The sequence below is a fragment of the Pelomonas caseinilytica genome, from assembly GCF_021353235.1.
Lineage (GTDB): Bacteria > Pseudomonadota > Gammaproteobacteria > Burkholderiales > Burkholderiaceae_C > Pelomonas > Pelomonas caseinilytica.
This window is the reverse complement of the sequence record NZ_JAJTWT010000003.1, coordinates 1-54,975: the sequence shown is the minus strand read 5'-3', so window position 1 is coordinate 54,975 and position 54,975 is coordinate 1. Positions and strand designations below refer to the sequence as shown.

Sequence of the window (54,975 nt, the reverse complement as noted above, 5' to 3'; positions counted from 1 at the left end):
CGGGCCGGGGCTGGCGACGGCCGCGACCGCGGGCGCCGCGATGGCCGCGGCCTATCTGGCCGGCCCCTCCCTCATCACGGCCGCGCTGCTGCTGCTCGGCATGAGCCTCGCGGCCTGGCAGTTCCAACGCCAGGCCGGCCGAAGCCGCTGGGCCGCCCTCGCCCTGACCCTCATCCTGTGGCAGGCCGGCGGCATGGGCTGGATCACGGCCGTGCTGGCGCCCGAGCTGGCCGGCGCCCGGCGGCTGGGCGCGGTGGTCGCCCTCTTCCTGCTGCTCTGGGCGCTGTCGCTGGGCAGCCTGCTGCTGCTGGCCTGGGCGGCGCAACGGCTGCTGGCCGGGCGCCGGGCGCAAGGCCTGGCCCTGCCCCTGGCCTGGTGGGCCTGGATGGCCCTGCGCGACCTGTGCTGGTGGGGCGGCGGCTACGGCAGCCTGAGCCTGCCGCTGCTGGCCCTGCCCGGCCTGGGGACCTGGCTGCCGCTGGTGGGGCCGGCCCTGTTCGAAGCCCTGCTCTGGGCCGCCCTGCTGGCCCTGACCCGCCCCGGCGGCAACCGCCTGCGCGGGCTGGCCGGTGCCGCCGGCCTGGCGCTGGCCCTCGTCTGCCCGGCGCCCTGGACGTGGACGGCCCCGGCCGGCGAAGGCCTCAGCGTGGCCATCGTCGCCACGCCCGCCCTGCCGCCAGGCCCCGTGCGCTGGACGGCCGAGACCCGCGACGAGGCGCTGCAGGCCATCCACCGCACGCTGCGCCTCGCGCCGGCGGGCAGCCTCGTCGTGACGCCCGAGGGCTTCCTGCCCGAGCCGCCGCCCGCCACCGCCGAAGGCGTCTGGGGAGACCTGCTCCAGGCCCTGGAGCCGCGCGGCCAGCGCCTGCTGCTGGGCACTGCCCTGCCCCATCCCGACGCCCCGGGCTCGGCGCTCATGAACGTGGCCCTGATGCTGTCGCCCCAGCGGGACGGCGACATCGCGGCCAGCGTCTACGCCAAGCAGCGCCTCGCCCCCGTGGGCGAGGAATTGCCCTGGCCGGCGTTGCTGGAGCCGCTGGCCGACCGCTGGCTCAACCATGCGCGACGCATCGGCCGCCGCGCCGGGCCCGCCGCCCTCGGTGAGCCGCTGGTCGTCGGCGGTTCGACGGTCGGCATGCTGCTCTGCCACGAGGTGGCCTTCGGCGACACGAGCGCCGCCACGGCGGAAAGCCTGGTCCACCTCGCCAGCGACCATTGGTCCGACGACCCGCGCTCGGCCCGCCAGGCCCTCGCCCTGGCGCGGCTGCGGGCGCTGGAGTCGGGCAAGTGGCTGCTCAGCGTCAGCGAAGGCCAGCGCCCCTGGCTCATCGACCCCGCGGGCCAGGCGCGCACCGCCCGCGAGGTCGACACCCTGCCGGCCCGGCAGGGCCTGACACCCTACGTCCGCTGGCGCCAGCTGCAGCCGGCCGCGCCGCTGGCGGTGCTCGCCGTGCTGATGGCCGGCGGCCGCCGCCGCGCCGCACCCTCCTCCACCGCCTTCGCAGGAGTCTCGCCATGAAGCCCGTCTCCCGACAACGCGGCGCCACGCTGATGGAATTCGTCATCGTCTTCCCGATCGCCGCCATGCTGGTGCTCGGGCTGATCCAGGCCGGCTTCATCTACATGGCCAAGCTCACGCTCAACCACGCCACCTTCATGGCCGCGCGCGTCGGGGCAACCCACAACGCCGACGTCGGCACCATGCGCACCGCCCTGGTCCGCGGCCTCATCCCCTTCCACCAGAACAACTTCGAAGCCAACGACAGCCAGCGGCTGCTGGCCGCCTGGGGCCGGGCGCAGGCCGAGAACCTCAACCCCCTCACCCGGCCTACGCTGGACCGCCTCAACCCCTCGCCGCAGAGCTTCAGCGACTTCGGCGTCAAGGACCCCAAGGTCAAGGCCACCTACATCCCCAACGACAACCTGGAGTGGCGCGCCAACACCCTCGGCAAGACCTCGCAGCAGAACCTGCGCGACGCCAACCTGCTCAAGATCCGCGTCGTCTACGGCTACGAACTCAAGGTGCCGCTGATGGCCGGGATCATCCGGCGCGTGATGTGCTCGGGCTCATCGGGCGTCAAAGCCTGGGGCGACGTGTCCATGCTGCAGTCGGTCTACACGCCGGCCAACATGAACTGCATCCGCTACTACAGCCAGGGCCGGCTGCCCATCGAGAGCACGGCCATCGTCGAGATGCAGTCGCCCGCCTACCAATAACTCCTCCACTTCCTGCACCCTTGCCACTCCCATGAAGCGCATCCTCGCCACCCTGTCGCTCGCCGCCCTCGCCCTGTCACTCGCCTCCTGCGGCGGTGGCGGGAATGAGTCCGGACCGGCCGACCAGATGTACCTGTCGCTGAACTCCGTCACGGTTGGCGCCAAGGGCATCTGCTACGTGGGCGACGGCCCCGAAGTGCACGTCTATGGCGGCACACCGCCCTACAAGCTGGCCAACTCGGTACCCCAGGGCATGAAGCTCAACAAGACCGTCGTGCAGAACAGCGGCGACAGCTTCTCGATCACCTTCACCAACGGCATCTGCATGGACACCATGCCCATCACCGTGGAGGACCAGCAGGGCCTGCTGGCCCGGGTGGACGTGTCCAACGGCGTATGAAGCCCGCGCTGCTCCTGCTCCTCGCGGCCACCTGCGTGGCGGCGCCGGCCTGGGCCGACTGCCGGCGCGGCGGCGTGGAGTGGATCGTCGGCGGGCCGGCGCCCTTCGACTGCGAAGCCCTGTCCCGCAAGCCGGCTGCCGCGCCGGTGATGGCCGAGGCCAGCCACAAGATCGCCCCCGCCCGCCAGCGCCAGCTCGACGACGAGCGGCGCGGCATCCTGGCGCGCGAACTGGCCCAGGAAGAAAGCCGGCTGCCGCGCGCCGCCGACGCCGACAGCGCCCTGCGCATCCGCGACAACATCGCCGCCCTCAAGCGCGAGATGGCGCGGCTGGACGGCCCGCCCCGCTGACCCCGCGCGACGGCGGCGTTCGGCGACTGCGCCCCTATGCTGCGGGGCGTTTCGCGACACCGCCGCCGCCGCCATGTCCCTCGCCACCGTCCACTCCCGCGCCCTCGACGGCCTCGCCGCCGCACCGGTCACCGTGGAAGTGCACCTGGCCAACGGCCTGCCCTCTTTCACCGTCGTGGGCCTGGCCGACACCGAGGTCAAGGAAGCCCGCGAGCGCGTGCGCGCCGCCCTGCACAACAGCGGCCTGGGCTTTCCCGCCAACAAGCGCATCACCGTCAACCTCGCGCCGGCCGACCTGCCCAAGGAGGGCGGGCGCTTCGACCTGCCCATGGCCCTGGGCCTGCTGGCGGCCAACGGCCAGATCGATGCCGCCCGCCTGGCCCGCTTCGAATGCGCCGGTGAACTCTCCCTCGCCGGTGAGCTGCGGCCGGTGCGAGGAGCGCTCGCCATGGCGCTGGCGCTTCGCCGGGCCGGTGCCGGCCTCGAACTGCTGCTGCCTCAAGCCAGTGCCGCCGAGGCCGCCCTCGTCGAGGGCCAGGTGGTGCGCCAGGCGCGGCATCTGCTCGACGTCGTCTCGGCCCTCCAGCCCGACGGCGAGGCCCTGCCCCGCGCCACCGCCCTGGCGCGCGAAGCCGCGCCCGCCGGGCCTGACCTGGCCGACATCAAAGGCCAGGCCGGCCCCAAGCGCGCGCTGGAGATTGCCGCCGCGGGCGGGCACAGCCTGCTGATGGTGGGGCCGCCCGGCACGGGCAAGTCCATGCTGGCCCAGCGCCTGCCGGGCCTGTTGCCGCCCCTGGACGACGAAGCCGCGCTGGAGTCGGCCGCCGTGCTCAGCCTGGCCGGCCAGTTCGAGCTGTCGCGCTGGGGCCGGCGCCCCTTCCGTGCGCCCCACCACTCGGCCTCGAGCGTGGCCCTGGTCGGCGGCGGCTCGCCGCCACGGCCCGGCGAGATATCCCTGGCCCTGCACGGCGTGCTCTTCCTCGACGAGCTGCCGGAGTTCAACCGCGCCGCCCTGGAGGCCCTGCGCGAACCGCTGGAGACCGGCCGCATCCTGATCTCCCGCGCCGCCCGCCAGGCGGAGTTCCCGGCGCGCTTCCAGCTCGTGGCCGCCATGAACCCCTGCCCCTGCGGCCACCTCGGCAACCCGCTGCGCGCCTGCCGCTGCACGCCCGACCAGGTGGCGCGCTACCAGGGCCGGCTCAGCGGCCCCTTCCTGGACCGGCTCGACCTGCTCATCGACATCCCCGCCATCCCGCCGCGCGAGCTGCAGGACATGGCGGCCGGCGAGCCGAGCGCCGCGGTCGCCGCCCGCGTGGCGGCCGCGCGCGAGCGCGCCGTCGCCCGCCAGGGCTTCGCGAACGCGCTGCTGCAGGCCCAGGACCTCGCCGTCCATGCCGAGCTCGAACCCGCGGCCCGCGCCCTGCTGGAGCGCTCGGCCGAGCGCCTGGGCTGGTCGGCGCGCAGCTTCCACCGCGTACAGCGCGTGGCCCGCACGGTGGCCGACCTGGCCGGCGCCGCGACCATAGGCAGCACCCACGTGGCCGAGGCCATCCAGCTCAGGCGCGGCCTGCCGGGCCAGTCGGGCTGAGCTTTCGCTGCGCGGCGAAGCTCGGCGGCCCGCGGCGCATGAAACCGGCGTCTTGCGGGCCGAGCGCTGGGCCGCTCCCGAGCCGGCCCGCGCTGGCGATGTGCTTGCGGCTCAATGCCGCAAGCATCGCCGTCCCCACGGGGGACCGGCTGGGCTTGCCGGCGTTCAGCCGGAGCAAGACCGGACGAGGGGCTAGTTTCACTTCAGGGCCGGGTCAGATGCCCGTCCTTCTCGCGCACCGTGTCGCCGGCGCGCAGGTTGGGGTCGGCGTCGAGTTCGACGCTGCGCAGGCTGCCGTCGCGCTGCACCAGCTGCACGATCCAGACCTTGCGTTCCTTGGCGTTCTTCTCGACCTTGTTGCCGGCATAGCCGCCCGCCACGGCGCCGCCGACGGTAGCCAGCTTCTTGCCCGTGCCGCCGCCGACCTGGCTGCCCAGCAGCCCGCCGACGACGGCGCCGCCCACCACGCCCAGGCCGCTGGCCTTGCCATCGCGGGTCTCGGTGCGCACCTCCTGCACCCAGGCACAGCCGTCGCAGAGCGCCGCGCGCTGTTCGGCCGTCGGGACGGACACGGCAGGCGCCGGCTGCGCCTGCACGCTGGCCAGCATTGCGGGAAGGATGGCGGTGAAGGCCGCGGCGGCGATGGACTTCATGGTGGCGATTCCTTTCGTGTGCGGGCCGGGGTGCTGCGTGGAGCCGAGGCCCCTCAGTCCCGCGTGAAACCGTGCTCGGTCAGGCGCACCTGGTCGCCGACGCGCAGGTCAGGGTCGGCGTTGCGCTCGAAGCGGCGCGTGCGGCCATCGCGTTCCTCGACCTGCACGACCCAGACGGTATAGGTCTTCTGGTTCTTCTCGATCTCGTTGCCCGCGTAGCCGCCGGCGACGGCGCCGCCGACGGTGGCCAGCTTGCGGCCATTGCCGCCGCCGACCATGTTGCCGAGCAGGCCGCCGACGACGGCGCCGCCCACGGCCCCCACGCCGCTGGCCTTGCCGCGACGGGTCTCGGTGTGCACGTCGGTGACCCGGCCGCAGCTGTTGCACAGCGCCGGCGCCGCGGACGGCTCGACGGCAGCGGCGTGCGTCTGGTGCGTCTGTTCACGCACCGCAGGTGCGTCGGCGCTGGCCAGGCGCTGGGGCGCCGGCTGGCCCTGCTGCACGACGGGCGCGGGCTGGGAGTCCGGCGGAGGCACGCTGCCCACGACCTGCGAACGGCCCACCGCATAGGCGCCGCCGAGCAGGGCGAGCACGACGGCGACGCCCGCGACGATCTGCGTGGACTTGATGGACGTAGGGGTAGACATGGAACCTCCGGTTGTGATGGGTATGCCTGCAGGATGCCGCGCCGCCCCGGGCGGCCCTGTAGGACAAGGCCGCTTCTGTTACATCTGGCCCCCGCTGCCGGGGGGGGCCCGTGTCAGCCCAACAACGGCGCCAGCGCGCGGCGTGCCTCGGCGAGGTCCAGGCCGCAGCGCGACGCCCAGTCGGCGAGCTGGTCATCGCCGATGCGGCCGACGTTGAAGTAGGCGGCGTCGGGATGGGCCAGGTAGAAGCCGCTCACGCTGGCGGCCGGCGTCATGGCCATGCTGTCGGTCAGCCCCATGCCGATCTCCTCGGGCGCCAGCACCTTGAAGAGGTCGCGCTTGGCGAGGTGGTCGGGGCAGGCCGGGTAGCCGGGCGCCGGGCGGATGCCCTGGTAGCGCTCGGCCACCAGTTCCTCGTTGCTCAGCGCCTCGGCGGGCGCATAGGCCCAGAACTCGCGCCGCACGCGCTCGTGCAGCCACTCGGCGGCGGCCTCGGCGAGGCGGTCGGCCAGGGCCTTGAGCATGATGGCGGAGTAGTCGTCGTGGCTGGCGAGGAACTCGGTCTCCTTGCGGTCCACGCCCAGGCCGGCCGTGACGGCGAAGAGGCCGACGTGGTCGCCCTGCTCCGCGACGAAATCGGACAAGCAGCGGTTGGGGCGCTTCACCCCGTCGACGACCGGCCTCTCGGTCTGCATGCGCAGGCCGTGCCAGGTCATCAGCCTGTCGCGGCGGGAGGCATCGGCATACACCGCGATGTCGTCCGCGTCGACGCGCGCCGCCGGGTAGAGCCCGAAGACGGCATGGGCCTGCAGCCAGCGGCCGTCGATGATCCTGCGCAGCATCGCCTGCGCGTCGGCGAACACCTTGCGCGCCTCGGAGCCGACCACCTCGTCGTCGAGGATGGCCGGGTAGGGGCCGGCCAGGTCCCAGGTCTGGAAGAAGGGGGCCCAGTCGATGTAGCGGGCCAGCTCGGCCAGGTCGAGGTTCTTCAGCACGCGCCGGCCGGTGAACTTGGGCGCCGGGGCGACGCGGGCGAGGTCGAGCATGGCCGCGTTGGCGCGCGCCTCGGCCAGGGTCACGAGCGGCGTCTGCTTCTTGGCCGCGTGCAGGGCGCGGGTCTTCTCGATGTCGGCCTTGAGCTCGGCGATGTAGGCCGCGGCGCGCTCGTCGCTCAGCAGCTCCGAGCACACGCCGACCGCGCGCGAGGCGTCGGGCACGTAGACCACCGGGCCTTCGTAGTGCGGCGAGATCTTGACGGCGGTGTGCACGCGGCTGGTGGTGGCGCCGCCGATCAGCAGCGGCAGGTGGCGCGAGGCGAAATAGTCGTCGCGCTGCATCTCGGCGGCGACGTGCTGCATCTCCTCCAGGCTGGGCGTGATGAGGCCCGACAGGCCGATGATGTCGGCGCCCTCTTCCTTGGCCTTCCTGAGGATGTCCTGGGCCGGCACCATGACGCCCATGTTGACGACCTCGTAGTTGTTGCACTGCAGGACGACCGAGACGATGTTCTTGCCGATGTCGTGCACGTCGCCCTTGACGGTGGCGATGACGATCTTGCCCTTGGGCCTGACGTCGCCGCCGGCGGCCTCCAGCTGGCGCTTCTCCTCCTCGATGTAGGGCACGAGGTGGGCCACGGCCTGCTTCATCACGCGGGCACTCTTGACCACCTGCGGCAGGAACATCTTGCCCTGGCCGAAGAGGTCGCCGACGACGTTCATGCCGTCCATGAGCGGCCCCTCGATGACGTGCAGCGGCCGGCCGCCGCCGGCACGGATGGCCTGCCAGGCCTCCTCGGTGTCCTCGACGATGAAGTCGGTGATGCCGTGCACCAGCGCGTGCGACAGGCGCTCCTTCACGCCGAGCGCCCGCCAGACCAGGCGCGCGGTCTCGTCCTTGCCGGCGCTCTTGGCGCGGTCGGCGATCTCGACGAGGCGCTCGCCCGCGTCCTTGCGGCGGTTGAGCACCACGTCCTCCACGCGTTCGCGCAGTTCGGGATCGAGGTCGTCGTAGACGCCGACCATGCCGGCGTTGACGATGCCCATGTCCATGCCCGCCTGGATGGCGTGGTAGAGGAAGACGGTGTGGATGGCCTCGCGCACCGGCTCGTTGCCGCGGAAGCTGAAGCTCACGTTGGACACGCCGCCCGAGACCTTGGCGCCCGGCAGGTGGCCCTTGATCCAGCGCGTGGCCTCGATGAAGTCCACGGCGTAGTTGTCGTGCTCCTCGATGCCCGTGGCGATGGCGAAGATGTTGGGGTCGAAGATGATGTCCTCGGGCGGGAAGTCCACCTCGTCGACGAGGATGCGGTAGGCCCGCTCGCAGATCTCGATCTTGCGCTGGAAGGTGTCGGCCTGGCCCTTCTCGTCGAAGGCCATCACCACGGCGGCGGCGCCGTAGCGCCTCACCAGCTTGGCCTGGCGCCGGAACTCCGCCTCACCCTCCTTCAGCGAGATGGAGTTGACGATGCCCTTGCCCTGGATGCACTTCAGGCCCGCCTCGATGACCGACCACTTGGACGAGTCGATCATGATGGGCACGCGGGCGATCTCCGGCTCGCCGGCGATGAGGTTGAGGAAGCGCACCATGGCGGCCTGGCTGTCCAGCATGGCCTCGTCCATGTTGATGTCGATGATCTGGGCGCCGTTCTCGACCTGCTGGCGCGCCACGGCCAGGGCTTCTTCGAACTGCCCGGCCAGGATCATGCGGGCGAAGGCCTTGGACCCCGTGACGTTGGTGCGTTCGCCGATGTTGACGAAGAGGCTGCCCGCGCCGATGGCGACGGGCTCGAGGCCGGAGAGCTTCAGGGGAGGCGGGGCAGTGGTCATCGACGGTCTCTGCGGAGGGATCGATGAGCGCCGTTGGACAACGATCCGAGCCTGGGGGTGGGAGCTGGCGCCCCACCCTCGCAGCGCTCCTCGGATGAGCCGGGAATTCTACGCAGCCCGCCCTTCGCGCGCATGCAAGATCCGCTTGTCCGTGCCGGAGGCCATTGACAATCGCCGGACCCATGCCTTCCGAACTCATTCCGCTACCGGCCCGCACGCTGCGTGTGGGCATGACGCTGGCTTACGACCTGTTCGATGCGCAGGGCCACCTGCTCTTCGCCCGTGGCCAGGTGCTGCACGACACGCCGCAGGTGCGCGGCCTCATCGAAGGCGGCGCCTGGGTCAACTCCGAGGACACGCTGGCCTACCAGCGCGCCCGGGCCCACCGGCTGGACACCCTCGTCATGCGCGACGTGCCGCTGGCCGACATCGCCAAGGCCGACACCTCCTTCCGGCTGGAGCAGGCCACGCCGGGCAAGGTGGAGCTCGGGCCGCAGGAGGTCTGGTCGGACCTGCTGCTGCACACGCACAGCCTGATGCGCGAAGCCGAGCCGGCCGACTTCCCCGCCCGCGTCGCGCAGCTGCGCGACGCGGCGCTCAAGCGCCTGCAGGCCCAGCCGGACGCCAGCCTGATGCTGCTCGTCTTCGAGAGCAGCCAGGCCTTCGACGACTACAGCGCCCGCCACGCCCTGCTGACCCTGCTGCTGTGCGAGCTGGCGGCCCAGCAGCTGCAGTGGCCGGCAGCCTTGCGCACGGCGCTGCAGGGGGCGGCGCTGACCATGAACTACGGCGCCTTCGACGCCCACGACCGCATGGCCGCGCTGGTGGGCCCCGCGTCGCCGGCCCAGCGCCAGGCCCTGACCGGGCACGGCGACCGTGCGGCCGAGCGCCTGGCCGCCTTGGGCGTGCAGGACGCCGCCTGGCTGACGGCCGTGCGCCTGCACCATGACGCCGGGCCGGGGCCGCTGGCCGGGCGCGGCGACGGCGAGATGCTGGCCCGCCTGCTGCGGCGGGTGGACATCTTCGGCGCCCGGCTGTCGCCGCGCCGCAGCCGCCAGGCCATGAGCGGCGCCGCGGCGGCGCGGGCCGTCTTCCTCGACGAACTGGGCCGGCCCGACGAGGCCGGCGCCGCCCTGGTCAAGGCGGTGGGCCTGTACCCGCCCGGCAGCATCGTGCGCCTGGCCAACGGCGAGGTGGGACTCGTCTTCAAGCGCGGCTTCAGCGCCAACGAGCCCCTGGTCGCGGCGCTGATCGGCAAGAGCGGCAGCCCGCTGTCGGCCCCGGTGCCGCGCGACACCCGCCTGGCCAGCCAGGCCATCGCCGCCAGCCTGGCTCCTGCCGAGCTGAAGCTGCGGGTGAACCTGGGAGCCCTGCTCAGGCTCTGAGCCGCGACAGGCAGACGGCAAGGGCGGCCCACGGCCGCCCTCCTCATTCGGCCAGGCGCCGGTCAGCGCTTGGCGGAGCCGTTGGCCGAGGCGTCCAGCGCGATGCCGTTGTCGCTGCGCGAGGCCTTGGCGGAGGCGCTGCCTTCGGTCTGGGCCCCGCGGCCGGCCGCCTGGCCGCTCGCCTGGCCGCCGATCTCCTTGCGGCTGGCGCTGCCACCGGCCGTGCCGCCCAGGGTCAGCGGCGCAGGCTTGTTGGCCGCGGCGGGCGTGGCTGGCGTGGCCGGGGTGGCGGGCGTCGTGGCGGGCACCGCCGGAGTGGCCGGAGTGGCCGGGGTGGCCGCCGCAGGCGCATCGCCGCGGTTCAGCGTGCCGTTCAGCGCCCCGCTGCCCTGGCCGGCCAGGCTGCCGCCGGCGCCCTGGGCCGTGCCCTGCAGCGCGCCTTCGGCGCTGCCGCCGACGCTGCCCGAAGTCGAGGCCAGCGAGTTCCTGGCCCCTTGGACGGTGATCTTGGCGGCATCGGCCTGGCCTTGCGCCGCCGTCTTCGCATCGTCGAGCTTGCCGGCGGCGCCGTCCTTGGCATCGCCCACCGCGCCCTTGGCCTTGTCGGCCGTGCCCTTGAGCAGCGAGCCGTCGGCCGAGCCGGCCGCATGGCCCGTCGCCCGGCCGCCGACGTCGAGCTGGCGCGGCGACAGGGCCCCGTTCAATCCGCCGGTCAGGCCGCCGGTGAGGCCGCCGCCGGCACCGCCACCCAACAGGCCGGCCTGGGCGTTGGAGGCGATGAGGCCGGCAGCCATGGCGACGGCGCTCAGGGTGGTACGCAGGGTGAGACGGTTTGCAAGCATGGTGGATCTCCGCTTCGTCGTGTTGCAAGGGCCGGCCATTCCGGCCCTTTCACCGATCACAACGACGGCCGCCGCGAGATCCTTCCCGGCCTCTCGCCGGCCATTTGCAACCGCCTGTTTCAGCGCGCCTGCCGGGCCTGCAATCGCTCGGGCACGACGCGCAGGTCCTCCGCGACCAGGCCGCGGCCGTACACGGGGTCGCGGCCCGGTGCGCCCAGGTCGACGGCCGACGCCGCCAGCCGCTCCAGGGCCGCCGCGGCGGCGGCCGGGTCGGGCTGCCTCAGCTCGGCGGCCAGCAACCCGGCCACCAACGGCGCGGCGAAGGACGTGCCGCGGGCGACGCCATAGCCGCCGCCGCTGCGCGCGACGGCGAGGTCAGCGCCCGGCGCCGCCAGCAGCACCTGCGGCCCCTGGGCCGCCTCGGGCAGCACGCGCCGGGCCGGGTTGACGGCCGTCACACCCACGACACCCGGGTAGGCGGCGGGGAACAGCGGCGGCGCCGCCGGCCCGTCGTTGCCCACGGCGGCGACGAGCAGGTGGCCGCGCTTCACGAGGGCCGACACGCCCTGCTCCAGCAGCCGGTTGGGCGGGCCGACGAGGCTGACGTTGACGACGGCGACGCGCTCGCGGGCCATCCAGGCCAGGGCGCGCACCACGTCCTCGGCCGAGCCGCCGTCGGGCTTGTCGCAATAGGCGTCGGCGGCGAACAGCTCGGCCTTGGCGGCGGCGCCGGCAAAGCCGCGATCCCGCCCCACCAGCAGCGAGGCCACGGCCGTGCCGTGCTCGCTGGGCAGCACCGCGCCGCCGCAGCCGAAGCTGGCGCCACCGGCATGGCGCAGGGCGGCGTGGCGCCGGTCCACGCCGCCGTCGACCAGGCCCACGCGCAGCGGCCCGCCCGGCGCCGGCACGGCTGCGCGGCCTTGCGCGCCAACGTCACCACTGCGCGCATAGAGGTGGTTGAAGTCGGCCTGCAACCCGGGCTGGGCGGCGCGCAGCCGGGCCAGCGCCGCCGCCGTGTCCAGGCCCTCGGGCACGCGCAGCACCACCTCGCGCAGGTCCAGCTCCGGCCAGGACTCGTCGCGCAGCGGGACGAGGCCCAGCGCCGCCGCAGCGGCCAATGCGGCCTCGTTCGGTGAGACGAGCACCAGCTCGCGCCGGCGGATGGGCTCGCCGCGCGGGTCGACCTCGATGAGGTCGGGGTGGCGGCGCAGCAGGTCGCCGAGCTGGGTCGCGCGCAGGTCCGCCAGCGAGGTGGCGGACGACAGCAGCTCCGGCAGGGGCTGCACGACACGGTCCACCACGCGATCGACGACGCCGGGCAGGCGCTGCACGCCGGGCAGCTGCGGCAGGCGCAGCTGGGCCTGGGCCGGCACCGCTAACGCGGCTGTCAAGGACAGGGCGAGGAAGGCTTTCATGAGGCAGGCGGAAACCGTTTTGCGAGGATAACGAGCGAGGGACGGAAGAAAATCCATGCCTCGTCCGTTGTCCCCGTATCGATGCCCGCTTCCGCCGCCGACCTGAGACAGGAGATCGCCGCCCTGCTGCCGCGGCTGCGCCGTTTCGGCCGCACGCTGGCCCACAGCCGCGAGGACGCCGATGACCTCGTGCAGGTGGCCATCGAGAAGGCGCTGACCCGCACCGACCAGTGGACGCCTGGAACGCGTCTGGACAGCTGGATGTTTCGCATCATGCAGAACGCCTGGATCGACGAAGTGCGCGCCCGCGAGCGGCGCGGCCAGACCTTGCTGCCCGAAGAGGCGGGCGAGGACGTGGGCGACGGCGCGGCGTCGGGAGCGCCGCTGGACGCCATCCTCGTGCGCAAGGCCGTTGCGCGGCTCGGCGAGGAGCAGCGTGCCGTGGTCGGCCTCGTCCTCGTCGAGGGCCTGAGCTACCAGGAGGCCGCCGAGACCCTGGGCGTGCCGGTGGGCACGGTGACGAGCCGCCTGGCCCGTGCGCGCGAGGCGCTGCAGGCGATGCTGGGAGAGTGGCCATGAGCGCCGCGCAGGGCCGCTCCCAAACAAGCTCGCTCCCGCTTGGCGGGACAGGCCGCAGGCCGAAGGGTGCACCATGAACTCTGACGACGACGAGATGCTGAAGGCCGAGCGCCGCCGCATGGCGGCGGCCTTCGGCGAGGTGCTGGACGAGCCGGTGCCCGCGCGGCTGACGGCCTTGCTGGCCGCGCCGGCGGTGGTCGACCTGGGCGCCGAGCGCGCCCGGCGCCGGGGCCTGCCGGGCTGGGCCGCCTGGGGCGGCATGGCGGCGACGCTGGTGCTGGGCACGCTGATCGGCACGCGGCTGCCGCCTGCCGGGACCGATGCCGCCGATGCGGCCGGTGGCCGGCTGGTCGCCACCGGGGCCGTCGCCCAGGCCCTGGAGCGCCAGCTCGCCAGCGCGCCGGCCGCCGGCCCGGTGGCGGTTCAGCTCAGTTTCAAGGCCAGGGACGGCCGCTGGTGCCGCAGCTTCAGTACCACCGCTTCGGCGGGCCTGGCCTGCCGCGAACCCGACGGTGCGTGGGCGCTGCAGCAGGTGGTGGCCGCGGCCCCGGCTGGGGGCTCGGGCATGCGCCAGGCCGCCACGGCCCTGCCCCCCGCCGTGCTCGCCGCCGCGGAGGCGGCCATGGCCGGCGAGGCGCTGAACGCCGAGCAGGAGAAGGCGGCGCGGGACGCCGGCTGGAAATGATCAGTCCGGGATGCGGCTGATCTGCACGCTGACGATCTTCCAGGCGCCGCCGCGCTTCACGTAGATGTCGATGTAGCGGTAGTGGCTCTTGAAGGGCTGGCCCTGGTAGCGGCCGGTCATGCGGGTGCGGCCGCTGAGCAGGGCGGTGTCGCCGTACAGGCGCACGTCGAAGTCCTCGACGGTGTAGGGGTCGATGACGAGGTCGGGCGACATCAGGCCGGCGACGAAGCTCGCATGGGTCTCGACGTTGCCGCGGCCGTCGATTTGGCGGAAGTCGTCGGCCATGTTGGCCTCAATGGCGGCGCGGTCCTTGGCCACGATGGCGCGGTCCCAGGCATCCGCCTGGGCCTTGAGCCTGGCGGCGAGGGCGGCGTCGGGCGCGGCCTGGGCCAGGCCGGCGGCCGGGGCCAGGGCCAGGGCGAGCAGCGGGCGGCGCTTCACGCGTTGACGTCCAGGCTGCGCCAGATCAGGCCCGTGATCAGTTCGCGGGCGGCCTCGAAGTCGGCCGCCTCCAGCTGCGGCTTGCCCATGTAGAGGGCGAACTGCGGCGCCAGGTCGGCATAGGCCTGGGTGGACGACCAGATCAGGAACATCAGGTGGGTAAAGTCGATGCGGCGGATGCGCCCTTCGGCGGCCCAGCGTTCGAAGCGCTCGACGTCGGCGTGCAGCAACGGCATGACCTGGGCCTTGAGCACGTCCTGGTAGCGCGGTGCGCCGGCCATGATCTCGCGCGTGAAGACGGCGTTGCCGCTGGGCCGCTCGCGGCTGAAGCGCAGCTTGACCTCGATGTAGGCGTGGATGGCGGCCTCGGGCTCGTCGGCCTCGGTGATGGCATTCATGCTGGCCATCCACTCGCCCATGACGCTGTCGAGCACGGCGCGGTAGAGCTCTTCCTTGCTCGGCCAGTGGTAGAGCAGGTTCTGCCGCGAGAGGTCGAGCATGGCGGCGATGCTGTCGAGGCTGACGCCTTCGAAGCCGAAGCGAGCGAACTGGCGCTCGGCCTCCGCGAGGATGGCCTCCTGCTTGCGCAGGGTGGCGGCGCGCGGCGTGCGCGCGACGGGAGAAGTCACGGTCATGCACCGGATTCTGACGGCGCGCACCAGGCCGGCGCTGCGGGTTTTTACGTCTGGGTCAATTTTTACGGGGTAGTAATGTTTGACTGTTAGCTACAGGGAGACCCCGTGGACCTTGCCGACCTGAAATCCGGCCGCCTCGCGCCCGACGACTACGCGCGCAATTTCGGCGACGCCCATCCGCCGCTGGTGCGCAGCCAGGCCCTGATCGAGGCCGAACGCTGTTATTACTGCTACGCGGCGCCCTGCCAGACGGCCTGCCCCACGGGCATCGACATCCCGGCCTTCATCCAGCGCATCGCCCAGGACAACCTCCGCGGCGCGGCCGAGGCCATCCTGACGGCGAATCCGCTCGGCGGCATGTGCGCCCGCGTCTGCCCGACCGAGGTGCTGTGCGAGCAGGCCTGCGTGCGCAACACGCACGAGGGCAAGCCGGTGGAGATCGGCCGGCTGCAGCGCCATGCCGTCGAGGGCTTCTTCGAGCAGCCGGGCCGGCCCCTGTTCCAGCGCGAACCGGCCACGGGCCGGCGCATCGCCGTCGTCGGCGCCGGCCCCGCCGGCCTGGCCGCTGCCCACGGCCTGGCTCGCCGCGGCCACGAGGTCGCCCTCTTCGACGCCCATCCCAAGCTCGGCGGCCTCAACGAGTACGGCCTGGCCACCTACAAGGTCGCAGGCGGCTTCGCCCAGCGCGAGATCGACTGGCTGCTGTCCATCGGCGGCATCACGCCGCGCCTGAACCGGCGCCTGGGGCGCGACTTCACCCTCGACGACCTGCTCGGCGAGTTCGATGCCGTCTTCCTCGGCCTGGGCCTGGCGGGCGTGAACGCCCTCGGCATCGCCGAGCCGCAGTTGCCGGGCCTTCGCGACGCGGTGGACTTCATCGCCGAGCTGCGCCAGAGCCGGCCCGAGGCCGTGCCGGTGGGGCGACGCGTCGTCGTCATCGGCGGCGGCATGACGGCGGTGGACGCTGCGGTGCAGAGCAAGCTGCTGGGGGCCGAGCAGGTGACCATGGTCTACCGCCGCGGGCCCGACGGCCTGTCCGCCTCGATCGACGAGCAGCACTGGGCCCAGACCCACGGCGTGACCCTGCGCTGCTGGGCGCGCCCCCTGGCCGTGGAGGCCCAGGGCGGCGTGCTGCGCGGCATGCGCTTCGCGGCGACCCGCCTGGAGGCCGGCCAGCTGGTCGACACCGGCGAGCAGTTCTTCCTCGAGGCCGACCTGGTGCTGCGCGCCATCGGCCAGGCCTACCGGCCCGAGGCGGCGGGCGGCGCCATCGAGCTGCAGGGCGGGCGCATCCGCACCGACGAGCAGTTCCGCACCAGCCTGCCGCGCGTCTGGGCCGGCGGCGACTGCCGTTTCGGCGGGCGCGACCTGACGGTGGAGGCCGTCGAGCACGGCAAGCGCGCCGCCGAATCCATCCACGCCGCACTGATGAACGAGGAGACGGCCCATGGCTGACCTGAGCACCGATTTCCTGGGCATCAAGAGCCCCAACCCCTTCTGGCTGGCCTCGGCGCCTCCGACCGACAAGGAGGTCAACGTGCGCCGCGCCTTCGAGGCCGGCTGGGGTGGCGTCGTGTGGAAGACGCTGGGCGAGGACCCGCCGGTCGTCAACGTCAACGGCCCGCGCTACGCGACGCTGTGGAGCCAGGACCGCCGCGTCATCGGCTTCAACAACATCGAGCTCATCTCCGACCGGCCGCTGCAGGTCAACCTCGACGAGATCCGCCGCGTGAAGCGCGACTTCCCGGACCGCGCCATGATCGTCTCGCTGATGGTGCCGGTGAACGAGGCGTCATGGAAGGCCATCCTCGCCAAGGTGGCCGACACCGGCGCCGACGGCGTGGAACTGAACTTCGGCTGCCCGCACGGCATGAGCGAGCGCGGCATGGGCTCGGCCGTGGGCCAGGTGCCTGAGTACATCCAGCAGGTGACGGAGTGGTGCAAGAAGCACACGAACATGCCCGTCATCGTCAAGCTCACGCCCAACATCACCGACGTGCGCTTTCCGGCCCGCGCTGCCCGGGCCGGCGGGGCGGATGCGGTCAGCCTCATCAACACCATCAACTCCGTGATGGGCGTGGACCTGGACCGCATGACCATGAGCCCCGTCACCGATGGCTGGGGCTCGCACGGCGGCTACTGCGGCCCGGCCGTCAAGCCCATCGCGCTCAACATGGTGGCCGAGATCGCCCGCGACGAGTCCACGGCCGGGCTGCCCATCAGCGGCATCGGCGGCATCACCACCTGGCGCGACGCCGCCGAGTTCATCGCCATGGGCTGCGGCACGGTGCAGGTGTGCACGGCCGCCATGGTCTATGGCTTCAAGATCGTGCAGGATCTGTGCTCGGGCCTCGCCAACTTCATGGACGAGAAGGGTTACGCCAACCTGAAGGCCTTCCAGGGCATGGCCGTTCCCACGGTCAAGAACTGGAACCAGCTCAACCTCAACCACGTCGAGAAGGCCGTCATCGACCAAGGGACATGTATCCAGTGCGGCCGCTGCCACGTCGTCTGCGAGGACACGTCCCACCAAGCCATATTTGCCACGAAAGACGGCAAGCGCCACTTCCACGTCAACGAAGCGGAGTGTGTCGGATGCAACCTCTGCGTGTCGATCTGCCCCGTCCCTGGCACCATCTCGATGCGCGCGCTCCAGCCCGGCGAGACCGATGCCCGCACCGGAAGGGTCATGGACGGCTCCTACGCCAACTGGACGACGCATCCGAACAACCCGATGAGAGCGGGTTGCGCCTGAAGGTTTTAAACACAGCCACAGAGACACAGAGGCACAGAGAGAACACCACGGCATGAACCTTTCGTATTCCTCTGTGCCTCTGTGTCTCTGTGGCTTTGTTCCTGTATTCGACGAGGTCACGCAATGAATCACTACGAAGTCGGTCACTGGATCAACGGCGCCATCAGCCATGGCGCCGGCGACCGCCGCCAGGACATCCACAACCCCGCCACCGGCGCCGTCCAGGGCCAGCTGCTGCTGGGCAACGTCGCCGACCTGGAAGCCGCCGTCGCCAGCGCCACCCAGGCCGCCAAGGCCTGGAGCCAGACGCCGCCCCTGGCCCGCGCCCGCGTGCTGTTCAAGTTCCTCAACATCCTGCAAGAGCGCAAGGAGCTGCTGGCCGAGGCCATCGTGCGCGAGCACGGCAAGACCCTGCCCGACGCCCTCGGCGAAGTGGCCCGGGGCATCGAGGTGGTGGAGTTCGCCACCGGCATGCCGCAGTTGCTCAAGGGCGAGTACACCGAGCAGATCGCCCGCGGCATGGACGCCTGGAGCATGCGCCAGCCGCTGGGCGTGGTGGCCGGCATCACGCCGTTCAACTTCCCGGCCATGGTGCCGATGTGGATGTACCCCATCGCCATCGGCTGCGGCAATGCCTTCATCCTCAAGCCCAGCGAGCGCGACCCGAGCGCCTCGCTGCTGATGGCGCGCTGGCTGAAGGAGGCCGGCCTGCCCGACGGCGTGTTCAGCGTCGTGCAGGGCGACAAGGACATCGTCGACGCCATCCTGGCCCACCCGGGCATCGCGGCGGTCAGCTTCGTCGGCTCCACGCCGGTGGCCGAGCACATCTACACCGTCGGCTCGGCCCACGGCAAGCGCGTGCAGGCCCTGGGCGGCGCGAAGAACCACATGGTGGTCATGCCCGACGCCGACCTCGACGGCGCCGTGGACGCGCTGATGGGCGCGGCCTACGGCTCGGCGGGCGAGCGCTGCATGGCCATCTCGGTGGCGGTGGCGGTGGGCGACGTCGGCGACAAGCTGGTCGCGGCGCTGGCGCCCAAGGTCAAGGCCCTGAAGATCGGTGAGGGCCACCAGGCCGGCGCCGAGATGGGCCCGCTGATCACGCGCGCTTCGCAGCAGCGCGTGGAACGGCTGATCGGCGAAGGCATCGAGGCCGGCGCGAAGGCCGTGGTCGACGGCCGCGGCTACAAGGTGCCGGGCCATGAGGACGGCTTCTTCGTCGGCGGCACCATCCTGGACGGCGTCAGCGCCGGCATGAGCTGCTACACCGAGGAGATCTTCGGCCCCGTGCTGTGCGTCGTGCGCGTGCCCGACCTGGCCGCCGCGATCGCCCTCATCGAGGCCAACGAGTACGCCAACGGCGTGGCCATCTTCACCCGCGACGGCCACGTGGCGCGCGAGTTCGTGCACCACATCCAGGTCGGCATGGTGGGCGTGAACGTGCCGCTGCCGGTGCCCATGGCCTTCAACAGCTTCGGCGGCTGGAAGCGCAGCCTCTTCGGCGACCACCATGCCTACGGGCCCGAGGCGGTGCGGTTCTACACGAAGCACAAGGCCGTCATGCAGCGTTGGCCTGATTCAACGCCCAAAGGTCCGCAATTTGCTTTCCCGCAGAACACCTGAAACCCAAAAAGGCAACCACAGAGGCACAGAGCCACAGAGGGAATTTCTTGATCGCTTCTCTGTGCCTCTGTGACTCTGTGGTTGCATTTCAATGCCGGAGCCGCCCATGACCGCGCCCACGCTGAGCAACCCTGATCTCGTCCCGACGACAGCCGCTCAGCGCACCTGGCGCTGGTACCACTTCGCGGCGCTGTGGGTGGGCATGGTGATGTGCATCCCGGCCTACACGCTGGCGGCCAGCCTCATCGAGTCGGGCATGAGCTGGAGCCAGGCGGTGGGTACGGTCTTCCTGGGCAACCTCATCGTGCTCGTGCCCATGCTGCTGATCGGGCATGCCGGCGCCAAGTACGGCATCCCGTATGCGGTGCTGGCCCGGGCCTCTTTCGGCACGCAGGGCGCGCGGCTGCCGGCCCTGCTGCGGGCGCTGGTGGCCTGCGGCTGGTACGGCATCCAGACGTGGTTCGGCGGCCAGATGATCTTCACGTTGGCCGGCGTGCTGCTGGGCCACCCGCTGGCGGGCGACCCGCTGCCTGGCCTGGGCATCAGCGCCGCGCAGTTCGGCTGCTTCCTGCTCTTCTGGGCGCTGCAGTTCTGGTTCGTCGTGCACGGCATCGACGCCATCCGCAAGCTCGAGACCTACACGGCGCCGATCAAGATCGTCATCTGCTTCGTGCTGCTGTGGTGGGCCTGGGACAGGGCGGGCGGCTTCGGGCCCATCCTCGACCAGCCCTCGGCCTTCGTCGAAGGCGGCAGGAAGGCAGGCCAGTTCTCGGCCGTGTTCTGGCCCTCGCTGACCGCGATGGTGGGCTTCTGGGCGACGCTGGCGCTGAACATCCCCGACTTCACCCGCTTCGCCCGGAGCCAGCGCGACCAGCTCGTCGGCCAGGCCATCGGCCTGCCGGCGCCCATGGGCCTGCTCGCCGCGCTGGCCGTCTTCGTCACCTCGGCCACCGTCGTCATCTACGGCAAGGCGCTGTGGGACCCGGTGGACCTGGCCAGCCGCATGACGGGGGCTGCCGTGCTGGTCGCCCTCATCGTGCTGTTGATCGACACCGTCAGCGTCAACCTCGCGGCCAACCTCGTCGGCCCGGCCTATGACTTCTCGGCGCTCGCGCCGGGCCGCATCAGCTACAAGGCCGGCGGCATCCTCACCTGCGTCATCGCCATCGTCATGATGCCGTGGAAGATCCTGGCCTCCACCGAGGGCTACATCTTCACCTGGCTGATCGGTTATTCGGCCCTGCTCGGACCCGTGGCCGGCATCCTCATCGTCGACTACTACCTGCTGCGCAAGACCGAGCTGGTCGTGGACGAGCTCTATGTCGAAGGTGGCCGCTACAGCTACCGCGGCGGCTGGAACCTGGCCGCCCTGCTGGCCTTCGCCGTGGGCGTCGCGCCCAACGTGCCCGGCTTCCTGAACGCCGCCTTCCCGGCCGCCTTCCCCGAGGTCGGTGCTGCCTTCAAGGCCATCTACACCTATGCCTGGTTCGCCGGGCTGGCCCTGGCCGCCGTCGTCTACGGCGTGCTGATGATGGGCAAGGCCCAACCCCAAACGCTCACAAGGAGCGCCACATGACCTCTCCCCTGCTGATCCGCGGCGCCGTCGTCGTCAACGCCGACGCCGAATCCCGCTCCGACGTGCTCTGCGTCGACGGCCGCATCGCCGCCCTGGGCGAACGCGCCGTGCGCGAGGCTCCGGCGGGCACGACGACGCTGGACGGCACCGGCCAGTACCTGCTGCCCGGCGGCATCGACCCGCACACCCACATGCAGCTGCCCTTCATGGGCACGGTGACGCAGGACGACTTCTTCACCGGCACGGCCGCGGCCCTGGCCGGCGGCACGACGAGCATCATCGACTTCGTCATCCCCAACCCGCAACAGCCGCTGATGGACGCCTACCGCACCTGGCGCGGCTGGGCCGAGAAGGCCGCGGCGGACTACGCCTTCCACGTGGCCGTGACCTGGTGGGACCAGAGCGTCAGCGCCGACATGGGCACCCTTGTGCGCGAGGAGGGCGTGAACAGCTTCAAGCACTTCATGGCCTACAAGAACGCCATCATGTGCGACGACGAGACGCTGGTGAACAGCTTCAAGCGTGCGCTCGAACTCGGCGCCATGCCGACGGTGCACGCCGAGAACGGCGAGCTCGTCTACCTGCTGCAGGCCGAGGTGGCCAAGATGGGCATCACCGGCCCGGAAGGCCACCCGCTGTCGCGCCCGCCCATGGTCGAGGGCGAGGCCGCCAACCGGGCCATCGCCATCGCCGACGTGCTGGGCGTGCCCATCTACGTCGTGCACGTCAGCTGCATCGAGAGCGCCGAGGCCATCGCACGGGCCCGGGCGCGCGGCCAGCGCGTGTACGGCGAGGTGCTGGCCGGCCACCTGCTGATTGATGACAGCGTCTACCGCGACCCCGACTTCGCCACCGCCGCGGCCTATGTGATGAGCCCGCCCTTCCGGCCCAAGATCCACCAGGAGTTCCTGTGGCGCGGCCTGCAAAGCGGCCAGCTGCACACCACCGCCACCGACCACTGCACCTTCTGTGCCGCGCAGAAGGCCGCCGGCCTCGACAACTTCGCCAAGATCCCCAACGGCTGCGGCGGAGTGGAGGAGCGCATGGCGGTGCTGTGGGATGCCGGCGTGAATTCCGGCCGCCTCACGCCCAGCGAGTTCGTCGCCGTCACGTCTGCCAACGCCGCCAAGCTCTTCAACATGTACCCCCGCAAGGGCGTGATCGCCGAAGGCGCCGACGCCGACCTCGTGCTGTGGGACCCGGCCGGCATCAAGACCCTGAGCGCCAAGACCCAGTTCTCGAAGAACGACTTCAACATCTTCGAGGGCCGCACCGTGCGCGGCATTCCCAGCCACACCATCGCCCAGGGCCGCGTCGTCTTCGCCCGCGGCGAGCTGCGCGCCGAGCAAGGCCGGGGCCGCTACCTGAAGCGCCCGCCCTTCGGCCCGCAGTTCGACGCGGCCATCAAGCGAGCGGCCGATCTGGCCCCCACGGCCGTCGCTCGCTGAGGCCCATTGAACACAGCCACAGAGACACAGAGAGGCCCAGATGGCGCGCATGATGAGACCTCCTCTGTGTCTCTGTGCCTCTGTGGCTTTGTTTTGAATTGAGGACCACGCGATGGACACCGCCGTCACCAAGCCCAACGTCACCCAACTCCGCATCAACGGCCAACGCCTCTGGGATTCGCTGATGGAGCTGGCCAAGATCGGCGCCACCGAGAAAGGCGGCGTCTGCCGCCTGACACTCACCGACCTCGACAAGCAGGGCCGGGACCTCGTCACCCGCTGGGCGCGCGAGGCCGGTATGACCGTCACCGTCGACCAGATCGGCAACGCCTTCATGCGCCGCGCCGGACGCGACAACAGCCTGCCGCCCATCATGACCGGCAGCCACATCGACACCCAGCCCACCGGCGGCAAGTTCGACGGCAACTACGGCGTGCTCGCTGGCATCGAGGTCGTGCGCACGCTCAACGACCACGGCATCCAGACCGAGGCTCCCATCGAGGTGGCCTTCTGGACCAACGAGGAAGGCTCGCGCTTCGTGCCCGTGATGATGGGCTCGGGCGTGTTCGCCAAGGCCTTCACGCTGGAGCACGCCTACGCCGCGACCGATACCGAGGGCAAGACGGTGAAGGGCGAGCTGGAGCGCATCGGCTACATCGGCGACCAGGTGCCGGGCGACCACCCCATCGGCGCCTACTTCGAGACCCACATCGAGCAGGGCCCGGTGCTGGAGGACCACGACACCACCATCGGCGTTGTCACCGGCGTGCTGGGCATCCGCTGGTACGACTGCGTCGTCACCGGCATGGAAGCCCACGCCGGCCCCACGCCCATGGCCTTGCGCAAGGACGCGCTGCAGGTGGCCACCAAGCTCATGCAGGAGGTCGTCGCCTGCGCCCACCGCCACCCGCCGCACGGCCGCGGCACGGTGGGCATGGTGCAGGTGCACCCCAACAGCCGCAACGTCATCCCCGGCCGCGTGAAGTTCAGCATCGACCTGCGCAACGCCACCGACCAACTTTGCGACGCGATGGACGCTGACATCCGCGCGGTGGCCGCGAAGCTCGCCGCCGAGTCGGGCCTGGCCATCGAGATCACCCCCGTCAGCGCCTACCCGGCCCAGCCCTTCCACAAGGACTGCATCGCCGCCGTGCAGAAGGCGGCCGACGCGCTGGGCTACAGCAACATGCCCGCCGTCTCCGGCGCCGGCCACGACGCCGTCTACATGGCCCGCCTGGCTCCGGCCGGCATGATCTTCATCCCCTGCAAGGACGGCATCAGCCACAACGAGATCGAGGACGCCAAGCCGGAGCACATCGAGGCGGGGTGCAATGTGTTGTTGCAGGCGATGCTGGAAAGGGCGGGCTGATCTGGCCGCATGGCACCGCCTTCCAAAACATCAAAGAGCACGAGCGGCGTCGGCCTGTGGACGCAAGACCGCCTTCAGCGGAGAAACCGGCAAATTGCTAAACTGATCTATAGCGGCGCAAAGCGCTCGCAGGCGGTGTGAAGGCGATCTTCTCGCCAAGGGAGATACCCGGCGATGACTCAACTCGGACTCGGCATGTACACGCTGACGGATGCTGCGCGGCTGATCCATGGCGATCGTCGTGCCATCAAGCGCTGGCTGTATGGCTACGACTACTCGAGTCGCAAGGGTGGAGATCGCATACACCGCCATGCCAATCCACTGTGGACACCACAGTATCAAGCGGACGACTTTCACGAGAATGTGATCGGGTTCCAAGATTTGTTGGAACTGCGGGTGGTGCGCGAGTTCGTACGTCGCGGGGTACCACTGCTGGTTGTGCGCCGATGCCTGGAAGCGGCCTCCGAAATGTTCGGCGCCGACTACCCGTTCACCACTCGGCGATTTGTGACCGACGGCGCAACCATCTACCAAGAGGCATTGCGCGCAGGTGCTGACGACGATGAAGCGGAAGTGCTGGATCTACGGACTCGTCAATACGCGTTCCGGGAAATCATCAAAAGCTCGCTGTACGCCGGAATTGAGTACGACGGTGGCTTCGCGAGGCGCTGGTATCCCGAGCCGCGCAGTCGCATGGTCGTTATTGACCCAGTTCTTCAGTTCGGTCAGCCTGTGGTCGAGGAATCCGGCATTCCAACCGCCTCGCTCTATGCGAGCTATCTAGCCGAAAGCAGGAACAAAGCAGTAGTGGCAAGGCTCTTCGAGATCACGCCCAAGCAGGTTGAATCTGCGGTGCGGTTCGAGGAGAAACTTCTTCGGGCCGCTTGAAATTCCTGTTCGACAACAACTTGCCGCCCAGCCTCGCGCGGGGCATTGCCGAACTGTCAACATTCGATCCTGCAGTCGAGCAGGTGATTCCACTCAAGGACAAGTTCGCTGCGAACACACCTGATCCGGAGTGGTTGAGCGTACTGGCTGTCGAGGGCGGCTGGATCGTAGTGTCGATTGACCGATTCAAAAAATCCAAAGCCGAGCGCGAGATGCTGCGACGGCATGGCTTGACCGTTTTCGTGCTTGATCCGCAGTGGAGCAAACCGTACTGGATACAGGCTGCTCAACTCGTTCAGTGGTGGCCAAAGATCATCGAGGTCGCCAAGCTCACGTCAAGAACCGCGCTTCGGGTGCCCTGGCGCTTCACTAGCAAGAGCACGTTCGAGCAGATAAGGGCGTGAGCACCCAGCGATAAGGCACTTGCAGCCCTAAATGGGGCATTAGGCATCGTCCAACAGATTGGCACGCCCCTGTTTCGGAGCCTTACACCGATCACCCCTCCAGCTTGCTCAAATCCCTCACCGCCCCCTTGTCCGCCGACGTCGCCAGCAGCGCGTAGGCCTTGAGCGCGGCGCTCACCTTGCGCGGGCGGGCGTGAGCCGGCTTCCAGCCCTTGGCGTCCTGCTCGGCGCGGCGCTTCGCCAGTTCCTCGTCGCTGACCAGCACATCGATCGTGCGGTTGGGGATGTCGATGCGGATGCGGTCGCCGTTCCTCACCAGGCCGATGGCACCGCCCGCCGCCGCCTCGGGCGAGCAGTGGCCGATGGACAGGCCCGAGGTGCCGCCGGAGAAGCGGCCGTCGGTCAGCAGGGCGCAGGCCTTGCCCAGGCCCTTGCTCTTGATGTAGCTGGTCGGGTAGAGCATCTCCTGCATGCCAGGGCCGCCCTTGGGGCCCTCGTAGCGCACCACCACCACGTCGCCGGCCTTGACCGCGTCGTTGAGGATGTGGTCCACGGCTTCGTCCTGGCTCTCCACGACGTGAGCGGGGCCCTCGAAGACGAGCAGGGCGTCGTCCACGCCCGCGGTCTTCACGACGCAGCCGTCCACCGCGATGTTGCCGCGCAGCACGGCGAGGCCGCCTTCCTTGCTGAAGGCATGCTCGAAGGAGCGGATGCAGCCTTCGGCGCGATCCAGGTCCAGGCTGGGCCAGCGGCAGTCCTGGCTGAAGGCCACCTGCGTCGGGATGCCGGCCGGGCCGGCCAGGTAGAAGGTCCTGACGGCTTCGTCGGTGGTGACGGCCACGTCCCACTGCGCCAGCGCGTCGGCCATGGTCGGCGCATGCACCGTGGGCACGTCGGTGTGCAGCTTGCCGGCCCGCGCCAGCTCGCCCAGGATGGCCATGATGCCGCCGGCGCGGTGCACGTCCTCGATGTGGTACTTGTTGGTGTTGGGCGCCACCTTGCACAGCTGCGGCACGTGGCGCGACATGCGGTCGATGTCGGCCATGGTGAAGTCGATGCCCGCCTCCTGGGCGATGGCCAGCAGGTGCAGGATGGTGTTGGTGGAGCCGCCCATCGCGATGTCCAGCGCGATGGCGTTCTCGAAGGCCTTGAAGCCGACGGCGCGCGGCAGCACGCGCTCATCGCCCTCCTCGTAGTAGCGGCGGCACAGGTCCAGCACGGTGCGGCCCGCGCGCTTGAAGAGCTGCTCGCGGTCGGCATGCGTGGCCACCACGGTGCCGTTGCCCGGCAGGCTCAGGCCCAGGGCTTCGGTCAGGCAGTTCATGGAGTTGGCGGTGAACATGCCCGAGCAGCTGCCGCAGGTGGGGCAGGCCGAGCGCTCGACCTCGGCGAGGTCGGCATCGCTGACCTTGCTGTCGGCGGCCATGACCATGGCGTCGATGAGGTCCAGCTTCCTGATCTCGACCTTGGCCGTGCCGGGCACCGCCAGGCGCGCCTTGCCGGCCTCCATCGGGCCGCCGGAGACGAACACGACGGGGATGTTGAGCCGCATCGCGGCCATCAGCATGCCGGGTGTGATCTTGTCGCAGTTGGAGATGCACACCAGCGCGTCGGCGCAGTGGGCGTTGACCATGTACTCGACCGAGTCGGCAATGATGTCGCGGCTGGGCAGCGAATACAGCATGCCGTCGTGGCCCATGGCGATGCCGTCGTCCACGGCGATGGTGTTGAACTCCTTGGCCACGCCGCCCGCGGCCTCGATCTCGCGGGCCACCAGCTGGCCCATGTCCTTCAGGTGCACATGCCCGGGCACGAACTGGGTGAAGGAGTTGGCGATGGCGACGATGGGCTTGGAGAAGTCGTCGTCCTTCATGCCCGTGGCGCGCCACAGCGAGCGGGCGCCCGCCATGTTGCGGCCGGCGGTGGAGGTCTTGGAACGGTAGGTGGGCATGGCGGAGCCTGTGCGGTGCGGATCGGGAACCGCCGATTTTCCGGCAGTCGGCCCGCCGCGTCTCGCGCCCGGGGACTATCCGGCGCCCGCCGAAAGCTCGGTTGCGCCATGCCGAACGCTCGGAGTCGGCTCATGGCCCCAGGTGTCCAGGGAATCCCGCATCTTGCGGGCCGAGCGCTGGGCCGCTCCCGAGCCGGCCCGCACTGGCGATGCTTGCGGCTCGATGCCGCAAGCATCGCCGCCCCCTCGGGGGGCGGACCAGACACGCGCCGCGTTCAGCGCGCGGGGTTGGGCCGGGGGTTTCACTTCAAGCCGCCGCGCTCCGCACCGCCTCCCGCACCAGGCCGTCGAGCTTGCCCGTGATCTGCGTCAGCTCACCGGAGACGACGGCGAACTCCCGGCCCGAGGCACCAGCCCGGGCCGCCACCACCTGGGCGTTGAAGGACACGATGCGCGCGTGCTTGGCGATCAGCTCGATGTCGCCCATGACGGCGCTCAGCTGGCGCTTGGCCGAGGCGGCCTGCTGGCGGGCCAGGTCCTCGTAGATCTGCGTCAGCCGGTTCAGGGTGGCCAGCAGCGGCGTGGCGGCCTCCACCAGCGACTCCAGCAGCGTCGGCGCGCCGGGCGACGCGGCGGCGATGGCGTCCAGCGTGCGTCCGGCCAGGGCGATGAAGGCGTCGATGCGGGCCTGGGCGCCGTCCGCGCCGAAGTAGGCTGCGGCCAGGTCGCCGCCCAGGGCCTCGGGCGAGAGCTCGCCCTGGAGCAGGGCGCCGTGCGCCTCGCCGAAGGTCGCGAGGGCGTCGCGGGCCGTCGCCAGCGCGCCCTCGCGCCCTTGGGCGGCGAGCACGGCATAGAGCACCACGCGCTGGGACGTGAAACGGCGCCGGCCCGACAGGTTGATGGTCTTGCCGAAGAGCTCGCCCGAGGCCGCCGGCGCGGTGCGCCGTGCGGCGGGCTGGAGTGCACGAAGATGGTGCGGCATGGCGGGTCTTTCGTGATCTGCGTCACGACCGGCGCCGCCCGCGGCGAACGCACCGGTCCTGCAGCTTCAGGGTTAGCACGGGCCATGCCAGTGCCGGCGGCGCCGCCGATTCACGGCGTTACCAAAATCCCCACAAACGGGGACATCCGGGAACGGCCGCCCCGAAAAGAATCTCATGCCGTCCACCAGGAGGAACGAATGCGATTGAAACGCCTGTGCCTGCCCCTCGCCCTGCCCATGGCCTTGCTGCTCGCCCTGCCCCCGGCCCAGGCCGACGCCGTCACGGCCGCGGCCAAGCTCTCGCAGGCCCTGGGCGTGCCCGGGCTGCAGGTCAAGGCCGTGCCCAAGCGGCGCGCGGCCCAGGTGCACCAGGACTACGCCGTCACCGACGGCTCGGGCAAGGACATCGCGTCCATCATCCAGGCGCCCGCGGCCAGCTTCTCGGACTGGAAGCAGGTGCCCGACTTCCAGGCCCTGACGGGCGTGGGCCAGGAGGCCTATGCCCGCCCGGAGATCGACCAGCTCTGCGCCCGCAGCGCCACCGGCGCCGCCTGCCTGACCCTGGTGCCCGGCGCCTTCCCGGCCGGCAAGAAGCCGTCGCTGGAGCAGCGCAAGGCGGCCCTGGCGGCGCTGATCTGATCAGCCCAGCCGGGCCAGCCGGCCGGCCGCCTGGGCCAGCGTCTCGTCGCGCTTGGCGAAGCAGAAGCGCACGTGGCGGCGCTCCTGGGGCCGCTGGTAGAAGACCGACAGCGGGATGGCCGCGACGCCGATCTCTGTCGTGAGCCAGCGGGCGAAGTCGGCCTCGGCCAGCTTGGACACGGCCGAATAGTCGACCGTCTGGAAATACGTGCCCTCGCAGGGCAGCAGCTTCAGCGGCGTGGCGGCGAGCGCCGCGCGGAAGGCGTCACGCTTGGCCTCGTAGAAGCCGCCCAGGCCCTGCCACGGCGCGGGGTCGGCGAGGTAGGCCGCCAGGGCATGCTGCGTCGGCGTGTGCACGGTGAACACCGTGTACTGGTGCAGGCGGCGGAAGGCGGCGGAGAGGGCCGGCGGCGCGGCCACGAAGCCGACCTTCCAGCCCGTCACGTGGAAGGTCTTGCCGAAGCTGCCGATGAGGAAGGCCCGCTCGCTCAGGCAGGGGCGGCGGGCGACGCTCTCGTGGCGGGCGCCGTCGAACACCATGTGCTCGTAGACCTCGTCGCTGACGACGAAGAGGTCGTGCGCCTCGGCCAGGCGCTCCAGCTCGTCGAGGTCCTCGGCCGTGGCGACGCGGCCACTCGGGTTGTGCGGCGTGTTCAGCACCAGGGCGCGGGTGCGCGGCGTGACGGCGGCGCGCACCGCCGTCCAGTCGATGCGGTAGTCGGCCGTCATGGGCACGCCCACGGGCACCCCGCCGGCGAGGCGGATGGCCGGGTCGTAGCTGTCGTAGGCCGGTTCGATGATGACGACTTCGTCGCCCGTGCCGACACAGGCCTGCAGGGCGGTGAACAGGCCCTGGGTGCCGCCGGCGGTGATGGTGACGTCGCGGTCGGCGTCGTAGGCCGATCCGTACAGGTCGTTGAGCTTGGCGGCCACGGCCTGCCGCAGGGCCGGCACGCCGGTCATGGGCGGGTACTGGTTGTGGCCCGCGGTCATGGCGTCGGTGAGGGCCTGCAGCAGGGCCGGGTCGGCGGCGAAGTCCGGGAAGCCCTGGCCGAGGTTGACGGCGCCATGCTCGGCGGCCAGCGCCGACATGACGGTGAAGATGGTGGTGCCGGCCTGGGGCAGCTTGGCGGGGAGTGCGGGCATGGCCGCATTCTGCCGGCCGTGCCCGCGCCCTCAGTGGCCCCGCTCCAGCGGGTCGTAGCGCTGGCCGCGCAGCAGAGCCAGGGGCGAGCGCCAGTAGATGTCGACGTTATGGAGCGGGTCGGTCAGGACCTTGGTCACCCACGCCAGCCCCCAGCTCGGGCTGCGCAGCACGGCCAGTTGCAGGCCGCGCAGCGCCAGCCCGGATGCGCCGAGCATCAGCCAGGCCAGGCCGACGTCGTGCAGGTAGCCCGCGCGGCCGACCGCCGGCTCGATGAGGCCGAAGAGGCTGGGCGACAGGGCCAGCAGCACCGGCACCGTCAGCCACACGCCGATGAGCACGGCCTTGCGGCGCATGTTGTAGCCCGCCTTGATGGCCTCCTTGTGCGCGTCGGTGGCCCGGTTGAGATGGTCGTAGCCGCGGGGCTCGAAGAAGATGTGGCCGCTCTGGCGGGTGACCATGCCCACGCACCACCCGACCCAGGCCGCCGCGGCCGGGTCGACGAAGAGCAATGCATAGCCGACCAGGAAGCTGATCGCGCTGATCAGGTGCAGGGTCTGGTTGATGCGGCACTGGTGGTAGTAGCGATGGTCGTCCCAGCGCAGGGTACGGACCTGGTCCCAGAACATGGACATGCGAAAGCCTCCTCGACACGCAAGACGCGTGGCCGCAAGCCTGAGAGGACCGCATGAAATTCCGGTGACGCCCCGCGCGGCGGACGCGGCGAATCGGCCCGGGCTTGATCCGGCTCAAGCCCGGCGCACCCGGTCACGGTGGTGTCATGCCGTGGCTTTACTGCGCCGCGTGGCCGCCGCACTGGTCGAAGGCGTCGAGGGCGCGGGCGGCATACATCAGCGACGGCCCGCCGCCCATGTAGACGCACACGCCGAGCATCTCCTCCAGCTCCGCGCGGCTGCAGCCCAGCTTGACGAGGGCCTCGGCATGGAAGGCCAGGCAGGGGTCGCAGCGCGCGGCCACGCTCAGGGCCATGGCGATGAGTTCCTTGGCCTTGCCGTCCAGCGCGCCGGGCTTCATGGCCGCATGCGAGAGGGCGCCGAAGCCCCGCGTGGTGTCGGGGATGTCGGCCCGCAGCTGGGCGAGGGTGGCGGTGATGTCGGCGGCGAGGGTGCGGTAGGGGGTCGTCATGGCAGGCTCCGGGAACAACGGGAGCCATGCTCACCGCAGCGGGCGGCGCGGGCCTTGACGTGGCGCAAGCGGCGGCGGACGCGGGCTGGGCAGGCGGTCAGCCGCGGGCCGGCGCGCCGAGCAGGCAGCGTCGCGCCGCGAGGGCGATCGGCAGCCCGAACAACAGCGCATGCGCGGCCAGCACGGCCACGTCCAGGCGCAGCGGCCAGGCGCGGGTGTGCAGGGCCGACAGCGGCAGCACGACGCAGTTCATGCCCAGGTACACGACGAGGCCGAAGGCCGCGCCGGCCACGCCGGCCTGGCGCAGCAGGCCCGGCAGCCGCTGCCCCGCCAGACAGAACAGCGCGGCCCAGGTCAGTGCGATGGCGTAGTGCAGGCCCACACCCAGCGCGAAGGTGGCAGCACCCCCGGCGTAGGCGCCCTCGCGGCCGATGAGGCCGGCGGCGACGTTCTGGAAGACCTTGAGCTTCATGCCGTAGTAACCGAGCGCAAAGACGAGGTCGCCGGTGCCGGCCAACAGCCCACCCCAGGCGATGGCGCGGGCCAGCGGCTTCATGCCACCGGCCCCGGCGGCCCCTTCAGCTCGACGACGTTGCCCTCCGGGTCGCTCAGGTAGATGGACGGGCCCTCCCCCTCCGCGCCGTAGCGGCTCTCGGTCTTGCCGGCCTCGACGCCCCGGGCGGCGAGGTGGGCGCGCAGGGCCGCCTCGTCGAAGGGCTCGACGCGCAGGCAGAAGTGGTCGAGGTTGCGGCCCTCGCGGCCCGGCGCCGCGCCGCCCATGCGGCCGAGCTTGCCGTCGACGGGGACGAGGTCGATGAGGGAGCGGCCGGCGCGCAGCTGCACGAGGCCGATCTCGTCCTGGCGGCGCTCGACCGCGCAGCCCAGGGTGTCGACGTAGAAGCGGACCATGGCGTCGAGGTCGACGACGCGCAGCACGAGGTGGTCCAGGCCTTGGAGCTTGATCATGCGGCGAGCATGAAGCCCCGCCCGCCCCGTGCCGGAAGTGACGACGGGTTTGTCCGGAGTAACGCCCCAGCCCCTTCACGCTCAATAGGGGCATGCAACTTCCGCAGGCCCCTTCCCCATGTGGTCAGGCATGAGCTGGCTGACGCGCCTCGGCTTCGTCGCCCCGGCCGCCGCTGCCGGCACGGACGAAGCCGCGCTGCTGGCCCGCGTGACGGCCGGCGACGCCGAGGCCCTGGCCCTGCTGTACCGGCGGGAGAGCGGTTCGGTCTACCGCTACGCCCTGGCCCTGGGCGGCGACGAAGCAGCGGCGCTGGACGCCGTGCAGGAGGCCTTCGCCCAGCTGCTGCGCGGGCCGCAGCGCTTCGAGCCGGGCCGGGGATCCCTGGGCGCCTATCTGGCCGGCATGGCCCGCCACCAGTTGCTGGGCCAGTGGCGCGACGCGCGGCGCCACGTGCCGCTGGACGACGCTGCCGAGGACGAGGCCGAGCCCCTCCCCGGCAGCGACGCGAACCTGGACGGCGAGCAGCGGCACAGCCGGCTCTGGGCGGCCATACGCCGCCTGAGCTGGCCGCAGCGCGAAGCCCTGGTCCTCGTCGACCTGCAGGAACGCTCCTACGACGAGGCCGCCGCCATCGCCGGCGTCAGCGCCGACGTGCTTCGCACGCGGCTGCATCGCGCCCGCCAGCGCCTGGCCGACCTGCTCGGAGCGGGAGAACGACCATGAACCACGACGACGACGCCACGCCCGCCTGGCTGCGCCCGGCCCGCGAAGAACTCGCGCGCCGGCAGCCCGCCGCCGAGCAGGACGCGGCCGTGCTGGCCCGGCTGGTGGCGCTGCAGCGCACCCAACGCCCGCGCGGCGCCCCGGCCTCCCGCGACGCGCCGGGCTGGCTGCGCGGCCTGGCCTGGAGCGGCGGTGCGCTGGGGGCCACCGCGGCCCTGCTGCTGTGCGCCATGCTGCTGCTGGATCCACCGGGCGGCGGCAGCGGCGGCCAGGCCCGGGCGGCCACGCCGGCAGGCAGCGGCTTCATCCCGCTGGTGCCTGAAGGCGAGCTCCGCGACACCCTGGCCGCCGGCCGCAGCGCCGCCGTCTGGCTGCAGCCGGCCGAGCTGCCGCGCGAGCGCCTGGCCCTGCTGGGCCTGCCCTTCGACGCCGCCCGGGCCGACGAGCCGGTGCGGGCCGAACTGATGCTGAACCCGAGCGGCCGGGTGCTGGCCGTGCGCATCCTGAACTGACGCCCCATGGAGAGACCCTCATGAACCGCCCCCTGTTGAACCTGTTCTGGTGCGGACTCGCGGCTTCGGCCGGTGCGCAGCCCGCCGAGACCCTGCAGCGCGACATCGAGCGCCAGGCGCAACGCCAGGTCCAGCTCGAGCTGCAGTCCCCCTTCGGCGGGACCGCCGAGCTGCCCCTGCAACTCGCCCTCGGCGACCAGGCCCTGGGCTTCGCCGGCCGCGAGCTGGAGGGTGAGCGCATCGTCAAGGGCGCGCCCTACTGCGCCACCGCCGTGCACGAGAACGTGCAGGTGCTGGCCGACGGCAACCGCATCGTGCGCCGCCAGCAGAGCCAGCTCTGCCGCGACGGCGAGGGCCGCACGCGCCGCGAGGTGCAGCGCGAGGGCGGACCGAAGGTGGTCTACCTGAACGACCCGGTCGCCAAGGAAAGCTGGGTGCTCTACCCCGACCAGAAGCGCGCCCAGCGGCTGCGCGGCCACGCCGCCTGGTCGCAGGGCGAGCATGACGCCGCCCTGTCGGCCTGGCAGGCCTCGATGCAGGAGTGGGGCGCGCGCATCAAGGAGCAGGCCGGACGCTGGAAGGAGTGGGGCGCGCGCGTCGCCGAACAGGCCCGCAGCGCCGACTCCGAGCGTGTGCGTGCCCGCGCCATGGCCGGCGAGCCGGGCGTCGTCATCGAACGCGAGCTCGTGCTGCCTGCGCCCGCCGCCTCGGGCGCGAGCGCGCCGGAACGCCGCCGCGAGCTGCGCGTCGTGCGCGCCAGCGAGATGCCGCCCATGCCCCCGATGCCACCCCTGCCCGCGGCGGCCATGGCCGTACCGGTGCCGCCCATGCCGCCCATGCCGCTGCTGCTGGGCGCCCCCCTGCTGCCGCGCGAAGGGGGCACGACGGCGGCCCTGCCGGGCAAGGAGATCGAAGGCCTCAAGGTCAATGGCGAGCGCACCACCTGGACCATCCCCGCCGGGCAGATCGGCAACGAGAAGCCCATCGTCATGAGCCGCGAGGTCTGGCGCAGCGCCGAGCTGATGCTGACCGTGATGAGCCGCGACGCCGACCCGCGCAGCGGCGAGCAGAACTACCGGCTCGAGAAGATCCGCCGCGGGGAGCCGGATGCCGCGCTGATGAAGCCGCCGGCCGACTACGCCGAGGCGCCCCGGCGCAGCGCGCGACCGGCCGCGAGCGCGCCGGGCAAGGGTTGAGGGCTGGGCTGCTTCAGGCCGCCGCCAGCATCTGGCTGAAGAACTTCTCGCCGCTCACCCGCGGCTTGTAGGCCGACACGGCCTTGGCGATGGCGGCGATGTGGTCGGGCGTGGTGCCGCAGCAGCCGCCGGCGATGTTGAGGAAGCCGGCCTGGGCGAACTCGCCCACCAGCCGCGCCGTGACGTCAGGCGTCTCGTCGAAGCCGGTGTCGCTCATCGGGTTGGGCAGGCCGGCGTTGGGGTAGCAGCTGACCGCCACCTCGCCGGCCACCTTGGACAGCTCCTCGATGTAGGGCCGCATCAGCGTGGCGCCGAGGGCGCAGTTCAGGCCGATGGCCAGGGGCCGGGCGTGGCGCACCGAGTGCCAGAAGGCCGTGACCGTCTGGCCCGAGAGGATGCGGCCTGAGGCGTCGGTGACGGTGCCGGAGATGATCACGGGCAGGCGCTCGCCGGTGGCTTCCATCAACTCGTCCAGCGCGAAGATGGCGGCCTTGGCGTTGAGCGTGTCGAAGATGGTCTCGACGAGGAAGAGGTCGGCGCCGCCGTCCAGCAGGCCCTTGGCCTGCTCGTAGTAGGCCGCGCGCAGGGTGTCAAAGTCGATGTTGCGCGCGCCGGGGTCGTTGACGTCGGGGCTGATGGAGGCGGTGCGCGGCGTGGGGCCAAGGGCGCCGGCCACGTAGCGCGGCTTGTCGGGCGTGCTGAACTTGTCGCAGGCGGCGCGGGCGATCTGCGCGGCCACGAGGTTCATCTCGTAGGCCAGCTCGGCCAGGCCGTAGTCTTCCTGCGCGACGGAGGTGGCGCCGAAGGTGTTGGTCTCGATGAGGTCGGCGCCGGCGGCGAGGTATTGCTCGTGGATCTCGCGGATGACGTCGGGCCGCGTGAACAGCAGCAGCTCGTTGTTGCCCTTGAGGTCCTTGGGGTGGTCCTTGAAGCGCTCGCCGCGGTAGTCCGCCTCGGTCAGCTTGTAGCGCTGGATCATGGTGCCCATCGCGCCGTCCAGGACGACGATGCGTTGCTGGAGCAGGGCCGGCAGGCCCTGGGCACGGGTGTAGGCGATGGGCTTCATGACGGCATTTTCGCAGGGTCCCGGCATCCCTGCCGGAGACCCTGGCTTGCCCCTCAAGCGGTTCGGAGGAAGAAGAGGTTGCTGCTGCCGCGCGGCAACAGCACGAAGCCGCGCAGGGCCGGCACGTAGCGCAGCCGGTTCTGCAGGCCGCCGCTGCCCGTGGCCGGGATCTTGGCGCTGCCGGCGGCGTTGAGCAGGCTCATGTCCCACACGTTGCCGTCGTTGGGCTGGATCACGTAGACCCGGCCCGCCGCATCGCCCATGCCGGCGTAGAAGAGGAAGCGGTCGTTGTCGGCGTCGTAGTCCATGGCCGCGTACATGGGCTTTTCGTTCAACCACTGCGTCAGGGCGCCACTCGGGTTGAAGCTGACCGACACCTGCCGGCCGTCGGCCCACTGCACGCGGCTGGCCACCAGGCGCTGCGGGTCGAAGCTCTGGCCGTCGCCCCACTGCAGGCAGAAGAGCTGGCTGCGCCGCGAGTCGAAGGCCATGGGCCAGCGCGAGCTGTCGCCGCTCGACGCCGTGACGGCCTCGGCCCACTTGCGGTCGACGGGCGACCACTTGCGCAGCCAGGTGCTCACGATCTCGCCGGTGGCCCGGATCCGGGCGGCGCCGTAGCAGCCGCTGGGCATGTCGCCCCAGGTGCCGGCCGGGTCCCACTTGTTGGTGTCGAGGTTGAAGCCGTCCACCGTGGGGAAGGCCCAGGCCGAGCCGTAGGTGGCGTAGGCGCCGAAGAGCATCAGCCGGTTGAGCTGGGGCACGAAGTGCAGCGAGCTGTAGAGGTGGCGCGACGCGGGCAGGCCGTCGCTGTAGTAGGCGACGTTCTCCTGCACGGTCTTGCTGGGGGCCAGCCGCTGCTTCCAGCTCGGCGCGTCCGACGCCAGGCTCAGCGAGACGACGCGGTTGTCCGAGGAGTCGCCGTGGCCGCCGGCCGCGGCGATCAGCACCTCGCTGGTCAGCTCGTTGATGGCGATGCCGCTGTAGGCGTCCACCGCGGCGCCACCCGCGCCGGAGGTGCCGGCGATCTCGATCCACTCGCCCACGGGCTTGCCCGCCAGCCAGGCCGGCGTGATGCGGGCCGGCGCCACCGACCAGACCGGCGCGTTGTGGAAGGCGTCGCGCAGCGACGGGTAGTTGGTGGCTGAAATGACTCGCTGGTAGGCCGCCACGGCCCCGGGCGCGCCATGGCGCACCGCGTAGGCCAGGGCCGTGGTCAGGTTGGCCCAGGCGGCGCGGTCGCCGGGCATGATCTCGCCGGCCAGCGTGCCTTCGGTGTTGCCGAACCAGGCCGGCTTGGTGGCGAAGGTGGCGGCATACACGGCCGCGTCGTTGGCCAGCCAGGGGCCCTTGCCGCCGAGGAAGTCCGGCGAGCCGACCGGCGTGATGGTCATCGTGTACTGGGCGCCGTTGATGTACCAGAAGTCGGTGGCCGGGCCCAGGCGCATCACGGCGCTGCGCGCCTTCCAGCGGAAGAAGGCGTCATGCTTGGTCGCCGCGTCGCTGGACACCGGCAGGCCCAGGGCCAGCGAGAAGCCGAAGGCCGCCGTGACGAAGTCCTGCTGCCAGGGCGCCCCGAACTGCATGTTGTTCTCGTAGCCCTCGCCCGGCTGCACCCAGCCGAAGGGGTTGTTGGGCTGGGCCACGTAGGTGGCGTGGAAGTGCTCGATGTTGGCCTGCACGGAGTTGACGAACTCCTGCCGCAGCGCCGTGTCGGCGTCGGGCGTGACGGCCAGCGCCTGCACGAGGGTGCGCCACTGCCAGGCGCAGGCGCGCGTCTGCCAGCCGCCGAAGCAGGCCTGCACGAGGTTCTGCGCACCGCGGCGCATGATGTCGCTGTCGGTCTTGGTGAGGTAGTCCAGCGTCGCGGCGAACTGCACCTGCTCCATGAAGAAGAAGCGCCCGGTCAGCAGGTAGGCCATGTAGCCGACCGACGGGCTGTGCGCGCAGTCCCACCGGGGCGAGCCGGTGCCGCCCGGCTTGGGCGTGTACTGGTTGCGCGTGGAGGCGCCCACGTCGCTGACGCGGCTGTCGCTGTGCAGGACGAGGTTGGGGTACTGGGAGAAGCGCAGCGGGCGCTGCGTCTTCTCGTCGCGGTAGTACAGCGGATAGCGGCCGGCGGCATAACCGTTGACCACCACGGCGGCATAGGTCGACGGGCTTTCGCTGGTGAGGTAGAGGGCGTCGTGCTGCGGCAGCAGGCCGATGGGCTCCTGGTAGCCGGTGGCCGGCATGTAGTCGCCGTCGTAGCTGTAGTTGGCCTGGGCCAGCGGCGTGTAGCTCGTCACCAGGCGCTGCACCACGCCCGCGCTCGGGCTCACGCGGGCGCTGTAGGTGGGCACCTGCTCGGTCGCCTGCAGGTAGGCCAGGTCGTGGCGGGGCGTCACGGCCGGGGCGTCGCCCAGCCAGTGCGACAGCGTGGTGCCGCTGACCAGGGGCGTGCGGCAGTGGTGGGGCAGGTCGATGGTCGCGGAGAAGCGCTCGCTGCCGCCGAGCTTGAAGCTGTAGGTCGCCGCCTTGTTCGTCGGGCCGGCCACCTGCAGGTAGCCGTTCTCGATCCAGGGCAGCACCTCGACGGCGCCGGTGGAGAACAGGCGCACCTCCAGCCAGGCCACCAGGTGGGCGTCGCTGCCCACCGGCTTGCGGAAGATCCACGACGACATCACCGGGCCGCTGGCCCAGGTGGTGTGGGGCGTGTCCCAGTCGGTGGCGCCGAAGCTGGCGGTGCCCAGGCTGCCCGCGGCGACTTCGGCGGTGATGCCGGTCTTCTTGAGGTCGGCCAGGCTCAGGGCCGCGGCGGTGGCCTTGGGCGCGTCGATGCGGCTCAGGCGCACCGTCAGCAGGGTGTTGGCGGTGACGTCGGCCGTACCAGCCAATTGAGCGAACTTCAGCGACCCGTCGGGCCAGGTCGTGCGTGAAATGACCTGCATCTCGCCAGTGCCGGCGGCGACGCTGCTGCCCGCGGGCACGTCGCCGCGCCGAAAGGCGAAGCCCAGGCAGTAGGGTGCCTTGGCCTGGCTCTTGGCGGCCTGCAGGCTGAACTGCATGGCTCCGGCGAAGAGGCCGAGGGTGGCGGCAGCCACGGGGATGGGGGTGGGCGCCGGGGCGGGCGGCGGCGGGGGAGGCGGCGCCGGCACCGGCGGAGGCGGGGGCGGTGTGGGCACCGGCGGCTTGGGGGCCGCGGTCGCGTCCGCGCCCGGAGTGGCGGCGTCCGCGGACGCCAGGACGGCGTCGCTGCCTCCCCCGCAACCGACCAAGGGCAGGCCACCGCCCAACGCGGCTGAAATCTGGAGGAACTTGCGACGCTTCGGGTCGGTCATGACAAAACAATCCTTTGCAGCGCACGTTTGAAGCGCTGCGGTACACAGCAGGGATGGCCGGCATTCTGACCATTCCCCATCGGGCCACGTGGCCAAACGTTACGGGCATGCCGATTGCCGGGGTATAAGTTTGCGTTATGTCCACCCGCCCGGGCCGTGCTTGATCGGTCGCGGGCCGCTCCCAACAATGCCAACTCTTCCGCACTCCAGCGCGCCTGGATTTCGCCAGCCATGAAGCCTCATCTTGCCGCCCTGCTCGCCGCCCTGGCGCTGTTCCAGGCCCCCGCGGCCCATGCCCAGGGCAAGCCGCTGATCTACTGCGCCGATGCCAGCCCCGAGGGCTTCGACCCCGGCATGTGGGACGGCGCCAGCACCAACATCGTCAGCGCGCAGATGTTCGACGGGCTGCTGGGCTTCAAGCGGCCGACGACGGAGCTGGTGCCCAAGCTCGCCACCAGCTGGGAGATATCGCCGGACGCGAAGAGCTTCACCTTCAGGCTGCGCGAAGGCGTGAAGTTCCACAGCACGCCCTGGTTCAAGCCCACGCGCGACTTCAACGCCGACGACGTGCTGTTCACATTCCAGCGCTTCATCGACCCAAACCACCCCTTCAACAAGGCATTTCCCGCTAACTTCATATATCCGCAGAACCTGGGCCTGGCCAAGGCCATCGAGGGCATCGACCGCATCGACGACCGTACAGTTCGTTTCCGGCTGCGGCAGCCCAACGTGACTTTCGTCGCGAACTTCGCCTTCGCCTGGGCCGGCATCCAGTCCGCCGAATACGCCGCGCAGCTGCTCAAGGAGGGCAAGGCCTCGCAGATCAACGTACTGCCGGTGGGTACCGGCCCCTTCATGTTCAAGAGCTACGCCAAGGACGACGTGCTGCGCATGACGGCCAACCCGACCTACTGGGGCGGCAAGCAGCCCACGCCGGTGCTGGTGTTCAGCATCAGCCGCGAGCCCAACGTCCGCGTGCAGAAGCTGGCGGCCGGCGAATGCCACGTGTCCGCGGCGCTGCGCGACGTGGACGTCGGCGCCCTGGCCAACAACCCCAACGTCAGCATCGAGAAGATCCAGGCCCTCAACATCTCTTACCTGAGCTTCAACCTGAAGAAGCCGCCCACCGACAAGCGCGAGGTGCGCGAGGCGCTGGACATCGCCATCGACCGCGACGCCATCTTCAAGGCGCTCTTCCCCCGGGGCGACGCCATGCAGGCGGTGAGCGCCTTCCCGCCCTCGGTGCCGGGGTACAACAAGAAGCTCAAGAACGAGTTCGACCCCGCCAAGGCCAAGGCCCTGCTGGCCAAGGCCGGCTATCCCAACGGCTTCGAGATCGACCTCTGGGCCCTGCCCGTGCAGCGCCCCACCAACCCCAACGGGCAGCTGATGGCCCAGCTCATCCAGCAGGACTGGGCCAAGATCGGCGTCAAGGCCAACATCAAGACCTACGAGTGGGGCGAGTACCTCAAGCGCGCCAACAACGGCGAGCACAACGTCTACATGAGCGGCTGGAGCGGCGAGACGGGCGACGCCGACGACTTCCTCACGCCCAACCTGAGCTGCGCGGCCAACAAGAGCGGCGTGAAGTTCTGCAACGCCGAGTTCGAGAAGATCGTCGACGAGGCCCGCGCCACGCCCGACCAGAAAAAGCGCATCGCCCTCTACGAGAAGGCGCAGGAGATCTTCAAGCACGAGCGACCCTGGATCACCATGGCCCACTCCACCGTCTACATCCCCATCCGCAAGGACGTCGTCGGCTTCAAGATGGCGCCCAACGGTTCGGTCGACTTCGAGGGGGTCTACCGCAAGTGAGGCCCAACAAAACAGCCACAGAGGCACAGAGCCACAGAGAATCTGGCCTTCTTGCGCGACTACCAAGTTTCTCTGTGCCTCTGTGCCTCTGTGGCTGTGTTCCACAGCCGAGGAGCGAGCCGTGCGTCTGAGGCACATCGAAGTCTTCCACGCCATCATGCAGGCCGGCACCATCAGCGGCGCCGCCCAGCTGCTGCACATCTCCCAGCCTGCCGTCACCAAGGTGCTGCAGCACTGCGAGCTGCAGCTCGGCATGCCCCTGTTCGACCGCGTGCGCGGCAAGCTCTACCCGACGCCCGAGGCCCAGCGCCTCTTCGTCGAGATCGACAAGCTCAACCGCGACCTCGTCGGCATCCGCCGCCTGGCCGCCAACCTCAAGAGCGGCGAGAGCGAGCAGGTGCGCCTCGTGGCCACGCCGGCCCTGGCCATGGCCATCGTGCCGGCCGCCATGACGCCCTGGTGCAAGGCCTTCCCCAACGCCAGCTGTTCGCTGGCCACCCACCACACCCGGGAGATCGTCTCGGCCCTGCTGCTGGGCGAGGCCGACCTCGCCCTGTCCCTGCAGGACCCGCGCCACCCCGGCATCAAGGCCGAGGCCATCGCCGGCGGCGCCATGGTGGCCCTGTGCCCGCTGGGCAGCCCCGAGGCCAAGGGCGAAGGGCCGCTCGGCCTGGCCGACATCCGCACCGAGATCGTCGGGCTGCACAGCGACGACCCGCTGGCCGGCCTGCTGCACCATGCCGGCGAGGCCCTGGGCCAGCCGCTGGCCAGCCGCATCACCGTGCAGACCTACCAGCTCGCCCGCGCCCTCGTCGAAGCCGGCGTGGGCATGACGCTGGTGGACCCCTTCACCGCCGCCAGCGCCGACCTCGGCAAGGTCCGCATCCGGCCGCTGACGCCCACCGTGCCCGTGCAGCTCTACCTGCTCAGCGCCGCCAGCGCGCCGCTGGGCCAGGCCTCGCGCCGCCTCGTCAAGTTCATCACCGCCGCCGCCCACGAGCACCTCTCCCGACTGCCTTGAACTCCATCCGCATCGAAGACATTGCCACGCACCCGGAGTTCCGGCGCCTGGACGACCTCGGCCACGGCATCGCCGTGGACCTGCGCTACGCCACGGCCGACAACTTCGTCGGCCACCCGGTCTACCAGGGCATCGACTGCCGCTGGCTGCGCCGCGAGGCCGCCGCGGCCCTGGAGCATGCCGCCGCCTGGCTTCACGACCGCCGTCCCGGCTACCGCCTGCTCGTGCTCGACGCCCTGCGCCCGCAGCGCGTGCAGCAGCGCCTGTGGGACGAACTCCAGGGCACGCCGCTGACGATGTACCTCGCCCACCCGGAGCGCGGCTCCATCCACAGCTTCGGCATGGCGGTGGACCTCACGCTGCTCGACCCGGCCGGCCGCGAGGTCGACATGGGCAGCGGCTTCGACGAGATGACCCTCGCCTCCCACCCCGATCACGAGGCCGAGCACCTGGCCCAGGGCGGGCTCACGGCGGCCCACCTCGTCGAGCGCGGCTGGCTGCGCGCGGCCATGCGCGAGGCCGGCTTCCACGGCATCGCCACCGAGTGGTGGCACTTCGACTTCGGCGACCGCGTCGCCGTCCGGCGCGACCTGCCGCGCGTGCTCTGAAGTCCGCTCAGGCGCCGCCGCCGCGGTGGCGCCGGGTCAGCTCGCGCGCCCACTGCGCGACCCGCTCGCGCACCTCGGCGGGCTCCAGCACCTCGACCTCGGGCGCCAGCGACATCGCCAGCCGCGCCGCCTGGTCCACGCCCTCGATGGGCAGCTCCACCCTCGCCCAGGCGCGCGGCCCGGCCGGCTTCTCGGCCACCGCCGCGGCGACGGCCTCGGCGGCATAACGGCCTTTCTCGGCGAGGCGTCGGCGCCCCTCGGCCGTCAGGCGCAGCACCGCCCGTCCCGGCCGGAGCTCGCGCTCGAAGCGCTGCAGCGAGGCCTGCCACCAGGCGGCCAGCTCGAAGTCGCCGGGCCGCTCGAAGGTCTCGTCAGCGACCTGCAGGGCCTGGATGTTGGCCACCTTGAGCATCATCGTCCGCGCGCCGGCCCGCACCACGGCATACCAGCTGCCGCCCTTGAGCACGAGGCCGAGAGGCTCCGCCTGCCAGCGCCGTTCGCCCTTCCAGCTCAGGTAGTCCAGCCGCACGCGGCGGCACTCCAGCACGGCCTGGGCCAGGGCCGGCAACTGGGGCGCCGGCTCGCCGCCCTGGTACCAGTCCAGAGGGTCGACATGCAGCCGCGCCTGCAGCCGGCCCGCCAGGGCCGCCGAATCGCCCGGCAGCGCCGACTGCAGCTTGAGCTTGAGGCGCTGCGAGGCACTGCCCAGGCCCAGCTCGCTGGCCGCACCGGGCAGGCCCAGCAGCGGCAGGGCCTGGGCCTCGTCGCCGAGCAGGCCGTTCAGCCGCGTGGCGAAACCCTCGCGCAGCCGGAAGCCGCCCCCGCGCCCGCGCTCGGCATAGACCGGCACGCCGGCCGCCGACAGCTCGTCGATGTCGCGCAGGATGGTGCGCACCGACACCTCGAACTCCCGCGCCAGCGCCGGCGCCGTGATCTGCGGGCGCAGCTGCAGCAGGATGAGGATGGACAGCAGGCGGCTGGCACGCATGGCGCCGTCAGGGCAGGCGCTCGAAGCGCGGGCGCTCCACGCCGCCGGCCACCACCCGCTCGACGAACATGGCATACGGCCTGACCCACCAGCCGCTGTCGTTGTAGAGCGGGCGGTAGACCACCACGGCCTCCAGCGTCTCGCTGTGGCGGGCGACGGCGAGCACCTCGTACTCGCCGCCCTTGTAGTGGCGGTAGCGGCCGGGTTCGAGAGGGGGCAGCGGGGGCAGGTCGGCGGTCATGCGCGCATTGGACCTCAGCGCGGCCCCGAGAGGCCGACGGCATGGCTGCCCTCGCAATCGGCATCCCCTCGACGGCCGCCGGACGGCCACAATGCCGCGCGACCCCGCTCCAACGAGGACCCCAGCCATGCCCGCTTCCCGCCGCCAACTCCTGCACTTCAGCGCCGCCGCGGCCGGGCTGCTGGCCGCCCGGCCCGCGCTCGCCGCCGAAGGGCCGCTGCGAGCGCCGCGCCTGCGCCCCGGCGACACGCTCGGCCTGGTCAGCCCCGCCAACGCCACCTTCGAGCGGGAGCCGCTGAAGATCGCCATCGAATCGCTGCAGGCCCTGGGCTTCAAGGTCAAGCCGGGCGAGTTCGTCGCCGCGCGGCGCGGCCCCTTCGCCGGCACCGACACCGAACGCGCCTCCGACATCAACGCCATGTTCGCTGACGACTCGGTCGCGGGCATCCTGGCGATGACGGGCGGCTCGGGCTGCAACCGCATCGTCGACAAGCTGGACTACGGCCTCATCCGCCGCCGGCCCAAGTTCTTCGGCGGCTTCAGCGACCTCACCAGCCTGGTCAACGCCATCCAGCGCCAGACCGGCCTCGTCAGCTTCCACTGCCCGGTGGCCGGCTCCGAATGGAACGACTACTCGGTGCAGAACTTCAAGGCCGTGGCCATGAACGCCGAGGCCGCCGTGCTGCGCAACCCGGTGGTCAAGCCGGCCGACGACCTCGTCGCCCGCGAGGAGCGCATCGCCACCATCCGCCCCGGCAAGGCCCAGGGCCGGCTCGTGGGCGGCAACCTGACGGTGCTGGCCTCGCTGGCCGGCACGCCCTACTTCCCCGACTGCCGCGGCGCCCTGCTCTTCCTCGAGGACATCAACGAATACATCTACCGCATCGACCGCTGCCTCTCGACGCTGCGCCTGGCCGGCGCGCTGTCGCAGGTGGCCGGCGTGGTGCTGGGCCGCTTCACCAAATGCGAGCCGGGCGACGGCTACGGCAGCCTGACGCTGGACGAGGTCTTCGACGACTACTTCCTGCCGCTGAACGTGCCCGTCTTCCGCGGCGCCGCCATCGGCCACATCAAGCGCAAGCTGACCGTGCCGGTGGGCGCCCCGGCCGAGATGGATGCCGAGGAAGGCACCATCCGGCTGCTGGCGCCGGCGGTGCTTTGACGGTTCAGAAGACGCGCGCGGGCATTCAAGTGTGAGGCGAGATGTCGGCAAGCGGCATGCCGAACATCGGGGCCAGAAATTTCCGGTCGCATGCCTTTTGCACGGGCGAAACGCCTGGCTGCGCTTGGCGAAGCAGCAGACTCGTCGATCTGCTGCGCACGCCATAAAAGCGCGACGCATCCCCCGGAGCCGGAATCAACTCCCAATCCGCCTCCCCCGTGAACGGATCCACATACCGCTTGCGCAGGTGGTGCCTGACGATCACGTCGCGCCGGTCCTCGAGCAGATCGTCCAGGCTGCGCGGCAACTCTCCCGGCCCGGACCGCCCCGCCCGCTGGTAACTCGCAATCGCCGCGGCGATCGCCCGTCCTCGGAACTCCAGTTCGCGCTCTTTCTCCCGCTGCGCCGCCGTGCTCCACGCCTGCCCAAGGCCGGCCAGAGCGGCGGCCGTCAGCGCGACGAGGAAAAGCACGACCAGGTAGCTGTACCCCCGCTGCGTCGCTGCGAATCCGGCCTTTTCACCAGTCCGCATACGACCGCCCATCCGCGCTCTGCCCAGGCGCGCCGCTGTGCACATCCCACAGCTGCCCCGCTGCCTGCATGTCCGACGGCGGCGGCAGTTCCACCCACGTCTGCCTGCTGCCGGTCAATGGGTCCTCCGGAATGCCGCGGATGTAGCGCGCGTCGGCCAACTCCTGCAGCGAGTCCGGATACCGCCCCTTGTCCGCGGCGTATTGGTCGATGGCGTCGCGCATCGTCGTGAGCGACTGCAGCAGCGCCGTCTCCTTGCTCTTTTGCAGCGACCGGAAATACCGCGGCGCCGCGATGGACGCCAGCAGCGCCACGATGGCCATCACCACCATCAGCTCGATCAGCGTGAAGCCGCGGGCCTTCTTCATCACCAGTCCTTGAGCCGGCTGCCGTCCAGCGCCTTGCGCTCGGAGCGAGAGAACACGTCGTACACGTCCCGGCCCGGTCGCGGATCGTCCGCAGGGCTGTCATAGGCTCGCACGCCCCAGGTCTCGGCCGCGGGCAGCTCCGCGGGTGCGAACGGATCCCGCGGCAGCCGGCGCAGGAAGTAGATGCGCCGCCCATTCGGCGACTTGGCGTCCGTCACGCCGTCGACCAACTGCTGCAGCGACTTCGGGTAACCGCTGTCCTCGGGGCTCAGCGCGATGGAGCCCGAATCCGCGGTGCGCTTGTAGGCATCCAGCGCGTCACGCAAGCTGCGCAGGGCCTGCCGCAATTCATGTTCCCGAGTGCGCTGCACCGACAGCTCCAGCAGCGGCCGGGCGGCCGAGGCGAGCACGGCCAGCATGGCCAGCACCACCAGCATCTCGATCAACGTGAAGCCGCGCTCGCGCATGGCAGACGCTAACGGGCAGCGCCCACGGTGAGCAAGCCGGTGCCCTCGAGCCGGACCGGCGAAGCCTGCCCGTTGGGCCCGCTGGCCGAGAGGCCGCTCACCTGGATGTTCAACGCCTGCCCGGTCGCGGCTGGCAAGGCACGCAGCACGACGACACGCTCCCCGCGCGGTGGCAGCACCAGCGGATAGCGCCCCGGCGCGGCGTTCGCCGACGGCTGCGCCGGCGCGAGGCGGGCCGGGTCGTACTCCAGCTCCGCCTTCATCTGCAGGCCGCTCTCATTCCTCAGGGCCACCGCGACGGTGCCGCCGGCGGGGACCTGGGGCGTGACGTCGAGCTTCAGGATGGCCTCCCCGGCCGCGGCATCGACCGGCACGGCCGGGCCCGCCGGGGCATCGGGTGCTGCCGCGGGCGGCGCCACCGGTGCGGGTAGCGACGGGATCACCGTGGCGGCGCCGCCAGCTGCACCGCTCAGCGCCACGCCGGCCTTGGCCTCGCGCCTGAGCAGGCTGCTGAAGGCCCCCGGGCTGGCGTCCGTACCGCTGGGCAGGCGCGTAAGCGAGGCGTCGGGGATGGCAAGGTTGCGCACGATGCGGGGTGTGATGAGCAGCACCACCTCGGTCTTGTTGCGGGTGTCCGTCGTCGTCCCGAAGAGGCGGCCCAGCACCGGGATGCGGGACAGGCCCGGGATGCCGGCGGCGGACTTGCGGTCCTCGTCGTTGATGAGGCCGGCGAGCACCTGGGTCTCGCCGTCGGCCAGGCGCAGCGTGGTGGCCGTCGTGCGGGTGCCGATCTCGTAGGCGGTCGTGCCGCCGGGGCCAACGGCCTGGCGGATGGTGTTGGACACCTCCAGGCCGATCTTGATGATGACGTCGTTATCGAGCTGGATGGTGGGCTCCACGTCCAGCTTCAGGCCGACGTCGAGGTAGCTCACCGATGCGGCGACGGACGTCGAGCCCGTGAAGTTGGTCGTCGTCGTGAAGACCGGCAGCTTCTGGCCGATGTGGACCTTGGCCTTGTCGTGGTTGCGCACGCGGATCTTGGGGTTGGCCAGCAGGTTGACGTTGCCGCTCGTGCCGCGCAGGGTCGCGACGATGGCCGGGTTGGCGATGCTGGCGCGCAGGTTGAACGGGTTGCGCCCGCCAATGAACACGCGCGAGGGAATCTGACCCGAGGCGTCGCTCACGCCCAGCTGCACCTCCTCGGGCCACTGCAGCCCGAGGGCATCGACCTGGTCGGTGGCCAGCTCCATCACCTCGACCTCGAGCATCACCTCCGGTTCCGGCAGGTCGACGGTGGCGATGAGCTTCTCGACGAGGCGCACCACCTCGGGCGTGTCGCGCACGATGAGCAGGTTCAGCCGCTCATCGATGTGGATGTCGCGCACCTTGGCGATGGTCTTGACCATGGCCTGCACCTGCTTGACGTCGGCGTTGGTCAGGTAGAGGGTGCGGGTGATGAGTTCCTGGTGCTCGCGCTGCTTGGCGCTGGTCGCCGGGAAGACGAGCACGGTGCTGTCGTTAAGCAGCTTGCGGTCGAGCTGCTGGGTGTTGAGGATGACGCGCAGGGCCTCGTCCAGCGTCACGCCGCGCAGAAAGACCGTCACGCGGGCGTCGGAGCGCACGTCCTTGTCGAACACGAAATTGATGCTGCTGCCGCGGGCCAGCGCCTCGAAGACCTGGCGCAGCGGCGCGTCGCGGAACTCGAGCGTCACCGGCTTCTGGAAGGCCGGCCCCAGCTCGCCCACGGCGGACTCCAGCGGCCGGGCCTGCGCCACCTGGCTGGCCAGCAGCCGGGCCCCCGGGTGCTGGGGAGACTCGGCCAGGATGTCGCTGGCAATGCCCTCGGCACGCTCCAGGCGCCCCTCCTTCAACGCCGCACGGCCAGCGGCGAGCTGGGTCTCCTGGCGGCGGCCCCGCTCGATCTCGGCGTTCAGCGCCTCCAGCCGCGGATGCTTGGCATCGGCCGCCGCGAGCTGGGTCAGCAGGGCCTTGGCCTCGTCCCAGCGGTGGGCGATGCGCAGGGCCTCGATCTGCATCAGCAGCCGCGCCGTCGCCTGCTCGCGGGCGCGCACCTGGGCCGCGCGCAGTTGCGGGTCGGTCGGGTCCTGGGCCAGGGCGTCGTCCAGCACGCGCAGCGCGGCGGGCCACTGGTTGCTGCGGCCGAGGTCTTCCGCCTGCCGCAACGCCGGGTTGGCACAGGCGGTGAGCAGCACGACGCTGAGGAGAACGAGGAACTGCTTCATGGGGCGGGCCGGAAGGCGATGTTCTGTGGGAGCTTGGCGGGCAGCCATGTGAGGTTGACGCCGCTGGCCGTGACCTGCTCGACGCGCCACTGGCCGTCGATGACGTCGCCGCGCTTGACGCTGAGCACCTGGCTCGGGCCGGTCAGCAGCGCCATCTCGACGGCCTTGGGGCCTTCGCCCTCGAAGAGGCGGCCGATCATCTGGTAGGGCATGGCAGGCGCCACGGGGGGCGGAGGTGGTGCCGGCGGCGCGGGGGCGGCTGGCGGCGGTGCGGGTGGAGGCGGCGGGGGAGGAGGCGGCTGCCAGGCCGCCAGTTGGGCGGGGTCGGCTTCGTCCCAGGGCTGGCGCCCCGGGGCGGTCGGGGCTGCCACGGAAGCGGCTGATGCCGCCGGCGTCGCGGACGCTGCTTCGGCGGTCGACCCGTGCGCGGGATGGCGCACGGGCATGGCCGTCGCCGTCTCTTCTTCGGGCCGCGTGGCCACCCAGGCCGTGGCCGCGAGGGTCGCCACGAGCGCGCTGCCGAGCACGAGCTGGCGCGGTTGCGGCTTCATGGCAGGGCCCTTCCATGCAAGGACCATTGCAGTTCGGCTTCGACCTGCGCGGCCATGGGCCCGGCGCGCCGCAGCTTGATCGCATCCAGGCTGAGGGCCGGGTCGTGCTCCAGCGCCGCGCCGATGAAGCGCCGCAACTGGGCATAGCTGCCGGTCAGCGGCATCGTGACCCGCAGCCGCTCCAGGCCTTCGCTGGTGGAGAGGCGGTGCTCGGTGCGCGAGCCGTTGAGGTCCATGCGGATGGCCAGTTCGAGCAGGTCGGCCAGGCGCTGCTGGCGGTCGCGGGCGCTGGGCAGGGCGGCCTGCCATTGCTGGGCGCTGACGGGCGCCGACGCGGCTGCCGCGGCGGGTCGCGCCTTGGCGCGCAGCGCCCTCGCCTCGGCCTGCAGCACGGCGGCCTGACGGTCCCAGCGGTCGGAGGCCGCGATGGCCAGCCCGGCCAGCACCAGGGCGAACAACCCGGCAAACCCAGGCCAGCCCAAGGCCCGGCGCAGCTTCAGGAGTGCCGACCTCATGAACCGCTCCCGGTCGGCACGCGGGCGCTGATCTCGAAGCGCTGTCCGGTCAATCCGCCCTCGGCCGCCGAGAAGCGCGACAGCACGACCTGCCGCCAGCCCGGCGTGCTGCCGAGTTGTTCGGCCAGCTGCAAGGCGAGCAGCTTGTCCGGCGTCAGGCCCTCCAGCCGCAGTTCGCCGCGGGTGCTGGCCTCCAGCCCCAGCCAGGCAATGGTCTTGGCGTCGGCGCCGGCCGTCTCCACACGAGACAGCAGCGGCTCCCAGGGCATGCCGAGCGAGGCTCGGGCCTCGGCGGCGGCCCGGTTCTCGGCCGGCTGTGCCGCGGCCCGGCGCGGCGGCGGCTTCGTGGCGGCCTGCAGCAGCGTCACACGGTCGCGCGCCGCCTGGGCCGCGTCGAGGGCGCGGTAGCTCTCGGCGGCACTCCAGGCGGCCGTCGCCAGCACGAGAGCGCCGGTGAGGGCGAGCGGCCAGGCGAGCGGCGAGCGGCCCGAGCGCGGCAGGAAGTCCGGTCGTGGGGTGGGCGGCCCCGGTTGGGGCGCCAGGTCGCTCGCGGGCGTGCCCACGGCCAGGGGCGGCTCCACGAGGTCATCCAGGGCATGGACGCGCCGCGACTGCAAGCCGCTCACGCGTCCCTGTTCGAGCCGCACGATGACCGCCACGTCCTCCTCGTGCCAGACGACGCAGCCGCTGCCGGCGCGGGTTGCCGCGGGCAGCGACGCCAGCCACACGGCCCATGCCGGGCGCACGGCCGCCACGCGCACGCTCGCTGCTGCCGCCTGCGCTCGCAGGGAGGCCAGGTCCATGCCGTGCAGCGCCGAGGCGCCGCACACGTCGCCCAGCAGCCAGGGCGCCACGGCGAAGCGCTGCGCGGCGGCGCCGAAGTAGTGGGCGAACTGCTGTTCGGCATAGGCCTGGACGGCATCCAGGTCGCGCAGCGGCAGCCCGGGCTCGGCCACCAGTTCATGCAAGGCCCGCGCGCTGACGACGAGTTCGACGGCCGTGCCGGGATGGTCCCGGCACCAGGCCTCCAGCTCGCTGCCGCCGGGGGTGACGAAGAGCCGCCGCGGACGGGCCAGCCGCGCCGCGATGCGCCGGCGCAGGCCTTCACTCATCGAGCGTGACACGGTCCAGTTCCTCGAAGGTGGTCTCGCCGCGGCAGACGGCGGCCAGCGCCATCTCGCGCAGGGGGCGCATGCCGCGGGCCTTGGCGGCGGCCTTGATCTCGGACATCGGCGCGCGGCCGGCGATCAGGTCGCGCAGGCCGTCGTCGAGCTTGAGCAGTTCGGCCACCGCGCGCCGGCCCTTGTAGCCGGTGCCGCGGCAATGGCCGCAGCCCTCGCCCCTCATGAACCGGCCATTGGTGACGCCGTGGCGGGCGGGCCGGGCCGGATCGGGCGCGAAGGGCTGGGCGCAGTGCACGCACGTCAGCCGCACCAGGCGCTGGGCGAGCACGGCGTTCAGCGCCGAGACGACGTTGTAGAGGTCCAGCCCCATGTGCATGAAACGGCCGATCACGTCGAACGCGTTGTTCGCATGCACGGTGCTGAAGACGAGGTGGCCGGTCAGCGCCGCCTGCACGGCGATCTGCGCGGTCTCGGCATCACGGATCTCGCCCACCATCACGCGGTCGGGGTCGTGGCGCAGGATGGAGCGCAAGCCGCGCGAGAAGGTCAGGCCCTTCTTCTCGTTGACGGGGATCTGCACGATGCCGGCGAGCTGGTACTCGACCGGGTCTTCGATGGTGATGATCTTGTCGGTGCCGGTGTGGATCTCGGCCAGCGTCGCGTAGAGGGTCGTCGTCTTGCCCGAGCCGGTCGGGCCGGTCACGAGCAGCATGCCGTGGGGCTGGCGCGCCTGGTGGCGGATGGCCGCACGCTCCTGCTCGTCGAAGCCGAGGGCGTCCAGCGTCAGCGCACCGGCGCGGGCGATGGCGGCACGGTCCAGGATGCGCACGACGGCGTCCTCGCCGAAGACGCTCGGCATGATGGACAGCCGAAAGTCGATGTCGCGGCCCTGCACGCGCAGCTTGAAGCGGCCGTCCTGCGGCAGCCGCCGCTCGCCGATGTCGAGCTCGGCCATCACCTTCAGGCGCGACACGAGCTGCTCGGCCACCTGCGGGCTCTCGACCTGGCGCACCAGGGCCATGACGCCGTCGACACGGAACCGGATCGCGGCGCCACGCGCCGTGCACTCGATGTGGATGTCGGAGGCGGTGTCCTGCAGCGCGTCGTAGATCGTCGCGTTGAGCAGGCGGACGACCGGGCTCGCCTGTTCGCTGAGCGCGAGCACCGACAGCTCTTCCGTCGGGTCCTCGACGGTGGCCAGCGCCTCCTCGACGTCGGACAGCGCACGGAAGTCCGCCTCGCCGGCGCCCAGAAAATGCGTCACCGCCTCGGTCGAGCAGCGCTGCCAGCCGACCGGGGCCTTGAGGCGCGACTCCACGCTCTGCAGCAGCATCGCGTCTTCGTCGCGCTCGGCCAGCAGCATACGGCGCTCGCCGGCGCCCACCGCCAGCACGGCGCGCCAGCGCTGGGCCTGGGCCTGGGGCCACTGCTCGAAGTCCAGCCGCCAGGGGCCGTGCTCGGCCGGCAGCCAATCCGCCAGCGAAGCCGTCATTGGACTTGCTCCACGAGCTGGAAGATCGGCAGGTACATCAGGACGATGATGCCGCCGATGAGCACGCCCATGATGAGCATCAATGCCGGGTTGACGAGGCGGGACAGCAGCTCGGTCAGCCGCGCGGCCTCTTCGTCGTGGAAGGCGGCGGCGCGCTCCAGCATGGCCGCCACCTCGCCGCTGCGCTCGCCCACACGCAGCATGCGGCGGGCCACGGGGGTGGCGAGGTGCTGGGCGTCGAATGCCGTGGACAGGCGCTCGCCGCGCTCGACCTGCTCGGCAGCCGCCCGCACCGCCGGCCGCCAGGGCAGCGCCACGACGTCCACGACGATGCGCAGCGCCGGCAGCGCCGGCACGCCGGAGGCGAGCAGCATGGCCAGCGACCGATACAGGCGCGCCAGCGCCAGCACGCGCAGGCGCGGGCCGAGGCCCGGCATGGTCCACACGGCGGATTGCAGGCGCGTTCGCACGGCCGGCTGCCGCAGCAGGGCGTAGAGCGCGAAGGCGGCACTGCCGATGCCGCCGAGCACCCAGCCGGGGTGGGCGCCGGCCGTCTGGCCGAAGTGGATGAGCACGAGCGACGCCCACGGCAGTTCGCCGTTCGTCGCTTCCAGGATGCCGGCGAAGCGCGGCAGCACATAAAGCAGCAGGAAGAGGATGACCGCCGAGCCGACCGCCAGCAGCATCAGCGGGTAGACCAGGGCCGCGACGAGCCGCGAGCGCAGGGTGTCCACCCAGGCGAGATAGCGGGCGTGCTGGGCCAGGGCCGTGGAGAGCTGGCCGGTCTTCTCGTTGGCCGCCACGATGGCGCAGACGAGTTCGTCGAAGGTCTGCGGCTGCTGGCGCAGCGCGGCGGACAGCGGCTGGCCTTGCTCCACGAGGTTGATCACCCCGTCCAGCGCCGCTCGAACGTTGGGTTGGGATTCCTTCTCGCGCAGGGTGTTGAGGGCGTCGAGCAGCGTGATGCCGGCATCGAGCAGGACGGCCAGCTCCTGGCTGAAGAGTTGCAGCGGGAAGCGGGCGTGGCGGCGCCAGGCACGGGCGGACGTGCGTGCATCGAGTTCGCGGGCTTCCAGCACGTGCTGGGGTGGCACACCGAGGGCGGCGGCGACGGCGGCCCGGTCGGGTGCCTCGACGCGCTCGGTGCTGACGACGCCCGCGCGCAGCACGCGGATCTCGAACTGCGGCACGAGTGGGACCTACCAGGACACGAGGTCGGCGTCTTCACCCTCGCCGCCGGGGCGGCCGTCGCGGCCGAAGCTCAGGAGGTCGTACTCGCCGTGCTCGCCCGGGGAGCGGTACTGGTAGTCGTGGCCCCAGGGGTCCTGGGGCACGGCCTTGGAGAGGTAGGGGCCGGCCCACTTGGCCTCATCCGCGGGCTTGATCACGAGGGCGGACAGCCCTTGTTCGGTACTCGGGTAGTGGCCGACGTCGAGGCGGTACTGGTCCAGGGACTTCTGCAGGGCGTCGATCTGGGCCTTGGTGGCCTTGACCTCGCTCTTGCCGATCTGGCCGAAGAACTTCGGTCCGACGTAGCCCGCCAGCAGGCCGATGATGACCATGACGACGAGGAGTTCGAGGAGGGTGAAGCCGGAATAGCGATGGTTCGAGCGCTGGCCTACTCGGCGGACTGACGGCTTGGGCACTTCCTTCCCTCCAATGCATTTCAGGCTTGAGATCGCCCCGTTAGCCACTTCCAGCCAAACTTGGTGACGACCGCGTGAGCTTGGGCATGTGCCATCGCTGGCTACGGCAAGCAACAAAGTCAGATTCGACATTAATCAATTCTAAACATCCGAAATTTCAGAAGCCTTCGGAGGCAGCGACCAATCCCGTTCACCATCAAAATCGTTTTGATGGCGTTGCGAGGCTCTCACATCAGAAACCGTACATCGGAAGACTTATCGGCATTAGAATTACTCATCCAAGATGAAGAAAATAAATATGATGCCACAAGAAATACAATCGACAACAGCCAAGCCTTGACGTTAATCTCAGCCCACACAAAAGAAGCGAATAAAACCGCCGCCACACCGTGCCTCATTTCATTGTGCACAACAAGAAATGCAAAATAACCAAAACCAATTGCCGCGGCCGGAAATATCGCAAAGACGACTCGATAGCGCCTAAAATAATAAACCAACAATGAGGCCGCGATCGCGGAGACTATTACATAAAGTTTTACACTTGCAGAAAAGCGATGAAATGATTTTTCAAAGTCGGCAAATGGATCAAACAGTACGTATACAACGAATCCAATAAGAAAAAGTAGCACGATCAGTTTTTGACCATGGCGAACATTCATTTGGCACCTCCATCTCTAGGTGTCTCGTTTTCTTTCTTTTCCTTTTCCTGCCGCTTTTTCTCTTCTTGGTCTCTCTTCTTTCTCTCCGCCTCTTGCTTTTGTAGCTGTCTTAATGCCCTTGCAAGACCGGCAGGCGTGAGTGAGCTCCCCAAGTTTGCAAAGGGACCAATGCCGCGTATGGCGGCTCCTACGCAGGTTGCGCACAATCCGGGCGCACATCCTCCTTGGTCATCGATTCTGTCCATGATTTCCTGCTCTTGTTCGGACGTTGTATCAAACGAGAACACCTCCACAGCTGGTCCATCGCTTTTTTGATATTTGACGTATGGATTTAAATCAGCGTCTTTACCCCCAAGCGCATCCCCCGAGCCTTTTGTCTGCTGCTTGTAGGAGCCACCGGGATCGTAAAGAACCTGAGATTTACCGCTTCCAACATGCAGGCCAGCGTGAGTGCCTATAATGCGTCCATTATTATTGACAATAATGGTCGAGACAGCGCCATTAGGATCGATATATTTATAAGGACTATTTTCAGCATAAAAATAACGTCCGAACAGCTTCCCCGTATTTGTATCCACCACCACGGGATCCACGCTGAGGAACCTCCCCGCAATCGGTTCGTAGTACCGCTGCTGCATGTACACGAGATCCGTCTCGGCGTCCTGGACGTGGCCCGTGAAGCCCACGACGCTGGTGCCGGCGCTGGGCTTGGTGCCGGCGGCCACGTAGCCGTAGGGCTCGAAGCGGCTGCGGTTGAGTAACGCGGCTGAGCCGTTGGTGTGCGCGACCGGGCTGCCCAGGGCGTCGGTGTGCACGTACTGCAGGCCCGCGGCGCTGTTGGTTTCGGCGATCTGCTTGCCGCCCAGGTAGATGTAGCCCGTGGTGCTGCTGGGCCGGGGGCCGCCGCTGCTCGTGGCCCACAGCAGTTGCCCGGCCTGGCTGTAGACCTGGATGCGCGTGGAGCCGTCGCTGCTGACGATCTTGATGCGCCGGCCCAGCCCGTCGTAGGCGTAGCTGCCGCCTTGTGAGGACCAGCTCAGTCGGTTGCCCAGGTCGAACCCGAAGCTCTGGGCGCCTTTGACGGTGAGGTTGCCGCGGGGGTCGAAGCCGTAGGTGGCGGTGCTGCCGTTGGTGGTGACGCTGGCGAGCTGGTTGTTGGTGCCGAAGTTCATCACC

54 protein-coding genes and 1 riboswitch (1 of these 55 only partly in view) are annotated in these 54,975 nt (G+C 70.7%); of the genes, 24 read left to right on the top strand and 30 right to left on the bottom strand.

What is annotated here, in order from left to right; all coding sequences use genetic code 11:
• The 5 genes from LXT12_RS07630 to LXT12_RS07610 all read left to right on the top strand — a co-directional run.
• On the top strand, nt 1-1,519 hold the 3' portion of the coding sequence (locus tag LXT12_RS07630) for a nitrilase-related carbon-nitrogen hydrolase (RefSeq protein ID WP_233390897.1). It extends 80 nt beyond the left edge of the window; the window shows 1,519 of its 1,599 coding nt (coding positions 81-1,599); its start codon lies off the left edge, out of view; it ends in the stop codon at nt 1,517-1,519.
• On the top strand, nt 1,516-2,217 hold the full coding sequence (locus LXT12_RS07625; protein ID WP_233390895.1) for a TadE/TadG family type IV pilus assembly protein: 702 nt from the start codon (nt 1,516-1,518) through the stop codon (nt 2,215-2,217). The genes LXT12_RS07630 and LXT12_RS07625 overlap by 4 nt, the downstream gene beginning before the upstream one ends.
• A 31-nt stretch (nt 2,218-2,248) precedes the next feature.
• Entirely contained in the window at nt 2,249-2,617 is a 369-nt protein-coding gene (locus LXT12_RS07620) for a hypothetical protein (protein WP_233390893.1), read from the top strand.
• A complete protein-coding gene (locus tag LXT12_RS07615) occupies nt 2,614-2,967 on the top strand; it encodes a hypothetical protein (RefSeq protein WP_233390892.1) in 354 nt (117 codons plus the stop codon). The genes LXT12_RS07620 and LXT12_RS07615 overlap by 4 nt, the downstream gene beginning before the upstream one ends.
• A gap of 73 nt (nt 2,968-3,040) precedes the next feature.
• Nucleotides 3,041-4,555 carry a YifB family Mg chelatase-like AAA ATPase gene (locus LXT12_RS07610; protein WP_233390890.1) on the top strand — a complete coding sequence of 505 codons (1,515 nt, stop codon included), beginning with the start codon at nt 3,041-3,043 and terminating at the stop codon, nt 4,553-4,555.
• Between the two features lie 203 nt (nt 4,556-4,758).
• Here the strand turns inward: LXT12_RS07610 and LXT12_RS07605 are convergent, their stop codons facing one another.
• From LXT12_RS07605 to metH, 3 genes are all read right to left on the bottom strand, one after another.
• Nucleotides 4,759-5,208, bottom strand: a complete 450-nt coding sequence (locus LXT12_RS07605) for a glycine zipper 2TM domain-containing protein (RefSeq protein WP_233390889.1) — start codon at nt 5,206-5,208, stop codon at nt 4,759-4,761.
• A 53-nt stretch (nt 5,209-5,261) separates the two neighbouring features.
• Nucleotides 5,262-5,855, bottom strand: a complete 594-nt coding sequence (locus LXT12_RS26895) for a glycine zipper 2TM domain-containing protein (protein WP_304622756.1) — start codon at nt 5,853-5,855, stop codon at nt 5,262-5,264.
• A gap of 113 nt (nt 5,856-5,968) precedes the next feature.
• Entirely contained in the window at nt 5,969-8,680 is a 2,712-nt protein-coding gene (metH, locus tag LXT12_RS07595) for a methionine synthase (protein WP_233390886.1), read from the bottom strand.
• Between the two features lie 18 nt (nt 8,681-8,698).
• Nucleotides 8,699-8,778: riboswitch (S-adenosyl-L-homocysteine riboswitch) on the bottom strand.
• 84 nt (nt 8,779-8,862) lie between these two features.
• Between metH and LXT12_RS07590 the strand changes: the two genes are divergently transcribed.
• Complete coding sequence (locus LXT12_RS07590; RefSeq protein WP_233390885.1) at nt 8,863-10,065, top strand: HD-GYP domain-containing protein; 1,203 nt, start codon at nt 8,863-8,865, stop codon at nt 10,063-10,065.
• A gap of 62 nt (nt 10,066-10,127) precedes the next feature.
• Here the strand turns inward: LXT12_RS07590 and LXT12_RS07585 are convergent, their stop codons facing one another.
• Nucleotides 10,128-10,907, bottom strand: a complete 780-nt coding sequence (locus LXT12_RS07585) for a hypothetical protein (RefSeq protein WP_233390883.1) — start codon at nt 10,905-10,907, stop codon at nt 10,128-10,130.
• Nucleotides 10,908-11,026: 119 nt separating this feature from the next.
• Entirely contained in the window at nt 11,027-12,322 is a 1,296-nt protein-coding gene (locus tag LXT12_RS07580) for a S8 family serine peptidase (RefSeq protein WP_233390882.1), read from the bottom strand.
• 81 nt (nt 12,323-12,403) lie between these two features.
• On the opposite strand from LXT12_RS07580, the gene LXT12_RS07575 reads away from it, so the two are divergent.
• Nucleotides 12,404-12,901 (top strand): RNA polymerase sigma factor, encoded by a 498-nt coding sequence (locus LXT12_RS07575; RefSeq protein WP_233390880.1) that lies wholly within the window; start codon nt 12,404-12,406, stop codon nt 12,899-12,901.
• A 73-nt stretch (nt 12,902-12,974) separates the two neighbouring features.
• Entirely contained in the window at nt 12,975-13,586 is a 612-nt protein-coding gene (locus LXT12_RS07570) for a hypothetical protein (protein WP_233390879.1), read from the top strand.
• On the opposite strand, the gene LXT12_RS07565 is transcribed toward LXT12_RS07570, so the two are convergent.
• Both LXT12_RS07565 and LXT12_RS07560 read right to left on the bottom strand, forming a co-directional pair.
• Entirely contained in the window at nt 13,587-14,027 is a 441-nt protein-coding gene (locus LXT12_RS07565) for a nuclear transport factor 2 family protein (RefSeq protein ID WP_233390878.1), read from the bottom strand. It abuts the gene before it with no gap.
• Nucleotides 14,024-14,662: a TetR/AcrR family transcriptional regulator gene (locus tag LXT12_RS07560; protein WP_233390876.1), complete on the bottom strand. Its 639-nt coding sequence runs from the start codon at nt 14,660-14,662 to the stop codon at nt 14,024-14,026. The genes LXT12_RS07565 and LXT12_RS07560 overlap by 4 nt, the downstream gene beginning before the upstream one ends.
• Nucleotides 14,663-14,767: 105 nt before the next feature.
• On the opposite strand from LXT12_RS07560, the gene LXT12_RS07555 reads away from it, so the two are divergent.
• The 8 genes from LXT12_RS07555 to LXT12_RS07520 all read left to right on the top strand — a co-directional run bounded on the left by LXT12_RS07555 (nt 14,768) and on the right by LXT12_RS07520 (nt 24,725).
• A complete protein-coding gene (locus LXT12_RS07555) occupies nt 14,768-16,117 on the top strand; it encodes an NAD(P)-dependent oxidoreductase (protein WP_233390875.1) in 1,350 nt (449 codons plus the stop codon).
• On the top strand, nt 16,110-17,417 hold the full coding sequence (preA, locus tag LXT12_RS07550; RefSeq protein WP_233390873.1) for an NAD-dependent dihydropyrimidine dehydrogenase subunit PreA: 1,308 nt from the start codon (nt 16,110-16,112) through the stop codon (nt 17,415-17,417). Before LXT12_RS07555 ends, preA begins: the two co-directional genes overlap by 8 nt.
• 123 nt (nt 17,418-17,540) lie before the next feature.
• Nucleotides 17,541-19,040 (top strand): CoA-acylating methylmalonate-semialdehyde dehydrogenase, encoded by a 1,500-nt coding sequence (locus tag LXT12_RS07545; RefSeq protein WP_233390872.1) that lies wholly within the window; start codon nt 17,541-17,543, stop codon nt 19,038-19,040.
• 106 nt (nt 19,041-19,146) lie between these two features.
• Nucleotides 19,147-20,616 (top strand): NCS1 family nucleobase:cation symporter-1, encoded by a 1,470-nt coding sequence (locus tag LXT12_RS07540; protein WP_233390871.1) that lies wholly within the window; start codon nt 19,147-19,149, stop codon nt 20,614-20,616.
• The gene (gene hydA, locus LXT12_RS07535; RefSeq protein ID WP_233390870.1) at nt 20,613-22,064 is read left to right on the top strand and encodes a dihydropyrimidinase; all 1,452 of its coding nucleotides are present in this window, start codon (nt 20,613-20,615) and stop codon (nt 22,062-22,064) included. The genes LXT12_RS07540 and hydA overlap by 4 nt, the downstream gene beginning before the upstream one ends.
• Before the next feature lie 112 nt (nt 22,065-22,176).
• On the top strand, nt 22,177-23,433 hold the full coding sequence (locus LXT12_RS07530; protein WP_233390869.1) for a Zn-dependent hydrolase: 1,257 nt from the start codon (nt 22,177-22,179) through the stop codon (nt 23,431-23,433).
• Nucleotides 23,434-23,628: 195 nt separating this feature from the next.
• Complete coding sequence (locus LXT12_RS07525; RefSeq protein WP_233390868.1) at nt 23,629-24,321, top strand: DUF433 domain-containing protein; 693 nt, start codon at nt 23,629-23,631, stop codon at nt 24,319-24,321.
• Nucleotides 24,318-24,725: a PIN-like domain-containing protein gene (locus LXT12_RS07520; protein WP_233390867.1), complete on the top strand. Its 408-nt coding sequence runs from the start codon at nt 24,318-24,320 to the stop codon at nt 24,723-24,725. Before LXT12_RS07525 ends, LXT12_RS07520 begins: the two co-directional genes overlap by 4 nt.
• A 91-nt stretch (nt 24,726-24,816) precedes the next feature.
• On the opposite strand, the gene ilvD is transcribed toward LXT12_RS07520, so the two are convergent.
• The gene (ilvD, locus tag LXT12_RS07515) at nt 24,817-26,676 is read right to left on the bottom strand and encodes a dihydroxy-acid dehydratase (protein ID WP_233390866.1); all 1,860 of its coding nucleotides are present in this window, start codon (nt 26,674-26,676) and stop codon (nt 24,817-24,819) included.
• A gap of 307 nt (nt 26,677-26,983) precedes the next feature.
• Nucleotides 26,984-27,658 carry a type IV pili methyl-accepting chemotaxis transducer N-terminal domain-containing protein gene (locus LXT12_RS07510; RefSeq protein WP_233390864.1) on the bottom strand — a complete coding sequence of 225 codons (675 nt, stop codon included), beginning with the start codon at nt 27,656-27,658 and terminating at the stop codon, nt 26,984-26,986.
• A 198-nt stretch (nt 27,659-27,856) separates the two neighbouring features.
• On the opposite strand from LXT12_RS07510, the gene LXT12_RS07505 reads away from it, so the two are divergent.
• Nucleotides 27,857-28,297, top strand: coding sequence for a hypothetical protein (locus LXT12_RS07505; RefSeq protein WP_233390863.1), 441 nt, complete (start codon nt 27,857-27,859; stop codon nt 28,295-28,297).
• Here LXT12_RS07505 and LXT12_RS07500 read toward each other — a convergent pair whose 3' ends face one another.
• The 5 genes from LXT12_RS07500 to LXT12_RS07480 form a co-directional block, all read right to left on the bottom strand.
• A complete protein-coding gene (locus tag LXT12_RS07500) occupies nt 28,298-29,443 on the bottom strand; it encodes a methionine aminotransferase (protein WP_233390862.1) in 1,146 nt (381 codons plus the stop codon).
• A 30-nt stretch (nt 29,444-29,473) separates the two neighbouring features.
• Nucleotides 29,474-30,076, bottom strand: coding sequence for a hypothetical protein (locus tag LXT12_RS07495; RefSeq protein WP_233390861.1), 603 nt, complete (start codon nt 30,074-30,076; stop codon nt 29,474-29,476).
• A 157-nt stretch (nt 30,077-30,233) separates the two neighbouring features.
• Complete coding sequence (locus tag LXT12_RS07490) at nt 30,234-30,587, bottom strand: carboxymuconolactone decarboxylase family protein (RefSeq protein ID WP_233390859.1); 354 nt, start codon at nt 30,585-30,587, stop codon at nt 30,234-30,236.
• Between the two features lie 97 nt (nt 30,588-30,684).
• On the bottom strand, nt 30,685-31,143 hold the full coding sequence (locus LXT12_RS07485; protein WP_233390857.1) for a DUF1440 domain-containing protein: 459 nt from the start codon (nt 31,141-31,143) through the stop codon (nt 30,685-30,687).
• Complete coding sequence (locus tag LXT12_RS07480; protein WP_233390855.1) at nt 31,140-31,553, bottom strand: VOC family protein; 414 nt, start codon at nt 31,551-31,553, stop codon at nt 31,140-31,142. The genes LXT12_RS07485 and LXT12_RS07480 overlap by 4 nt, the downstream gene beginning before the upstream one ends.
• A 130-nt stretch (nt 31,554-31,683) precedes the next feature.
• Between LXT12_RS07480 and LXT12_RS07475 the strand changes: the two genes are divergently transcribed.
• From LXT12_RS07475 to LXT12_RS07465, 3 genes are read left to right on the top strand one after another with little or no spacing between them, the layout of a single operon-like run.
• A complete protein-coding gene (locus LXT12_RS07475; protein WP_233390853.1) occupies nt 31,684-32,277 on the top strand; it encodes an RNA polymerase sigma factor in 594 nt (197 codons plus the stop codon).
• Nucleotides 32,274-32,789, top strand: coding sequence for a hypothetical protein (locus LXT12_RS07470; RefSeq protein ID WP_233390851.1), 516 nt, complete (start codon nt 32,274-32,276; stop codon nt 32,787-32,789). The genes LXT12_RS07475 and LXT12_RS07470 overlap by 4 nt, the downstream gene beginning before the upstream one ends.
• Before the next feature lie 20 nt (nt 32,790-32,809).
• A complete protein-coding gene (locus LXT12_RS07465; RefSeq protein ID WP_233390850.1) occupies nt 32,810-33,985 on the top strand; it encodes a hypothetical protein in 1,176 nt (391 codons plus the stop codon).
• Between the two features lie 13 nt (nt 33,986-33,998).
• Here LXT12_RS07465 and LXT12_RS07460 read toward each other — a convergent pair whose 3' ends face one another.
• Together LXT12_RS07460 and LXT12_RS07455 are read right to left on the bottom strand one after the other, a co-directional pair.
• Nucleotides 33,999-35,051, bottom strand: coding sequence for a homocysteine S-methyltransferase family protein (locus tag LXT12_RS07460; RefSeq protein ID WP_233390849.1), 1,053 nt, complete (start codon nt 35,049-35,051; stop codon nt 33,999-34,001).
• Nucleotides 35,052-35,104: 53 nt separating this feature from the next.
• Nucleotides 35,105-38,131 (bottom strand): hypothetical protein, encoded by a 3,027-nt coding sequence (locus tag LXT12_RS07455; protein WP_233390848.1) that lies wholly within the window; start codon nt 38,129-38,131, stop codon nt 35,105-35,107.
• A gap of 468 nt (nt 38,132-38,599) precedes the next feature.
• Here LXT12_RS07455 and LXT12_RS07450 point away from each other — a divergent pair, with 468 nt between their 5' ends.
• The 3 genes from LXT12_RS07450 (at nt 38,600) to LXT12_RS07440 (ending at nt 41,812) form a co-directional block, all read left to right on the top strand.
• The gene (locus tag LXT12_RS07450; RefSeq protein WP_233390847.1) at nt 38,600-40,183 is read left to right on the top strand and encodes an ABC transporter substrate-binding protein; all 1,584 of its coding nucleotides are present in this window, start codon (nt 38,600-38,602) and stop codon (nt 40,181-40,183) included.
• 121 nt (nt 40,184-40,304) lie between these two features.
• Nucleotides 40,305-41,204 carry a LysR family transcriptional regulator gene (locus tag LXT12_RS07445; RefSeq protein ID WP_233390846.1) on the top strand — a complete coding sequence of 300 codons (900 nt, stop codon included), beginning with the start codon at nt 40,305-40,307 and terminating at the stop codon, nt 41,202-41,204.
• Nucleotides 41,201-41,812, top strand: coding sequence for a M15 family metallopeptidase (locus LXT12_RS07440; protein ID WP_233390845.1), 612 nt, complete (start codon nt 41,201-41,203; stop codon nt 41,810-41,812). The genes LXT12_RS07445 and LXT12_RS07440 overlap by 4 nt, the downstream gene beginning before the upstream one ends.
• 7 nt (nt 41,813-41,819) lie before the next feature.
• On the opposite strand, the gene LXT12_RS07435 is transcribed toward LXT12_RS07440, so the two are convergent.
• Both LXT12_RS07435 and LXT12_RS07430 read right to left on the bottom strand, forming a co-directional pair.
• Complete coding sequence (locus tag LXT12_RS07435) at nt 41,820-42,800, bottom strand: helix-turn-helix transcriptional regulator (RefSeq protein ID WP_233390844.1); 981 nt, start codon at nt 42,798-42,800, stop codon at nt 41,820-41,822.
• Nucleotides 42,801-42,807: 7 nt separating this feature from the next.
• Nucleotides 42,808-43,041 carry a DUF1653 domain-containing protein gene (locus LXT12_RS07430; RefSeq protein ID WP_233390843.1) on the bottom strand — a complete coding sequence of 78 codons (234 nt, stop codon included), beginning with the start codon at nt 43,039-43,041 and terminating at the stop codon, nt 42,808-42,810.
• A gap of 127 nt (nt 43,042-43,168) precedes the next feature.
• On the opposite strand from LXT12_RS07430, the gene LXT12_RS07425 reads away from it, so the two are divergent.
• Complete coding sequence (locus LXT12_RS07425; RefSeq protein ID WP_233390842.1) at nt 43,169-44,203, top strand: S66 peptidase family protein; 1,035 nt, start codon at nt 43,169-43,171, stop codon at nt 44,201-44,203.
• A gap of 25 nt (nt 44,204-44,228) precedes the next feature.
• Here the strand turns inward: LXT12_RS07425 and LXT12_RS07420 are convergent, their stop codons facing one another.
• The 12 genes from LXT12_RS07420 to LXT12_RS07365 all read right to left on the bottom strand — a co-directional run.
• Entirely contained in the window at nt 44,229-44,675 is a 447-nt protein-coding gene (locus tag LXT12_RS07420) for a hypothetical protein (RefSeq protein ID WP_233390840.1), read from the bottom strand.
• Nucleotides 44,676-44,721: 46 nt separating this feature from the next.
• Nucleotides 44,722-45,102, bottom strand: a complete 381-nt coding sequence (locus LXT12_RS07415) for a type II secretion system protein (RefSeq protein WP_233390839.1) — start codon at nt 45,100-45,102, stop codon at nt 44,722-44,724.
• Nucleotides 45,102-45,569 (bottom strand): type II secretion system protein, encoded by a 468-nt coding sequence (locus LXT12_RS07410; protein WP_233390837.1) that lies wholly within the window; start codon nt 45,567-45,569, stop codon nt 45,102-45,104. Before LXT12_RS07410 ends, LXT12_RS07415 begins: the two co-directional genes overlap by 1 nt.
• Nucleotides 45,570-45,577: 8 nt before the next feature.
• A complete protein-coding gene (locus LXT12_RS07405) occupies nt 45,578-47,812 on the bottom strand; it encodes a secretin N-terminal domain-containing protein (protein ID WP_233390835.1) in 2,235 nt (744 codons plus the stop codon).
• Nucleotides 47,809-48,363, bottom strand: a complete 555-nt coding sequence (locus tag LXT12_RS07400; protein ID WP_233390834.1) for a hypothetical protein — start codon at nt 48,361-48,363, stop codon at nt 47,809-47,811. Before LXT12_RS07400 ends, LXT12_RS07405 begins: the two co-directional genes overlap by 4 nt.
• Nucleotides 48,360-48,878 (bottom strand): hypothetical protein, encoded by a 519-nt coding sequence (locus LXT12_RS07395; protein WP_233390833.1) that lies wholly within the window; start codon nt 48,876-48,878, stop codon nt 48,360-48,362. The genes LXT12_RS07400 and LXT12_RS07395 overlap by 4 nt, the downstream gene beginning before the upstream one ends.
• Nucleotides 48,875-49,990 (bottom strand): hypothetical protein, encoded by a 1,116-nt coding sequence (locus LXT12_RS07390; protein ID WP_233390832.1) that lies wholly within the window; start codon nt 49,988-49,990, stop codon nt 48,875-48,877. The genes LXT12_RS07395 and LXT12_RS07390 overlap by 4 nt, the downstream gene beginning before the upstream one ends.
• Nucleotides 49,983-51,494 carry a GspE/PulE family protein gene (locus tag LXT12_RS07385; protein ID WP_233390831.1) on the bottom strand — a complete coding sequence of 504 codons (1,512 nt, stop codon included), beginning with the start codon at nt 51,492-51,494 and terminating at the stop codon, nt 49,983-49,985. Before LXT12_RS07385 ends, LXT12_RS07390 begins: the two co-directional genes overlap by 8 nt.
• Nucleotides 51,491-52,684, bottom strand: coding sequence for a type II secretion system F family protein (locus LXT12_RS07380; protein WP_233390830.1), 1,194 nt, complete (start codon nt 52,682-52,684; stop codon nt 51,491-51,493). Before LXT12_RS07380 ends, LXT12_RS07385 begins: the two co-directional genes overlap by 4 nt.
• 9 nt (nt 52,685-52,693) lie before the next feature.
• A complete protein-coding gene (gspG, locus tag LXT12_RS07375) occupies nt 52,694-53,140 on the bottom strand; it encodes a type II secretion system major pseudopilin GspG (RefSeq protein WP_233390829.1) in 447 nt (148 codons plus the stop codon).
• A 227-nt stretch (nt 53,141-53,367) separates the two neighbouring features.
• On the bottom strand, nt 53,368-53,799 hold the full coding sequence (locus LXT12_RS07370) for a hypothetical protein (RefSeq protein WP_233390828.1): 432 nt from the start codon (nt 53,797-53,799) through the stop codon (nt 53,368-53,370).
• Nucleotides 53,796-54,975 (bottom strand): RHS repeat-associated core domain-containing protein (locus LXT12_RS07365; RefSeq protein WP_233390827.1); only part of this gene is annotated, 1,180 nt, incomplete at its 5' end. The genes LXT12_RS07365 and LXT12_RS07370, both read right to left, overlap by 4 nt.

Bases quoted from the DNA above. Each gene is read 5' to 3' on its own strand.
- LXT12_RS07585 (WP_233390883.1), bottom strand. From the start codon at position 10,907: ATGCTTGCAAACCGTCTCACCCTGCGTACCACCCTGAGCGCCGTCGCC.
- LXT12_RS07540 (WP_233390871.1), top strand. From the start codon at position 19,147: ATGACCGCGCCCACGCTGAGCAACCCTGATCTCGTCCCGACGACAGCC.
- LXT12_RS07625 (WP_233390895.1), top strand. From the start codon at position 1,516: ATGAAGCCCGTCTCCCGACAACGCGGCGCCACGCTGATGGAATTCGTC.
- LXT12_RS07435 (WP_233390844.1), bottom strand. From the start codon at position 42,800: ATGCGTGCCAGCCGCCTGCTGTCCATCCTCATCCTGCTGCAGCTGCGC.
- LXT12_RS07495 (WP_233390861.1), bottom strand. From the start codon at position 30,076: ATGTCCATGTTCTGGGACCAGGTCCGTACCCTGCGCTGGGACGACCAT.
- LXT12_RS07575 (WP_233390880.1), top strand. From the start codon at position 12,404: ATGCCCGCTTCCGCCGCCGACCTGAGACAGGAGATCGCCGCCCTGCTG.
- metH (WP_233390886.1), bottom strand. From the start codon at position 8,680: ATGACCACTGCCCCGCCTCCCCTGAAGCTCTCCGGCCTCGAGCCCGTC.
- LXT12_RS07620 (WP_233390893.1), top strand. From the start codon at position 2,249: ATGAAGCGCATCCTCGCCACCCTGTCGCTCGCCGCCCTCGCCCTGTCA.
- hydA (WP_233390870.1), top strand. From the start codon at position 20,613: ATGACCTCTCCCCTGCTGATCCGCGGCGCCGTCGTCGTCAACGCCGAC.
- LXT12_RS07475 (WP_233390853.1), top strand. From the start codon at position 31,684: ATGAGCTGGCTGACGCGCCTCGGCTTCGTCGCCCCGGCCGCCGCTGCC.
- LXT12_RS07510 (WP_233390864.1), bottom strand. From the start codon at position 27,658: ATGCCGCACCATCTTCGTGCACTCCAGCCCGCCGCACGGCGCACCGCG.
- LXT12_RS07450 (WP_233390847.1), top strand. From the start codon at position 38,600: ATGAAGCCTCATCTTGCCGCCCTGCTCGCCGCCCTGGCGCTGTTCCAG.
- LXT12_RS07490 (WP_233390859.1), bottom strand. From the start codon at position 30,587: ATGACGACCCCCTACCGCACCCTCGCCGCCGACATCACCGCCACCCTC.
- LXT12_RS07430 (WP_233390843.1), bottom strand. From the start codon at position 43,041: ATGACCGCCGACCTGCCCCCGCTGCCCCCTCTCGAACCCGGCCGCTAC.
- LXT12_RS07460 (WP_233390849.1), bottom strand. From the start codon at position 35,051: ATGAAGCCCATCGCCTACACCCGTGCCCAGGGCCTGCCGGCCCTGCTC.
- LXT12_RS07500 (WP_233390862.1), bottom strand. From the start codon at position 29,443: ATGCCCGCACTCCCCGCCAAGCTGCCCCAGGCCGGCACCACCATCTTC.
- LXT12_RS07415 (WP_233390839.1), bottom strand. From the start codon at position 45,102: ATGAAGAAGGCCCGCGGCTTCACGCTGATCGAGCTGATGGTGGTGATG.
- LXT12_RS07580 (WP_233390882.1), bottom strand. From the start codon at position 12,322: ATGAAAGCCTTCCTCGCCCTGTCCTTGACAGCCGCGTTAGCGGTGCCG.
- LXT12_RS07590 (WP_233390885.1), top strand. From the start codon at position 8,863: ATGCCTTCCGAACTCATTCCGCTACCGGCCCGCACGCTGCGTGTGGGC.
- LXT12_RS07610 (WP_233390890.1), top strand. From the start codon at position 3,041: ATGTCCCTCGCCACCGTCCACTCCCGCGCCCTCGACGGCCTCGCCGCC.
- LXT12_RS07560 (WP_233390876.1), bottom strand. From the start codon at position 14,662: ATGACCGTGACTTCTCCCGTCGCGCGCACGCCGCGCGCCGCCACCCTG.
- LXT12_RS07395 (WP_233390833.1), bottom strand. From the start codon at position 48,878: ATGAGGTCGGCACTCCTGAAGCTGCGCCGGGCCTTGGGCTGGCCTGGG.
- ilvD (WP_233390866.1), bottom strand. From the start codon at position 26,676: ATGCCCACCTACCGTTCCAAGACCTCCACCGCCGGCCGCAACATGGCG.
- LXT12_RS07405 (WP_233390835.1), bottom strand. From the start codon at position 47,812: ATGAAGCAGTTCCTCGTTCTCCTCAGCGTCGTGCTGCTCACCGCCTGT.
- preA (WP_233390873.1), top strand. From the start codon at position 16,110: ATGGCTGACCTGAGCACCGATTTCCTGGGCATCAAGAGCCCCAACCCC.
- LXT12_RS26895 (WP_304622756.1), bottom strand. From the start codon at position 5,855: ATGTCTACCCCTACGTCCATCAAGTCCACGCAGATCGTCGCGGGCGTC.
- LXT12_RS07410 (WP_233390837.1), bottom strand. From the start codon at position 45,569: ATGCGCGAGCGCGGCTTCACGTTGATCGAGATGCTGGTGGTGCTGGCC.
- LXT12_RS07370 (WP_233390828.1), bottom strand. From the start codon at position 53,799: ATGAATGTTCGCCATGGTCAAAAACTGATCGTGCTACTTTTTCTTATT.
- LXT12_RS07485 (WP_233390857.1), bottom strand. From the start codon at position 31,143: ATGAAGCCGCTGGCCCGCGCCATCGCCTGGGGTGGGCTGTTGGCCGGC.
- LXT12_RS07605 (WP_233390889.1), bottom strand. From the start codon at position 5,208: ATGAAGTCCATCGCCGCCGCGGCCTTCACCGCCATCCTTCCCGCAATG.
- LXT12_RS07390 (WP_233390832.1), bottom strand. From the start codon at position 49,990: ATGAGTGAAGGCCTGCGCCGGCGCATCGCGGCGCGGCTGGCCCGTCCG.
- LXT12_RS07530 (WP_233390869.1), top strand. From the start codon at position 22,177: ATGGACACCGCCGTCACCAAGCCCAACGTCACCCAACTCCGCATCAAC.
- LXT12_RS07385 (WP_233390831.1), bottom strand. From the start codon at position 51,494: ATGACGGCTTCGCTGGCGGATTGGCTGCCGGCCGAGCACGGCCCCTGG.
- LXT12_RS07505 (WP_233390863.1), top strand. From the start codon at position 27,857: ATGCGATTGAAACGCCTGTGCCTGCCCCTCGCCCTGCCCATGGCCTTG.
- LXT12_RS07570 (WP_233390879.1), top strand. From the start codon at position 12,975: ATGAACTCTGACGACGACGAGATGCTGAAGGCCGAGCGCCGCCGCATG.
- LXT12_RS07470 (WP_233390851.1), top strand. From the start codon at position 32,274: ATGAACCACGACGACGACGCCACGCCCGCCTGGCTGCGCCCGGCCCGC.
- LXT12_RS07545 (WP_233390872.1), top strand. From the start codon at position 17,541: ATGAATCACTACGAAGTCGGTCACTGGATCAACGGCGCCATCAGCCAT.
- LXT12_RS07480 (WP_233390855.1), bottom strand. From the start codon at position 31,553: ATGATCAAGCTCCAAGGCCTGGACCACCTCGTGCTGCGCGTCGTCGAC.
- LXT12_RS07425 (WP_233390842.1), top strand. From the start codon at position 43,169: ATGCCCGCTTCCCGCCGCCAACTCCTGCACTTCAGCGCCGCCGCGGCC.
- LXT12_RS07525 (WP_233390868.1), top strand. From the start codon at position 23,629: ATGTACACGCTGACGGATGCTGCGCGGCTGATCCATGGCGATCGTCGT.
- LXT12_RS07465 (WP_233390850.1), top strand. From the start codon at position 32,810: ATGAACCGCCCCCTGTTGAACCTGTTCTGGTGCGGACTCGCGGCTTCG.
- LXT12_RS07400 (WP_233390834.1), bottom strand. From the start codon at position 48,363: ATGAAGCCGCAACCGCGCCAGCTCGTGCTCGGCAGCGCGCTCGTGGCG.
- LXT12_RS07615 (WP_233390892.1), top strand. From the start codon at position 2,614: ATGAAGCCCGCGCTGCTCCTGCTCCTCGCGGCCACCTGCGTGGCGGCG.